Raw genomic sequence first — 57,671 nt, 5'->3', positions numbered from 1 at the left:
CAATGAAGTTCAAAACGGCAAAATCCTCTTGTTTGTCGACCGTGAATTTGGTGCAAACTATGAAGGAAAAGCGCCATACGATAATCAGGCTTACGGCAGAACTGGAACTGGAACAGAATCTGATGTTACAGATTCAAGATCTCCAGGCTATGTTGAATCAGGGACAGTCGCACGTGATGGTTTGACTGTAGATACCAATGATGAAAATGATGTTTATTACAATAAAAGAGACGGTGCGCTTGGTGAAGGCGAATCGATGGACCGCAAAGTTAGAGATGATGAAACTGCTGGTGTTGGACACGACAGTGGTACAGGCTTCGGCCTTGGCTCTCCTACAACAGGAACAAACCTTTCGGATACGGATCGTGACTTAGACCGTGACCGTACAGATAATGACAGAACTTTGGGCAGAGATCATACAGAAGAAGAAAAGCTTCGTCTGCACGAAGAACGTCTGCATGTTGACAAAGAACAAGTGAAAACCGGAGAAGTGAATGTTGGCAAGCACGTCGTTGAGGAAGAACGTTCAGTCGATGTTCCGGTTGAACGCGAAGAGGTTTATGTAGAACGCCGTCCAGTGGACGAAAAATCAACGGATCCGAGTGATAAAGGCTTTAACGAAAACGAAAATATCAATATTCCAGTATCAGAGGAACGAGTCAATGTCACTAAAAATGATGTAGTCAGCGAAGAAATCGTTGTCGGAAAACGTAAAGTCGAAGACACTGAGACAGTCCGTGACACTGTTCGCCGTGAAGAAGCTGACATTGATGAAGATGTTAACTTGACTGATGAAGAAAGAAGACGTGATCGCGACAAACGTGACCGCTTCTAATATTTAGCACCTACAAAAAAAGACGGAGACTCTCCGTCTTTTTCTTTTAGCCTTCAATTATTTGGAGTGGGATGAAAATAATGGTTTCAGCGGTTTTTTAATTTCAACAGGTTTGGAGGAATGGAAGATGACGGATAAAAAAAGTAATAACGACTGGCAGGAAAAGGAATTTAACTCAGATGCCAACAATCCGGAGGCGGCGGACATGGGACAATCGGGACAACGAAGGGAAAATGTCCGGAAAACCGATTCTGTCATGAATGATCTTGCGAGCATTGATGTTTCTGATGAAGGCCTTCCGGCAAACGATCAGGCGGAATCGGATGTGCCTCCTGCAGACCCGGCAATCAATGATGTGCCGGACGCTGACCGAAGCATGTCCGATTCTACCGAGCATCTGTCTCAAAACGCCGCAGACCGTACGCGCCGAAATGATGACAATGATCAAAAATGAAAATTCAGGAGGCGGGAAATTCCCGCCTTTTTTAATTATCCCGATTAAAGAGTATGATAGAGATAAGAAAGGCGTGATTATTTATGGACGGTAAGAAAAGAAGCGATATCAAACCAGGAATGGCGGTAAATGTGATTCTGAAACAAGACCAGCGGAGCGGCAAGAAAACCAGCGGAGTCGTCAAAGATCTTTTAACCAACTCAGCGACACATCCTCATGGCATCAAAGTTCGCTTGGAAGACGGCCAGGTTGGTCGTGTCTGTGAGATCTTAGAGACGAAATAGCAGCGAGTTTGCAGGTTTTTGGCTCGGGGTAAAAAAGAGTAGCCCTATAGAGTGGAGTGGAAAAGATGGATCATCATTTCATAGAGAGCTACCAAGACGAACGGGAAGTGCTCCGCAGAATCGAAGAGCTGAAAGCATTGGGATATGCTGAATCCGATATGTATGTGCTTGCGCGGTCGAGTGAACAATTAACGAAAATACGTACACGTACCGATATCGGACATCATGCTGCAGAAGGAAAAGGCATGGGACGTTTTGGCATGTTGATCAGTAGCAGGTATGTCTTTTCTTGTATAAATGAGGATGATGTAAAGTCTATGGAAATAGCTGATCTCTATCGACATCTCTCAGAAGGGGAGCTCTTGTTTTTCTTCAATAAAACCAATAGGGAAGACCCGGAACAGTTTCTGACTGACAGCAATACTCCTGCTGCGCGTTATTTATTTGATGAAAATGAAGAAGAACGAATAAGCATCGACAGCCAGCATTATGAAACACTGAATGATATTCTGCTTCAAGGAGTGGTGACTTTGAATAAGCACTTTATTGAGACGTATGAAACCGAAGATGAGCTTATGGGTCAGGTTGAAAACCTGAAGGATGAAGGTTATTCTGAAAGCGACATGTATATTATGGCTAAAAAAGATGGTCAATTATCAATGGTTAAAGGGCGGACAAATATTGATGCCCATGCCGAACAGGGAAACTGGATGGACCGATTCACCTCTTTTCTGACTGACAATAACCAAATGGAAATGGCTTTTGAAAATATGCAGCTTTCTGAACACGAAGCGGAAACCTATCACAAAGAAGTGGAAGACGGCAAATTGCTGTTATACGTGAATAAAGATTACGAAGCCCGTTTCGAAGAAGTCGGAGGCGATTCATTCAAATTGGGTGAAAAAGAAAAAACGGAACTGCAGAACAGGAAAAAGCAAACGCACAATGCATCACCAGCGGCTGCCGAGCAAGAAGAAAAGGTGGAATTGGATGATCAGCATTATGCGGGTGAAAAAGACTAAGTTCTGAACCGAAAAGCAAATCGAATAGGTAATTGAAGGAGAATAGCGTAAGAGGATCCGGTCAGTGGGATCCTTTTTTTGTATGGATTCAAGTGTCTGGCTTTTTACGACATAAGCCGGAGTTGAACAGGCACTATCGTTTTTTCTTTGTGGTAGAATAGCAGTATTGAAAAAATTCGGAGGCACAAAATATGACTGATTTTTTTGAACGGAAAAAGCAGCAGCTTGGCGTAGAATTGAATAAGATTCAGCGGAAAGCGGTGGAGCGGACAGAGGGGCCGCTCCTTCTGCTTGCCTGTCCGGGATCAGGAAAGACCACAACGATGATCATGCGCACGGGTTATCTGATTGAAGAGAAAAACATTGCTCCTCACCGGATCAAGGCGATCACGTTCAGCAAAGCGTCCGCAAATGATATGCGCGAGCGATTCAAGCGCTTTTTTCCAGAACTTGCACCAGTGGATTTTTCAACCATCCACAGTCTTGCATTCCGTATAACCAGGGAATATCTGGCGGATTCCAGCTATATGATGATTGAAGGCAATGAAACAAATGGACTCCATAAGAAGCGCTTGCTGAAGGAAATGTATCAAACGGAGAATGATGAACCGGCGACAGAAGATCAATTGGAAGAGCTCATGTCTTTCATCAGTTTTGTCAAAAACAAGATGCTTCCAAGAGAACGGTGGTCGGCTTTGAAGGAGCCTTTTACCGGCGCAGCAGAAATTTTAAGAACCTATGAAGCGTTCAAGGAAAACCATGATACCCGCCTTGTCGATTTTGATGACATGCTGACATTGGCCAACGAAGCGCTGGAAAAAGACGCAGCGATCTTGTCCAAATACCAGAAAAAATGGGATTACGTCATGACCGATGAAAGCCAGGATACTTCGCTGGTCCAGCATTCGATTGTTGAAAAGCTGGTTGCGCGGCACCAGAACCTTTGTGTCGTCGCGGATGATGACCAGTCGATTTACACTTGGCGGGCTGCGGAACCGACGTATCTGCTGAAATTTAAAGATGTTTATCCCAATGCGTACATTATGAAAATGGAACGGAATTACCGGTCTTCCGGAACTATCGTCAATGCGTCGAACCTCTTCATCAAAGCCAATAAAAAGCGGCATGACAAAAACATGTTCACGAAACAAGAGGAAGGGCCGCCAATTCTGGTGAAACGGCTGTCTTCTGAAGAAGACCAGCTGAAATATCTGATGAAGCAGCTCACTCAACTGGACCAATACGGCGATGTGGCGATTCTTTACCGTAATAATTCATCTTCCACTCTTTTAATGAGTGAACTTGACCGTCTTGGCATTCCTTTTTATATGAAAGATGCGGACAATCGCTTTTTCTCCCACTGGATTGTGGAAGATATGCTTAATTTCATGCGTTTCAGCCTGAAACCGGAACGAGTCGATATCTATTCGAAGATTGCTTCCAAGACGAACGCCTATTGGTCTGGCAGCCAATTGCGCTTTCTGAGCCGCATGAAACCGGGAAGCACGCATGCACTGGATGAAATTCCGAGAAGCGTCACGATGAAGGATTACCAGCTGAAAATAGTCGCCGAACAGAAAAAATGGTTTGAAGCCATGCGTACGATGAAACCTTTAAAAGTCATCCGTACGATACGGGCGGATCTCGGCTACGACCAGATGCTTGCAAGCCGGGCTGAAAAATTCGGTATGCGGCTGAATTACCTTTCCCAAATCCTTGTCACACTCGAACAAATTGCGGAGCCGCTTTCTTCAATGGTGGAATTTGCGAAACGATTGAAGGAATTGGAGGCGGTGACCCAGCAAGCGAAAGTTGAAAAAACCGATGACATGTTGACTTTGTCCACTTTCCACAGTGCCAAAGGCCTCGAATTTGAACGGGTCTATATGATTGATCTGGTGGAAGGAGTCATCCCGACAGAAGAAGATGCGGAAAAACCCAATACGCTGGAAGAAGCCCGCCGTCTTTTTTACGTCGGCATGACGCGCGCTAAAAAACAGCTGGAATTGATCAGCTATGGCAGCGGATCCCGTTTTATTGATGAAGTAAATGATATTATTCTGCCTGAAAAAGTAGTGCGGGCGCCGAAACGGGCGATCGCGTCTACGCCGGTAAAAGTGAAAGTTCCCGATAATCCGAACGCTGTCGGCGACCAGGAATCTCTGGTCGAGGGGGCGACAGTGCGCCATCGTGTGTTTGGTGTCGGTGAAATAGTGGAGCGGGACCACGAACGGATTTCAATCCAGTTTGCAAAAGAAAGAAAGGACCTGATGATCGATATTTGTCTCAGCTATAAGTTGTTGGAGTTGATAAACGGATAATACTGGCACATCGGGGCGTTCAAGGGTATAGAACGCGGGGAAATGAAGATGAAAATCAAAGATTGGAACAGAAGTTTAAAAGTGCGCCTTGTAGGCGAGTTTTTCATGAATACAAGTTATTGGATGGTTTTCCCGTTCCTTGCAATCTATTTTGCTGAGGAATTCGGAAAGGGGATGGCGGGCTTGCTGCTCGTCATTTCACAGGTCTTTTCAGTAGCAGCGAATCTGGTGGGGGGGTATCTTGCGGACCGGTATGGCAGAAGGCGAATGCTGATCATCGCGTCAATTGGGCAGGGCTTTGCGTTCCTGCTCTTCGCTTTCGCCAACTCACCATGGCTGGAATCACCGGAAATCGGATTTATCGCCTTTACAATTGCCGGAATGGGCGGGTCCTTGTACTGGCCAGCGAGCCAGGCGATGATAGCTGACGTTATTCCGGAAAAATACCGGAGCGATGTGTTTGCGATTTTTTATACCACATTGAATATTGCTGTTGTCGTAGGACCGCTGATTGGCGCCGTACTGTTCTTTTCCTATCGTTTTGAATTATTGCTTGTCGTTGCGGTTATTTCATTGCTGCTCGGCTTGGTTCTTCGGTTGTTTACAGACGAGACCTTATCACAAAAAATGGTGGATAAATGGGCGACAGAAGAAGCGACCGGCTGGGTCGGTGCGGTATCCAAACAATTCAAGGAATACGGCATTATTTTCAAAGACCGGGTATTCCTGCTGTTTGTTATTGCCGGCGTGCTGGGGGCTCAAACCTTCATGCAGCTGGATTTGCTGATTCCCGTTTACCTGAAGGAAACAATCGACAGCCAGGCCATCGCTTCATTTTTCAGTATAGATTGGAAAGTCACTGGAGAAACTTCCTTCGGCATCCTGTTGGCTGAAAACGGATTGCTGGTTGCTTTACTAACAGTGTTCATCACGCGTTGGATGACACGATATCCCGAGAAATGGGTATTTTTCACTTCCGCAATATTATATGGTGTAGCCATGTTATTATTCCCGGTTACTTCTATTTTTTGGGTGTTTGTTATTGCCATGGGGATTTTCACACTCGCGGAATTGATGGTGGTCGGCATTCAGCAAAGCTTTATCTCGAAACTGGCGCCGGAAGATATGCGCGGACAGTATTTTGCCGCTGCCAGTATGCGCTATACAATTGGCCGGATGATCGCCCCAATTGCGATTCCAATGACGGCCTGGTTCGGGTTCAATTGGACATTCGGAATACTGGGCATAGTTGCTATGCTCAGCGGGGTCGTTTATCTCGTGATGTTCCGAGCCTTTGAAAAACGCACTGCTGCATAGTGGAATCAATAAGAAGATTTTCAATACAAAAAGGGCATCGGATAAGTTTCCGATGCCCTTTTTCATTGAGAAAGTGATTAACCTTCTTTTTGCACCATGCGCAATAGCATATGAGCTAACATGTGCTTCTCTTCTTTTTCGCCGACTTTCCATAGTTCTTGAAGAAGATGTTCTTCACGGTTTTTCGGCTCTTCATTTTTAGCAAGGTAATCCGCAACTTTTTCAGTAATTTGTGCAAGGCGCTCTTCACTCAAGCCCATTTTTTCACCGATCTCAACTTTATCGTTTAAATATTGTTTGAACTGATTAAAATTCGCAAGGATGTCTTCCTTCTTTTCATCATCAAAATTCTTCAGTTTTTCATCAACTTTTTTATTTACGTTTTCCATTCTATAACACGCTCCTTTTAATTTTTGTTGCTAGTCTCTGTTTACCACGTTGCAAAAAAGATAAACTTTTGGATAATTTTAAATTTAAAAAAAGGTCAGTTTAAAACAGAAGTGTTCGGGTATTCAGGTAAGAAGTAAGGAAATAGGGAGGATGATGAATGCATGACATTATACGATGAAATCCAGGAGTTAAAGAACTTCAAATGTGAAGACCGCTGTGTTTTAAGTGTTTACTTGAATACGAATCCTGCAGATTTAAACGCGCAAAATGGAGCATGGCGAATTCATCTGAAGAATGGCCTTAAGCGAATCGAAGAATATCTGGAAGCTTCAAACGATGAAAACGAAATTAAAAGCTATAAGTCGTTGAAGAAAAAAGTGGAAAGAGAAATAAATGATAACCAGGACGACCTCCAAAAGGGTGTCGTTATTTTTGCATCTCCGCATAAAGATCTTTGGTCTGTCCATTATGTTCAAGTACCGGTGAAAACCAATTTCCACTGGGAGACGGAACCTGTATTGGATCAATTGAGATATATGTATAAGGCTTATCCATATGCCGGAGTCGTCTTGCCGAGTCTTAAAGGCATCCGGATTCTCGATACCTCTATGGGAATCATCAACGAGGAAATTTTTTATGAATTTGATTCAGGGCTTGAAGTATGGACTGAACAAAAAGGAGTTCGAAGCTCAAGCCGTGTTCAAGGGCGTGCCGCAGGACAAGGGGCAGGTTCAGTCGGCGGCGGTGCAGCCGGAGGAAATAGCCCTGTCATTGGCGGCAGCGGCGGAGGCAGTCCGGTAGATGAATTGGACCATCGCTTAAAAGAAAACCTCGAACGCTTCTATAAGGATATGGGAAGTAAAATCGAGAAACTGAAAAAAGAACGCAAATGGGAAGGGGTCCACGTCGTTGGAGATCCTGAGCATGCAAAATCGTTCTCCAAATCCTTATCGAAAAAACCGGAGAGCTGTGTCTATAAAAACTTGATGAACAGTTCCCCAGGCAACATACTGCACGAAGTATTTGAAAAATAAACGTAAAGCCTCAGCGGATGCTGAGGCTTTTTTTATGGATTCATTGAGAATCGCTGATAAACAACGAAAAATCGCTGATAAATCATCGAAAATCGCTGATAAACCATAAAAAATCGGCGATAAAAGTGACAATCAAAAAATTCATCCGCTATTTCAGCAGGGGACAGAATGTGCACGTGTCAAAATGCGGCAGTTCCTTGTAAAGGCAACAAGTTTTTCTCAAAGGGCGGGATACGGCTTGTCCAAGTGAAGCGTCTCCGAGCAGCCGGGCTAACTGTGTTTTCCGCATAGGGGACCAGTTCTCGGCATCCATAAGCCAATCCAGATCCGCCGCCGCGCGTCTCGGGTCGCGTTGTTCCATATTGGCATAAAACCAGATGACAGAACCTAAAATGTTATCCCATAGAATAAGGGGAGATATTTTTACGTGGCTGCGGAACTCTTCAATCAGCCTTGCTGTTTGTTCATGCAATATGTAGTGAAAAGCGGAAAATCTTTCAGTCGCATCGATTCTTTTAAAATGTGCAGAAGAGACATGGGTCTCGAGTAAATTGAAGCCGTAATTATGTACTCGGTTAAAAGTCAGATCCTCACCGCCATATTCGAAATAGCCATTGTGGTAGGTGAGCATGTGGAATTGTGCTGAAACGAATAGAGCGTATTGCCTGAAGAAATAAGAAACAGCGACACCACTGTTCTCTGAACCGCTCCAGCTTTTCAACTCTTCAATGCGCATTCCGATATCACGTGAAAGAGGATTCGCCGGCATCCGGTCAACCGCAACCGACTGAGATGCCAGCGTTATTTTTAATTGGTTGGGAAATTCCATGCAGCCGCACTCCTTTTTTCTTATTATGCTACTGAAAGCTGCGTATAAATGCAAAGTGATAAGCGGGGATTATAAAGGTCGATAGAAAACTGCTTATTTCATTTCAATCGCCTGTTGGGTAATCTAATGAAGAAAGAGGTGGGAGAAATGGAATTTTCTATTGGCAAAATTGATCACATTCAAGTAGCAGCGCCAAAAGGGGGCGAAGCAGAAGCAATCGCTTTTTACAGCGGGCTGCTGGGCATGGAGGAAATCGAAAAACCCGAACCGCTGAGAGCAAGGGGCGGAGTCTGGTTTGGATTTGATGAATTTCAATTGCATGTCGGAATTGAAGAACCGTTTAATCCGGCGAAAAAAGCACATCCTGCTTTCAAGGTTTCCGGCTACGATAGTTTGCGGAGCCATTTGGAAGAGAAAAACATCACTGTCACTGTCGATGACACCATCCCGGGAGTCGAGCGGTTTTTCGTATCCGATCCATTCGGAAACCGACTTGAATTTTTGAAATAATTTCTATGTGTGTTCTAAGCCTTGCTGTGTTCACTCGACAGACTTCCAAGCAGCAAGCCATCAAAAAACGCTCCGCGGCAATCGCCGCGGAGCGTTTATTTTTGCAGGGGACAGTAAGGGCATTTATCGGTTTCAGGCAATTCTTTATACAAGCAGCAGGTAATCCGCTTATACTCGGCTTTCGCTTCTTCAAAACTGCGGCCGCCTAAAAACTGGCGGAAAAAGGATCTTTTCATTTCCGGCTGCCAGAGTTCATCCGTCATCAAGGCGGCAACGTCATCTTCCGCCTGTTTGCTGTCGAGCATGCCGTACATCCAGATCATATAACCCCAAAGATTTTCCCACAGAATGATTTTTGATACATGGCCAGTTTTGCTGAATGAACCGACCACCGGAAATGCAAATGTCTTCAATACGGCTTCAAGATCGCCTTCGCGTCGTTCACGGATAAAGCGTTCATCGACTGTAAAACTGATATTGCCTTCCGTATTTTCCAGGTGGATTTCATCCAGCGGACCATCCCACATTTTATCGTGTGCCAATAAATAGAATTGTGCAGTAATGAAAAAACCGAAGCGCCTCATGAAGACGGATGTCGCTACGGCTTCAGTTGGTGCTCCGGTTGCGTGAACGATTTCTTTCATAAGCTCCGGATGGCGGGCTGCCATAGCTTCACTTAGATCCATGAAACCATGTGCGCCAGTTCGGACTTTTACCTGAAAAAGCTCAAGTTCTTCCATATTAGGACCCCAGCGCTTCACGAATCTCAGGAACGATGCAGCGTCCTCTCCCAAATGGAACGCAATGCGGTGTTCCGAAAAGCGGATCTTTTGAGACCTGGCATTCCATTCCGAAAACGGAACGGACCAAATCACAGCTGATGACATTTTCAGGTGTTCCCTGGCCGAATACTTCACCGTCTTTGATGGCGATGATGTTATGGGCGTAGCGTGATGCAAGATTCAGATCATGCAGCACCATGATGATTGTGCGTCCATGCATTTCATTTAATTCGAATAAAAGATCCAAGATCTCTATTTGATGGGTCATATCCAAAAATGTGGTTGGTTCATCAAGGAGTATAACGTCGGTGTCCTGTGCAAGTGTCATCGCAATCCATGCGCGCTGGCGCTGGCCGCCAGATAGTTCATCCACCGGTTTGTCACGAAATTCATCGACACGCGTAGCTTTCATCGCAGCTTCCACTTTTTCGGTGTCTTCTTCCGTCCAGCGTTTCAGCCATGATTGGTGTGGATAACGTCCTTGCTTGACCAAATCGTGTACAGTCAATCCTTCCGGTGAAACCGGCGATTGGGGAAGGATCCCCATTTTCTTCGCGACTTCCCGTGAAGACATCTTATGAACTTCTTTGCCTTCAAGCAAAATCGAACCTTCCTGCGGTTTCAGCAATCGGGCAATCGAGCGTAAAAGAGTCGATTTGCCGCAGCCGTTGCTTCCCACAAAAACAGAAATTTCGCCTTTAGGTATAGAAAGGTTCAAGTTTTCAAAAAGAAGTTTATCGTTGTATCCGATTGATAGGTCATTGGTTTTGACAGCCATAGTCATCGTTCAATTCCTCCACATCTTTAGCCATAAATCTAACTGATAGAATTTCTCAATACATATACTATATCATAAATTAATGATAAGTGAGAACGATTTTCACTATAAACTTGAGTTTTTCCTTTACAAATGTGACAGGAAGTCCTAAAATAAGGACGTCTTGAGAATCGTTATCAAATAACCTTGGAGGTTACATCATGAAAAAATGGACTTTATTTTTACTTGCAGCAATTATGCTTGTCCTGTCGGCATGTTCGTCGGGAGAAGAAGATACAGCAACTGAAACAGAAAGCGGAGGCGAACCCGTTACGATTCAAGGAACAAACGGTGAAGTGACGTTGGATGAACCTGCTGAAAAAGTGGTGGTTCTTGAATGGACATACGCTGAAGATTTATTGGCCGTAGGCGTGCAGCCTGCAGGTATGGCTGATATTGAATCATATGGTGATTACGTAAATATCGAACCGCAATTGGATGATACAGTTATCGATGTTGGCGGACGCCAGGAACCGAACCTTGAAGCTATTGCAGAGATCGACCCGGATCTGATTATCGGAGTCGACTTCCGCCATACTGCGATGCTTGAAGAATTGGAACGCATCGCGCCAACTGTCATTTTCAATCCGTATCCGGAAGATGAAAGCATCGATCTTTATCAGGAAATGGAAACGACATTCCTTGAAATTGCCAAAGCCGTGGACAAAACGGAAGAGGCCGATCAGGTTCTTGCAGATCTTGAAGAAAAATATGAGGAAAGTGCGGCTGAAATCGAAGCTGCCAATCTTGAAACCAATGACGTCATTTTGACGCTTGCTTATTCAGGTCCTCAGGCGCCGGAGATTCGTGTATTCACACCGAATTCCATGGCTTCCATCATTCTTGACCGCATTGGTTTGAATAATGTTCACGAACCGGATCAATTCGAGGTTTTCGGTTCTAGCACATTCAACGTGGAAGGATTGGTTCAGTACGAAGATGCCAATTACCTCTACACTGTTCCGGATGAAGACAATATCTACGAAAACCAGCTTGCCGGAAATGCCGTATGGGAAAATTTGAATTTCGTCCAGGAAGGCCGCACATATGATTTGGGGCCGGACACGTGGTTATACGGCGGTCCTTTATCTGCTGAAACATTGATGAACCAAATTACAGATGTGATGGTGAATAATTAATGCAAGGCAAACTGAAAGCGAAGTCCTTTGTCTCTTTGACAGGGGGCTTTTTCCTGCTTTTCGCGTTATCTGTCATCCATTTGACTCAGGGTCAGGCGGATTATTCCATTTCAGATTTGCTGTCAGGTGTTTGGACTGAAGGAAGAATTCAGGATATTGTCGTCAGTCTCCGCTTGCCGCGGCTGGCAGTCGGCATTATAGCCGGTGGTGCGCTGGCGGTATCCGGTGCAGTTTTGCAAACGCTGACGAATAATCCGCTTGCATCTCCAGGCACACTCGGCATAAACGCCGGCGCATTCTTTTTTGTTGTGCTCAGCACAATCTTTTTCCCTGGTTTCGTCGGCGGCTTTCCATTTGCGACAGCTTTAGTGGGTGCCGTCGTATCTTCGTTGCTGGTCATCGGACTTGCCGGCAAACAAATGGATCCTGTGCGTGTGGCATTGACGGGAATGATCATTTCCCTGCTTTTCGCATCCATGACCGGCACGATGCAATTGCTTTTTGAAAATGAAACCAATGGGCTCTTCTTATGGGGTTCCGGTACCTTGGTGCAATTGAACTGGGGAGGCGTGCAATTTGCAGCGCCTGTGATACTGGTTACATTTGCTGCTGTCCTGCTGCTCGCCAAGCCCATGGATATTTTGTCGCTGGGTGAAGATATTGCTTCTTCACTCGGTCAAAATGTCCGCCTGGTAAAACTGGCGGCATGGGGAACGGCTATCGTTTTAGCGGCAACAACTGTAAGTGTCGTCGGGCCAATCGGATTCATCGGATTGATGGCACCGCATATTGTTCGCATGATGGGCATCCGCGGGCATCTTCAAATACTGATTCACTCGTTCCTGTGGGGCAGTGTCATGCTCATCGGTGCGGATGTTCTTGGCCGCCTGATCCAGCCCGGCCAAGAGGTGCCAGCTGGTGCAATGACAGCATTGATCGGCGGTCCGTGGTTATTGTATCTGGCATGGAAAACGGCCAGGTCCATGAAACGCGGTGAACGTCAGATGGGCGGCACCACCAAACCGGTACGTTTGAAAATGCTGGTGCCCATTCTTATGGGTACGATTGTCATCGTCACCACTTTGGCTTTAAGTTTCAACGGCAGTGCCTGGAACTTTGACTGGCTATCGCCGGTTGTGTGGGAATTCCGGGTGCCGCGTGTATTGACTGCCTTCATCGTTGGCGTCATGCTGGCAATTACCGGTGTGATCCTGCAAGGGGTATTAAGAAACCCGCTTGCGGATGCCAGCGTACTCGGCGTAACATCAATGGGTGGAGCAGGTGCGATGCTCTTATTGGTCGTATTTCCGGCAATTCCTCCGGCGTTCCTTCCGCTCGGCGCAACACTAGGGGCATCGCTTGCGCTCGGCATCATATTGCTGACGGCCTGGAAAAACAATTTCCAGCCGATGCTTGTCGCTTTGATGGGAATCGCCATTTCTGCATTCGGTTCCGCAGCTACACAAATTCTCGTTGTCAAAGCGAAGCTTGCGGTTGCAAGCGCGTTAGTGTGGCTGTCCGGCAGCACATACGCCAAAGGCTGGGACGATGTGCAATTCGCACTGATCCTGTTCGCATTATTTATCTGGCCGGCTGTCTACATTACGCGCAGCCTGGATACATTGACCTTCGGAGATGATGTCGCGGCAGGACTCGGTTTGAATATCCGTTCAACCCGCGTTTGGGCGCTTGTCGTTGGTGTTGCAATATCCACCGCCGCAGTTTCGATTGTCGGAACAATCGGCTTTATCGGACTGGTGGCGCCGCATATTGCGCGGCGTCTGGTTGGTTTCCGCCATTTGCCGCTGATGCTGTCTTCCGGTCTGATCGGAGGGCTGCTGCTCGTGACGGCGGATTTCATCGGCCGTACACTGATTGCGCCAAATGATATTCCAAGCGGATTGATCGTCGCTTTAATCGGGACACCGTATCTATTATATTTATTGAAGAAAATGAAATAGCAAAAAGGCCTGCCAAGTCGGCAGGCCTTTTATTATGGAATTATTTTATTTTTGTAGAGCCACTGCCGGTCCAAAGAATTCGAAATGGATCTGCTCATCAGTCATGCCAAGTGAGCGCAATTCGTTGATCATGCTTTCCATGAATGGAACAGGGCCGCAGACGTAAACTTCTCCTGTAACATCGACCATTTCCGCGAGCACTTCACGAGTGATGAACCCTTCTGGCTGGTCAGAGTAAAGTGTTTTGTATTTAGCGTTGTCCATAGTATCCACGTATTTTTGGATATCTTTATCAAATGCATGGAAGCTTTCATTTCGGGCAGCGTGAAGGAAAGCTGTCGGACGGTCAGGCGTCATTGTTGCGACAGTTTCAAACATGCTCATCATCGGTGTGATGCCGACTCCGCCGCTGACAAATGCAACTGGCGATTTTTTCGCTGCATCCAGAACGAATTCTCCTGCTGGCGCGCTTACTTCAATAACATCCCCAACATTCACTTCGTCATGCAGGTAAACGGATACCCGTCCATTTGGATCGTTGTCACTTTCGCGTTTGACAGAAATGCGGAACTCATCCGGTTTTGCAGCCTGAGAAAGGCTGTATTGGCGGTTGAACAAATATTGTTCGCCCGGAATAGTCAAACGAACGGAAATGTATTGGCCTGGTTCGTAAGTCGGAACGTTCGATCCGTCTGCAGGTTTCAAATAGAAAGAAGTGATGTTGTCGCTTTCTTTTTCTTTTCTCGCTACAGTGAAGTTTTTAAAGAATTTCCAGCCATTTTCCTGGCTTTCCATTTTTTCATACATTCCTTGTTCTACGCCGATAAACGCATCGGCGATTACGCCGTATGCTTCAGCCCACGCATTGATGATTTCGTCGGTTGCGGCATCTCCCAAAACTTCCTTGATCGCTTTAAGCAAGTATTCGCCGACAATCGGATAATGCTCTGGTCTGATGCCGAGGCTGACGTGTTTATTTGCAATTTGGACTACTGCTGGAAGAATCGCTTCCAGGTTATCGATATGCACTGCTGCCGCATAGACTGTGTTTGCCAAAGCTGCCTGTTGGCGGCCTTTTTTCTGGTTGGCATGGTTAAAAATGTTTAATAATTCCGGGTGTGCTTCAAACATATTTTTGTAGAATACGGTTGTAATAGCGGTGCCGTGTTCTTCCAATACAGGGACAGTGGATTTGATGATTGTTTTAGTTTCTTGTGATAACATCTCAATCTCTCCTTTTGTTTTCTATAATTTGACTATAAACCCAAAGGGAGATTAAAGATATATTAAAAATACTTCTTTAATATTTTAGACACATTTGCCTTCACAGAAACGACACATGAAAAAAGCCCGGCATCGCCGAGTATCTATAAAGGCAACTAATATTTAATATTCCTTCAGAACCAATTACTTTCTTGAACTTTACACAGTGGGTATAATAAATGTGCAGGGAAGGTGAAAATAATGAGGCTAACAATGTATACCGATTTCTCATTGCGTGTATTGATTTACCTTGGTACGAAAGAACAGGATAAATTGACGACGATTCAGGAAATTTCGGACGCTTACAATATATCGAAAAACCATTTGATGAAAGTGACTTTTGAGCTTGGAAAAGCCGGCTTTATCCAAACCGTCAGAGGACGGGGAGGCGGCATTCGATTAGCAGACCTTCCTCAGAACATCAATGTCGGGACAGTTGTACGCAAAATGGAAGACGACTTCCATATCGTTGAATGTTTTGACAGGGAACACAACCGTTGCCCGATTGCGCCAGTCTGCGGACTTCGCGGAGTCTTGGGCAAAGCGCTCCACGCGTATTTGGCGGTCCTCGATGAATATACACTGGAAGATCTCTTGTTCAATAGAGAAGGACTGCGGGAAATTCTGCAGCCCATATAAAAAGCGGCTCAAAGATATGAGCCGCTTTTTCTTATTGAAGTTCGATATTCTGCGGCTCTTCCCCTTTTTTATTCATCAGGCGCATTCTCGTCGGTTTAATGGCGATGATTAATAAGTTGGGATCATCCGGACCGCTGAACCAGCCGGAAAGATGTTCATTCCACAATTTTTCTAAAATACTGCGGTCGTCATGCTCGGACATTTCTCCCTCAATTTCCAGAAATGTGTCGCCGACACCTTCGCCCTCGTAACCGAGAAGGACGTGTGCGTTGGGGTTCTGTTCGAGTTCGTCGACCTTTTGCGTTTTTTTGCTGGTTGCGGTGTACAATGTGAATTCATCATTAAAAAAAGTCATATACCGGGAATGCGGTTTGTTTTCGGTGATTGTCGCAAGCACTCCTACATAACTGTCGTTCAAAATCTTCAAAGCGGCTTCTCTCAACTCTTGCTGATTCATGAAATCACTCCTTTTAAACTCCCTATTCCTTTTTAAACTTCAAATAAACATAAAAAAGATCCGTTATTGCAACGGATCTTTTGCTTTTAAAAGTTGTGCATGGACTTTTCCTGAAAATAAGGATTAAGATCCAGAGAATTTGTCTTCGCTGGAAGAATCGCTTTTCGTTTGACGCGGATTTTTTTCTTCCTGCTGTTCCTGCTTAAGGTCTTCCAAAGGAATGGTATCGACATTCATTTCTTCTTCGTGCATTTCGGAAAGTGACTCTTTATCGGTTTTCGATTGTTCCGGATTGTCCATTGGAGCGCCTTTTCTTTCTTCGCGGTCATCTTCAGTAAAATGTTTTTTATCTGACATAATGGAACACCTCTTTCAATTAGTCTTATCAATGTATTCCTGTTATTCAGGTATTTAAAACATTGAGCATTTGCTATAGAAAGTTTATAATAACTAGTCCTATACCTTTATGCTTAGCGATAAAATCTGTTTAAATATATGGTAAAATAGAATCATTGGACGAGAGGAGTTTTTACATGAGCACACAGGCTTCTATTAATGTTGGTGGACTGAGCTTTGAATGGAACCTTGAAAAAGGCGAGTTTTTATTCGAAGGCCAAAATTCGGTTCTGTTTTGGACTTCCACAGCAATGAAAATGTTTTTTGACACGATAGAAGAAATAGCAGGAGAAGACGCAGCGGAGGTAGTAATGGAAACTACCGGTTATCGCCAAGGGATAGTAGTCGCAGAGTATTTTTCTCGGATGGAAAATGTGAATATAGCAGAAGCGGCGGCACTGATCACCAATACATATGCTTCAGCTGGCTGGGGGATTGCGGAAACACATAAACTGGATGTTGAAAAGAAAACCGTTGAAGTCCATTTAAAAGACAGCTGGGAGCACAGTATTAATATTGCTCAGCAGAAGAAGACAGGCGGCAGATTTCTTCCTGCCCATTATGCAGGGATTTTCACCAAGCTTTTTGGAGAAAATATCTGGTACGAAGTAGATCATTTTCAATTGGAAGGTTTCAGCGAAACTGTCATCCGTTACTTTCCTTCAGATGAAACCATCTAAGAGAATATCCATCGCTTAGCGCGTTCAAAAGAATCTCAGCAAATAAGACAGCTGCAAAACCTGGTGGAAGAAAAGACTGCGGAACTGACCACACTGGTCAAAGAATTATCTTCGCCAATTATCCCAGTATTGGACGGTATTGTCGTAGTGCCGCTGCTGGGCACTTATGATGAAGAACGGGCTGAGGAACTATTAATCAAGACGCTGCAGAACTTGCCGACTTATAAAGCGAAATATCTGGTTCTCGATCTGACCGGACTTAATAATAATTTTACCCAGCAAGCTGCCGCGCTGATTGAGAAACTTGGAGCAACGGCCGGCCTCATTGGAACAGAAACAATCTTGGTAGGAATTTCTCCGAAAATGAGTATGGTGATTTCTGAAAGTGGAATTGGTATTTCAAAATTCGATTGCTTCCAAACCTTGCAGCACGGCATTCATTTTGCGCTCGCACAGAACGGAAGAAGCATTATATAGGAAAAGCGCCCTAAAGTTCAGGGCGCTTTTCCTTTTTTATTTTTGTGTTTTAATGATTTCGACGATTAATTTAGTTGCCTTTTCCATATTCTCAGCGGATATGAATTCGTATTTCCCGTGGTAATTTTCTCCGCCAGTAAAGATATTCGGTGTCGGCATTCCCATATAGGAAAGCTGGGAGCCATCGGTGCCGCCGCGGACAGGTACGATATTTGGTTCAATACCAAGTGTTTTCATCGCATTTTCAGCGGCATCCACAATTTGCATGACCGGCTCGATTTTTTCTCTCATATTGTAATATTGGTCTTCCAGTTCCAGTGTCAGTGTGTCAGCTCCATATTGTTCCTGCAATTTCTCAGCTGTCTGCTGCATATGCACTTTTTTCGCTTCGAATTTTTCTTTGTCGAAGTCGCGGATGATATAACTCAAAACCGCTTGTTCCACGTCACCTTTAAAGCTGTTCAGATGAATGAATCCTTCATAGCCTTCGGTTTTTTCAGGAACTTCATCTTCAGGCATGGCATTCTGGAATTTGATGGCGATTGTTGAAGCATTGACCATCTTATCCTTGGCTGAACCAGGGTGCACGCTTTTCCCTTGGACTGTCAGTTTCCCGGCAGCTGCATTAAAACTTTCGTATTGAAGTTCACCCAGTGGGCCGCCATCCATTGTATAGGCATATTCGGCGCCAAAGCGCTCAACATCGAATTTATGGGGACCGCGTCCAATTTCTTCATCCGGTGTAAAGGCGACACGGATTTTGCCGTGTTCGATTTCTGGATGCTGGATGAGGTACTCCATCGCCGTCATTATTTCAGCAACCCCGGCTTTATTGTCCGCGCCAAGAAGAGTCGTGCCATCCGTGGTAATCAGTGTATGGCCGATATAATTCTGCAGATCTGGAAAATCTTTGACTGTCATTCTAACAGAACCACTCAATGGAATATCTTTTCCGTCGTAATCATCTATACGCTGCGGATTGACGTTTTTGCCTGTAAAGTCAGTAGCTGTGTCGACATGGGCAAGAAAGCCGACTACTGGAAGTTCTTTATCTGAAGTTGCCGGAAGTGTGCCAAAAAGATAGCCGTAATCGTCCATTTGGACTTCTTCCAGACCAATTTCCTTCATTTCCTTTTCTAATTCATGCAGAAGGTCCCACTGGCCGGGAGTGGAAGGTGTTTCATGGTTTTCAAAATTGGATTGTGTATCGATTTTTGCATAGCGGATCAATCGTTCGATCAAAGTTTCAATCATGGATAGAGACCTCCTGAAGTATGTACTGGCTCTATTTTACCACGAATGAAAAGAATAGAGGAAATCTGAAAAAGCTGCCGGCCCTCACTGGGGATCGGCAGCTTTCTTCCGCAATACAGCTGACACCTTGTTTTCGGTGCCGTCTTTTATGCGGCGGATATTTTCGAGATGCTTCAAAAACGCCATCGCCATCAAAGAAAGTGCGATGACATAGGGCCAAAAGCCATCCGCCGGCCAGAACGCGATCAGAAGAAAAACGGCATATAATGCAAGTACGCCGATGACCAGATAATCTGTGGCAAGTGCGATGATGACAAGAAGTGCGAGCCCAAGAAGACCAAGCTGCCAGTCCAGCGCGATCATTACTCCGATGACGGCCGCGGTGCCTTTGCCGCCATTGAACTTCATATAGAAGGGGAAGTTATGGCCGAGTACGACTCCGGCTGCGATAAAGAATAAAATCGCCCATACTGTTTCCGAAGGCAGACTGCTGCTTCCCAAAAACAGCTGCATTGCGAGCACTGCGGCAAATCCCTTGAAGATATCAAGAAATGCGACCAGTGCGCCGTATTTCCAGCCAAGGACGATTGCCGCATTGGAGGCGCCCGAATTTTTGACGCCTGTTGACTTGATATTAGTGCCGGACAACAATTGGGCGACAAGGGAGCCATGAAGGCAACCGATTAAATAACCTGAAATAAGTGCGGAAAAAATCCAAAGAATCATAAATTGCCCCCTGCCTTTCATAATATTAAACGTATGAATGATGAGAAAGTTTCAAAATTATCCGACAGTCTTCTTGACAAAATATCGTATCATTATTTATACTTCTCAACAAGATGGAAAACTGAATCTGAATACTCTTATCAAGAGTGGCGGAGGGAATAGGCCCTGCGATGCCCGGCAACCACCAAGCAACCCAGCTTGGAAAGGTGCTAATTCCTACAGACTGGAACGACAGTCTGGAAGATGAGAGGAGGAAACTCCGTGTATAGCGGCCCTCTTCTAATTAGAAGGGGGCCTTTTTCTATTCCCTCATCTCCTTTAAGGTCCATCTACTAAAATTATTGGAGGAATGAAAAATGACGAATTTCAAAGCAGAAACAAACTTACTTCACGGTGGACAGCAGCCAGATCCTGTAACGGGTTCACGGGCAGTTCCCATCCATAAAACGACTTCCTATGTATTCCGTGACACAGAACATGCGCAGAATCTGTTTGGTTTAAAAGAGGCGGGAAATATTTATTCGCGCATCATGAATCCGACAGTGGATGTATTTGAGCAGCGTGTGGCGCTTCTGGAAGGCGGGACAGCGGCAGTCGCTTTGTCTTCAGGAATGGCGGCTATCGCGTTTTCAATCCTCAATATTGCGGAAGCTGGTGATGAAGTGGTTGCTGACAGCAATCTCTACGGAGGCACTTACAATCTATTCGCGAATACGCTGCCGCGCTACGGCATCAAAGTTAAATTCGTCGACGGCGCGGATCCGGAAAATTTCCGCTCTGCTGTGACAGATCAAACGAAAGCTTTTTTCGGTGAAACGATCGGCAATCCGAGTTTGAATGTTTTCGACATAGAGAAGGTGGCGGAAATTGCGCATGAATATAATATCCCTTTATTGATCGACAATACATTCGCTTCTCCTTACGGCAGCAATCCGATAGCGTTTGGAGCAGACGTCGTTATCCATTCAGCGACAAAATGGATTGGCGGGCACGGCACAACAATCGGCGGCATTGCGGTTGACGGCGGCAAGTTCAATTGGAACCACGAAAGATTCCCGAATTACACACAACCTGACGACAGCTATCACGGCATCCGTTACGGAATAGATGCGGAAGGCGCATCTTTCGCGACAAAATTGCGTGTGCAGTTATTACGTGATTTCGGACCGTCGCTTAGCCCCGACAGTGCCCATGCATTTTTGCAGGGCTTGGAAACATTACATTTGCGTTTGCCAAAACACAGCAGCAATGCGGCAATTATCGCTGACTACCTGAAGAACCATCCGCAGGTTGAATGGGTTAATTACATCGGCTTTGAAGATCACCCGTCTCATGGTTTAGCGAAAAAATACTTGAAGGATACATTCGGTTCGATCGTCAATTTCGGCATCAAAGGTGGCAGGGAAGCGGGTAGACGAGTAATCGACGGTGTCGGCTTATGGTCTCATGTGGCGAATGTCGGAGATGCCAAGTCGTTGATCATCCACCCTGCTTCGACAACGCATCAGCAATTAAGCGCGGAGGGATTGAAGCAGTCAGGCGTCACAGAAGAACTGATCCGTTTGTCAGTCGGACTGGAAAATCCGGAAGATCTGATTGCTGACTTGGAGCAAGCCATCAAAGCGGCAGCAGTTCAGGAAGTATAGGAGGAGAAAAAATGGGAACAGTAGCCATCGGGAACTTAACGTTGGAATCGGGTCAGGTGCTGGAAGGAGTGGAATTAGCGTATGAACGAAACGGCGATCCTTCTGCTCCGACCGTCCTGATCTGCCATGCGCTGACCGGGGATCAATATGCTGTCGGGAGCTCAGAAAAACCCGGATGGTGGAGCGGCTTGGCGGGTCCCGGAAAAGCTGTGGATACGGATAAGTTCCAGGTGATTACATTTAATATACTCGGGGGCTGCGATGGTTCGACGGGGCCATTGTCACTCAACCCGGCAACCGGCAAGCCGTATCGGTCGGATTTTCCTTTGCTGACGATCAAAGATTTGGTCCATGCCGAATATCGGGCGTTAAAAACTTTGGGCATCACCAAACTGAAGTCAGTGATTGGTGGTTCGCTCGGGGGCATGAAAGCCCTTGAATGGGGAGCGCTGTATCCGGATTTTATCGAATCCATCGTTCCGCTTGCTGTCACCCCAGCGTTCAGCAGCTATGCACTTGCTTTTAATCATATAGGTATACAGGCAATCCAAAACGATCCTGATTACCAAAGTGGAAATTACGATGGATCTTCTGACTTCAACGGATTCCACTTGGCAAGAATTGCAGGTATGATTAGTTACCGGAGCAGCAAACTGTTTAACGATCGCTTCGGACGCGCGAGCAATGGCAAGAATTTTGAAGTAGAATCTTATTTGGATTATCAGGGACGGAAACTGGCGCAGCGCTTCGATGCCAATAGCTATCTGATTTTATTGAAAGCTATGAACAGCCATGACATGGGGACAAGGAAAATAAGCGTTCCGATTTTTTCCGTTTCGTACACATATGATTTGCTTTATCCCGCCGAATTAATGATTCCTTGGCTGAAAGAGCAGCCTGAGGCCCGTTGGGAAATCATCGAAACTGATTATGGACATGACGGATTTCTGGTGGAGTTCGAGAAGTGGAGCGGTTCCATCCGTGAATTTTTACAAGAAGAGCATATTAGGGCGGCTCGTTAATAATTGGAACAAGAAAAAAGCATCCCGCTTTGGGATGCTTTTTCTTGTTCTTAAGGTTTTGGGATTCGGGTTTTCTTTGTCCAGACTCCGGCGGCCCAGCTCTTCGGGTCATAAGCCACTTTGGCTGTGCGGCTGAAAAGACGCCGCTTCGCCAAATCGTCTTATGCCTTTCAGAGCTTAACGGGCGCCGTCGCTTTTCGTTACTTAATCCTCATCCTTAATATCCACGTCATCCGGAATAGGGGTGGCTTTCCATTCTTCGAGCTGCTGTTTGGCGAGTTCCAGCTGTTGAAAATGCGTTTCGAATTGAGAGGTGTTGACCATGTATTGTTCTCCATCGTGGACTGCTTTGATACGTCCTTCAAGTATATAGCGGTTAATCTGCTCTTGCGGCATGGACAAATAAGCAGCAGTTTCAGGGACTGTCATATACATACGATCGCCTCCTCTTTTTCTTTTATTATAATCGCTGAAGAGCAGTATCTCAAACGATTGAAATAATGGTATGGTAATTGATATAACTGGAAATTCGAGGTGCAGGATATGAACGGGACTCCGTATATAATGGTGCTGCTTGCTGCGATGCTTTGGGGCACGACGGGCACAGCGCAAAATTTCATTTCAGGAGAGGCACATCCGTTGACAATCGGTGCATTCCGTTTGATGATTGGCGGTTTTTCCCTGCTTCTTTTTACATTAACAACGAAACGTTTCATTGTTCGCAGCGTTTCTTGGCCCGCTGTACTTGTTTCAGCAGCCAGTATGGCGCTGTTCCAGCCGTTATTCTTTTCGTCTGTGCAGTTGACCGGTATCGCAATCGGGACAGTTGTGGCAATCGGCAGTGCTCCGGTGCTTGCGGGACTGATCGAATGGCTATTTTTAAAGAGGCGACCCGATCGGATATGGACCTTGGCGACGATGATGTCGATCATCGGCTGTATTTTACTGTTCGCCAATAAAAGCGCTACAGAAGTTAATACGCTCGGTGTGGCAATGGCGCTGGGTGCCGGACTTGCATTTGCATTATATGCGATTGCCAGTAAGAGCGTTTTGGAATCGATGGAAGCTGTGCCCGCAGTGGCGCTTATTTTTTCTATTGCGGCTGTTTTTCTGATACCATCTTTATTCTTTTTTGATATTTCCTATATTCTGATTCCTGCAGATGCTGGGATTATATTCTATCTTGGGTTTGCGACTACAAGCCTTGCTTACATATTATTCTCAAGAGGTTTGAAGACCATACCCTCTTCATCAGCCGTCACCTTATCTTTAGCAGAACCGCTTACTGCATCGATACTCGGTGTGCTGGTGGTGGGTGAAGTCCTGAGCGGGCTTTCATGGACTGGAGTTGTTTTACTGCTTGGCGGTATTTTAGTGCTGACGATGGGCAAGAAAAGAAAAGCTGAAGATAAATATGAGCTTTCTTAATGAATGACAAGCTATCGTTTTTTAATTTTATGAGGCTATAAAGAAGTTTTTCTTTGTCTAGACTCCAGCTGCCCAGCTCTTCGGGTCATAAGTCAGCCCAGCTGCCGTGGCAAAGGACGCCACTCTGCTGTTCTGCCTTATGCCTTTCAGAGCTTAACGGGCGCTTGCGCTTTTCTTAAGAATTTCTTCACTTTTATCCTAGTATCCACTTAAGATTTTACCTTTATCATAAATATAGTGAGAAAAGAGGGAGATTGTATGAGTCAATTTACTGTATTAGTGACTGATGATGATCAGGATATCCGTGACGGCATTGAAATTTATTTAAAAAATGAAGGGTACCGAGTGCTGAAGGCCGAAAATGGTCAAAAGGCGATTGAGCTACTGGAATCCAATGAAGTGCATGTCATCATTCTCGATATAATGATGCCGACGCTGGACGGGATATCAGCAACATTCAAAATTCGGGAACAGCGGAATATTCCAATCATTATGCTCAGCGCTAAAGCGGAGGATTCAGATAAGATACATGGCTTATCAGTGGGTGCGGACGATTATGTAACCAAACCTTTCCATCCTATGGAACTGGTAGCAAGAGTCAAGTCACAACTGAGACGTTACGTGAGTCTTGGGACTTACCAAGATAAATCACAGCGTATTGAAATCGATGGTCTTGTGTTGGATTCTGATGCGAAAGAAGTATTGCTTCACGGAGATCCGGTGAAACTGACTCCAATTGAATTCAAAATCACTGAGCTGTTGATGGTGAATGCGGGACGAGTTTTCTCTATCCGCGACATTTACGAGAGAGTATGGAATGAGCCTGCATATAATGCGGAAAATATTGTCGCTGTCCATATACGGAAAATCCGCGAAAAAATTGAGGCTGATCCAAAGAATCCAAGATATTTGAAGGTGGTGTGGGGCATTGGCTACAAAATTGAAAAATGACCTATGGTCGATTTTTGCCGTAACGATAGCATTGTTTACACTTCTTTATTGTTTGTCCTTCTTTGTGGAAACCGTTTTTAATAGTCCTGCGATAGAATTACTGGCATCACTTCGAACGGTGTCCAAAGGGGAAATCTAAAATGAAGAAATGGCTTTGGCTGATAACTTTATCAATCGTATTGATCAGTATTTTCAGCGTAATGGAATTGGGCCCGAAATATTTCGGGAAATCTTATCTGGAGACTACTGACTTTAAAGAAGAATACAATCACTTTGTCAACCGGCTGATTGTTACTGAGTTGGACCCGCCACAAGCGGAAACCGAGTTCTCAGTATCGATGGAAGAGATCGAGGAATACCGGACTAGATACGGCACATTGGCTGAGCAGATTCAAAGCATTCAGGACCAATATAATCCAGATATAGAGTCCGCGCGCGAAAGCGAAAATGACAGCCTGCTGGAAATATTGACAGAAGAACGGGATGGCAAAATAAAGGCGATCCGCGACAATTTTGCGGATGATGACACCATCAGGGAAAAGATCCTTGAAGACAAACAACGGGCTGCTAAAGTTGCCGTCAATGGAGTATTAACCGAAGAAGGGAATTTCAATTCACAGTTTCCCTATTATGTTTACGACTTAACAAATATTGAGACTGGTGAAAACTTCAAAAAAGGAGAGATGAGCAGCCGCCCGTTTTATGAGAAGAAGTATACCAACGCTGCGCCGCTTCATTTCAATGGTGAAGAACTGTATTATTCCAATTACAATAATACTGATATGATGATTCCTGCCTCAGATGCCGAATTTAAAGGAATCGTTCAGATTGATCGTTCTCTTCTTGCTGCGAGCGACCGGGGCGCTGATATCGTAGGACATGAATATATCAAGAACACTTTGTATCTTTTGGGAGCTTTGGCGATTGCGGGCATTGTGCTGCTTTTTACAAAGTTGAAATTTGAACAAGATGCATTTTTGAAAACACCTCTATACAGAAAATGGTCGGCATGGCCGCTTGAAGTGAAACTTGGTCTTTTCGGAATCACCTTATTTTTTGCCTTGCCTTATGGAGTGGCAAACTCGCTAAGAATAATGGAATATACCATATACGGCGGTCTGCCCTCTTTTATCTGGAATACCGTAAAGAATTTCGCGATTAACGGTGTAGTGCTGGGATTGCTCATTCTTCAAGGAATCTGGCTCTACGCTTATTACAATAAATCAGATAAGCTGGTGGATGATTTTAGAAACAGTTATTTACAGCGTTCGCTGCAGATGTCGCGATATGCATTTTTAAGGAAATCAATCGGTGTCCAAATGTTGATTTTATTGACCGTAATATTCTTCTGGGGAGCAGGGACAATGCTGTTGTTCATATTTCCGCCGGTAATAATCGTATGGGTGCCGGCGACTCTTTTCATCGGCCTGCCGGTATTGCTGTTCATGATGAAACGGTTCAGTTACTTAAATGTTTTGATGGATAGTACACAAGCAATTGCGAATGGAAGTTTAAATGAACAGATTCCTGTTAAAGGCAAGTCACATTTAGCGCAGCATGCTATTCAGTTGAACCGCTTAAAAGAAGGCGTGCGCGAGTCCGTCTCGGAGCAGGCGAAAAGTGAAAGGCTGAAAACGGAATTGATCACGAACGTGAGCCACGATCTCCGAACACCTTTGACTTCCATCATTACCTATACGGACTTGATGAAGACACCAGATCTTTCCGCTGAAGATCGATTGATGTATGCCGATATTCTGGACAGAAAATCTCAGCGGTTAAAAACATTGATTGAAGATCTGTTCGAAGTTTCCAAGATGGCCAGTGGGAATATGGAGCTGCACCGCCAGCGTGTCGATTTCACGCAGCTGATGACACAGGCATTTGCCGAACATGCGGAAGATATTTCTTCGTCAGGGCTCGATTTTCGAATTTCAACACCGGAACAGCCGGTTTACATTATGGCGGACGGCCAAAAGTGGTGGCGGGTGTTGGACAATTTGATAATGAATGCCATTAAATACGCGTTGCCTGGAACCAGGGTTTTCGCAAATTTAAAAGAAACGAATGGCCAAGCGGAATTTATAATGAAAAATGTCACCCGCTTTGAGTTGGGTGAGAATACAGATGAATTATTTGAGCGCTTCAAACGGGGGGATGTGGCTAGGCAGACAGAGGGCTCCGGTCTCGGACTGGCTATTGCCCAGTCGATTGTCGATCTCCACGGCGGCATGATGAAAATCGAAGTGGACGGCGATTTATTCAAAGTCACTGTGTCATTGAGAAGTTTATAAAAACAGATGGAAAGGCTGTGTCCGAATGGGCATGGCCTTTTGCTATTTCATCTATATAACAAGAGGTCAGGTTTTGAAAAAGTGGAGCTAGGGGATAGAAGTTATGAACACAATAATTTTGAATGGAGGTCGGCATATGGACACTAGAAGTTATTTCAATAATTTCATGAACGCGCTTCCTGAAATTCTCTTGGCGATTCTTGTACTTATTATCGGTTATATTGTAGCCAAGTTGGTGGAGAAAGCGGTTTACAAATTATTGGACAAAACTAAGCTCGATGAAAAAGCGGGGATGTCACAGCAGAAATACAGCCTGTCGAAAATCATCAGTAAAATTGTATTTGTACTGATTTTACTTTTCGCTGTGGCCTTATTCTTCAATATCTTGAATCTTGGAGCAATCGGCGCGCCATTCCTCGGCATCTTCGATAATTTATCAGGTGCATTCCTCAGCATTTTGAAGGCTGCACTGATTCTTTTATTGGCTTGGATCCTAGCTACGGTTGTAAAACGCCTGATCTTAGTGGCAGGCAGAAAATTCGATTTTGGAAAAGTCACTAAAAAGACAGGGGCATCCAAAAAAGACACGGTGAAATGGACAGAAACGGCAGCGAATATTGCATTCTATCTGATCCTGCTGTTGTTCTTGCCGGCAGTATTGAGTGCATTGAATATCGACGGTCTTAGCGAACCATTTTCAAACATGCTTGCAAGTGTATTGAATTTCATACCGAAACTTATTGCTGCGGCAATCATCTTTGCAATCGGATGGATTGCAGCTACCATCGTTAAAAAAATCCTTTCCAAATTCCTGGAATCGATTGGAACAGATCGTTTGGCGTCAAAACTGAAGATTTCACAATTCTTTAGTGGCACAAGCGTATCGAATGTCATTGGCATCATTGCATTCATCCTGATTATGCTGCCAGTGACGATAGCAGCACTTGAAGTGCTTGCGCTTCGTGGAATTTCCGGTCCCGCAATCGCGATGCTGAATGATATTCTGGCCATGATCCCGAATATTATCGTAGCGATCCTGCTGATTCTTGCCGGAATAATCATTGGCCGCTGGGTCAAAGATTTTGTTGTCCAATTGATGAAAAACCTTGGAGTGGATTCACTTACTGAAAAAATGGGCATGAATAAAACCGCAGATCCAGATACAGATCCTTCTGCTTATTCACTGGCCAAAATTATCGGTGTAGTGGCACAGGTATTAATCATCCTGTTATTTACAGTTGAAGCTTTGCAATTATTGAACCTGGAATTCATGGTATCTCTGGCAACCGGGATCTTTGCCTATATTCCTGCCGTTATTGCGGCATTGGTTATTCTGGCAATCGGCTTTTGGCTGGCGAACCTGGCTGAAGATTTCATCGGCAGTGTATTCAAGAAATCTTCCGGTGGTCCTCACGTCTTACGCTATGTTGCCAAATATGCGATTCTGGCATTCGCGTTCTTCATGGCGCTTGACCAATTGGGGATTGCGGCATCCATTATCAATTCTGCATTTATCCTGATTCTTGGCGGAGCAGCCCTAGCATTCGGTCTTGCGTTCGGACTGGGCGGCAAAGAACATGCTTCCCGTTATTTGGATCGAATGGAAAACAGCTTGAAAGAGACGGAAGTCGACAAGGAACAATGGGAAGAGAAAAAGAGAGAGCAGGAAGCCAAGAAAGTTGGATTGGCAAAAGAAGCAAAAGCAGCGACCGATCCAATCGTAGAAAAAACTTCTCCTGACGAGAGACATCCTTATGAAGGAACAAGAGATACAAAAGGTCCGTCAACTGATTTACCGAAGAATTTCAATAAAGACGCACATGATAGCTGGAACGGACGAAACCGTAATATGGACGACCCGTTCAACGATAAATAAACACAAAAAAAGGCGGCTGAGGCCGCCTTTTTTTGTGTTTATTTGATTATATTTTTGATGGTCTGTTGCTTTTCGTTGTCCAGACTCCAGCGGCCCAGCTCTTCGGGTCATAAGCCAGTCCAGCTGCCGTGGCAAAGAACGCCACTCTGCTGTTCTGTCTTATGCCTTTCAGAGCTTACCGGGCGCAGTCGCTTTTCTTTATTCAGGCGGAGCCACCAATTTATGCTGGAAGGCATAGATGACCGCTTGCGTCCGGTCGTGGACCTCCAATTTCGAAAGCAGGTTGCTCACGTGGGATTTCACCGTTTTTACGGCTATGTAAAGCTCATCGGCAATTTCTTGATTTGTATAGCCATGTGCGAGCAGCAGAAGAATCTCCATTTCGCGTTCGGTCAATTCTTCATGGGGTACGCGTTCATGGCGCATCTGCTTCATCATTTTACTCATCACTTCAGGCTCCAGCACCGGAGTGCCGTTCATCGTTTCCCGGATTGAATCAGCGATGCGAGAAGCTTTGGATGTTTTTAAAATGTAGCTGACGGCACCCGCCTTCAGTGCAGGATATACTTTGTCGTCATCCAAAAAACTGGTGACGATCATGATTTTCGCTTCCGGCCATTCGTTGATGATCTGTTCGGTCGCCTCTGCGCCGTTCATGACCGGCATGACCATATCCATCAGGATGACATCAGGCCGCAGTTCAAGCGCCATTTTGACAGCTTCCTCACCATTCGCCGCTTCACCGGCAACTTCCATATCTTCCTGTGCCTGCAGATAAGCGGATACACCGATCCGGACCATTTCATGGTCATCAACTAACAGAATTCGTATCATCCGGTATCTTCCTTTCAATAGGTACTTTCACTTCAACAATGGTTCCTTCGGAAGGAACTGAAACGATTTTGCTTGTGGCACCAATTTCAATGGCACGTTCTTCAATGTGCTTTAACCCGTAGGAAGTCGACTTTGACTGTTCGCTTTCAAAACCGACGCCGTTGTCCTGTATGCGTAAAATGGCGAAATTATCCCGTTCGATAAAAAGAATATGGACTTCGGTGGCTTTGGAATGGCGCAATGTGTTCGACAATGTTTCCTGGGCAATGCGGAACAGATGGTCTTCCGCCCCTTTTTGCAAAGGCACTTCTTCGAGTTTATGTTCAATTGTAAAATAGACTTTTTCCTTCAATTCGGACACTAATTCAAATAAACCTTGCCGCAAACTTTTGTCATGCAAAGCCGCTGGCCGCAGATGAAGCAATAAAGCCCGCATTTCCAATTGTGCCTGCTGAACCATTTTTTCGGTCTGCAATAATCCGGCTGAGACTTCTTTTCCTTCGGTCATGGATGAAAGAAGCATCGAAGCCGCGAACAATTGCTGGGAGACGGAATCGTGCAATTCCCTTGCGAGGCGCTGGCGTTCCATGACGAGCCGTTCCTGGATGATCTGATCCTGAGTTTCGGCTCGCTCGTTGGCAATGCGTGTCAGGCTTTTGCGCTGAGATTCCAATAATTTTTGGAGTTTAAGTATCGATACAGAAAGTTGGGACGGCAATGTTTTCATTTGCGCAGCTTCGATGACGGTTTGATCTTCATTGCGCAGGAGAGCCTGGAAAATCTCTTCGATATCCTGAACCTTTGAACGCGATAAAGACTCGGTCCACCAGGAAATTCCGGCAGACAGAGCCACCATTAAAACAAACAGCCAGACACCGAATGGAAGGCCGGCTACAAAATCTTCCCATAAAACGGACCAGGTATTTACGGCAGGCAGACCTAAGAGAGCCAGTAGAATACTGAATATGATTGCGGCGAATAAAGCCATGAAAAATAAACTGCGCGGCAGAATCTGTCTCATCGGCGAATCACCTCGACATCCCCCATCCAGGTGGTGACCGAAACGATCAATTCTGTTTTCACGTCATCCATATTTTCATAGCCGTCTTTAGTGTGGACAGAGCCGTACCAGATCCGCTGCTTGTCACCGTTGAAAAAGCGGGCGTCTCCAAAAACAGTCGAGTAATAGACGCGTACCGGCACTTCATAGGGAACAATCAGGCGAACCCGGCCGAATCCCTGCCGAATTGAAATCAGGGATGTTTTCTTCGGTAAGACGGTTTGCGTTGCATCGATCAAGAGGTCGCCGACGAATCCTTGCACATGGATATCTTTCCATTCGTAGGATTCAATGGGCGTAGCCTGTGCTGAAAAGAATTTATTTTGGATCAGGCCTTTATCAACCTGACCTTTCAGCGGCACTTCCTGCTGCCATTCTTCACCTTTCCACAGACGGATTAAAAGGTATAGTGCTGCGGCTAAAATGAACAGGCGAAGACTCCACATAGAGAGGATCGAAATGCCGATCAGGATAAAGCCGGGCCAAAAATAGGACTGCCGGTGTTTTGGACTGGTCTTATTGCCATAATAGATGAGTCCGATGCCAAGAAGAACCAAAAACACACTGCCATTTCCAAAAAAAGCAGCTTCTACGAATATGAGAAATAATGCACTCAAGGCAAAAAATGCCTGTCTGTTGGTAGAAAAATAATTCATCGCAGTTTTTGCCTCCTTCTTTGCAGCAGAAAAGTAAGAGGGAAGTCTGCCCCTCTTACTCTAGCTTACACAATTTCTTTGGATTTAGCGCTGTTTTTTTCCAGCGCTTCAAGACGGCGTTCCATTGTCGAACGCTCATGGCGCTCTTCGACTTTATTGCCGAGAGATTTAATATAACTTGCCATGTCGTCGAACGAACCGATCCGTTCAGCAACCAGTTCAGGACTCAGGATTTTATCCATCTGGTAGTGCGCGCGGGTTGCATTTTCCTTGCCCATCAATTGAAGCTGGCGCACTTTCATATCTTTTACTTTATGTTTCATTTCTTCGTAGCGCTGCTCAAGTGCAACACTTTCAGCTGCATTCTCGTCAAGGGTCTTGCGCAGCTCATCGACGCGGGCGCTATAGGCGTCAACTTCCTGTTCAGCAAATGCGGATAAGTCGCTTTCGCTGGCAGCTTGGGCAAGTTCGGCCTGTGACCGGCGTTTTTCTAGGAGACTTTCAGCTTCCTGCAATTCTTTTTCCAGTTTATTGCCCAGGCTTGTTTGGCGCTCAAGCCATTTGCCTGCAGTTTCTGTTTCTTTCTCCGCTTCCTGAATATATTTATTCAATAAACTGATCGGATTTTTTTCCTCTTTCTTGTCGAGTATCGCATCCATGTCCGTTGCCACCGCGAATTTTAAACGCTGCCATAATGTTGTCATGTAATTTCCTCCTTATTTGTTTAGTTTGTGCCATTCCCTTTCAAAATTGGTGAAAGGATCATTTTTAACTGAAGTTGAAACTTCCTCTTCGTTCCATTTTTTATAGATGTACCAAAGTACTGCAATAGCCAAGACCCCTATAATCGCGGGCACATTGGAAACTGCGGATAGCGCTCCCATTGCTGCAACTAAGCCCCACCAGATTTTGGCGCCTGTTGAAATGCTTTTCAGGTAATAATGGACACCGATATAGATGATGACTCCTGAAAAAGCGAGGCCGATGATGGGCCCGAGATTCGAAAGGGCGATAATTCCGGCGATGATGCCGATGACTGTCATCCAAAATTTGTTCAAGTTGTTTCCTCCTCTCAATTTCTAACTTAATCTTATCAACCCGCGGAAAATCGCAACACGGTCTGTCACTGCATCTTTTACTCAGACCTGAGGCTTAGTTGAGACCGGGTAGTTAGCGGAAGCAGCGGGAAGGGTATAATGGAAAGAAACCGGAAAAGAGGTGGGATTTTTGAAACAGATCACTGCAGGGCTGTTGATGCTGCTGATTTATTGCGCTCTCGCAGGATACATAGGATGGGCCGTTTTTACCTGGATGATCAGTGTTTCAGTGCCTGTTAACTTAGCGTTCTTCATACTTCTCTGGACAGTTTTGGCATTTAGTTATTTTATCGGAATGCTTGGCCATAAGTGGCTGGGCTTCACAATCGCCGGCTCGTATTGGCTGGCTTTTTTTCAATACGCCTTGCTTATTGTCCCACTGGCAAATCTGGCGGTTATCGCTATAAACCATCCTCTGGACGTACAATTTATAGGTTCGTTGGCGGCAACTCTCTTTTTACTGATTTTTATCATCGGTACTTTTCTGGCTTACAGTCCAGTTGTGCGAAAGAAAGAATTTATTGTAAAGGGCAGCGGAGAAGATTTGAATATCATTATTGCTTCTGATTTTCATCTCGGCGTTCTATCAGGCAAACGCCATCTGAAGCGCTTTGTGAATTTGAGCAATAAACACGAACCGGATCTGATATTGCTAGCCGGGGATTTAGTGGATGACGATCCGATCTGGTATGCCAGATATGGCATGTCAGAAGTGATGCGGAAGCTTAAGTCGAAATACGGGGTGTTTGGAGTATTAGGCAACCACGAGTATTACGGAAAGAAAATCCCATTGCTTGTGCGTGTCATGGAAGAATCTGGCGTAACAATATTAAGGGATGAAACGGTTGAAATTGCAGGGAAATTCAATCTGTCCGGGCGGGAAGAACGGACCAACGGAAAAAGAGAGCCGCTCGAAAACTTACAACCCGCAGGAACACTTCCGTGGATTGTTATGGACCATACGCCGTCTGATTTGAAAACACCGGTCGCACTGGGCGTTGATTTTCATATTTCCGGACATACACATAAGGGGCAGATGTGGCCCAATCACTTGATTACCAAAAGAGTATTCGAGCTCGATTATGGGTACCGTTTAAAAGAAGACACCCATTTTCTCGTATCATCGGGCTTCGGCTTTTGGGGTCCGCCCATTCGCATTGGCAGCCGGTCGGAGCTATGGGCGGTGCGGATAAAATTCGAAAATATTTAATTGAAAGAGTTGGTTTGGATGGAAGCATGGATTACCGCTGTAATGGAGGACTACGGCTATGTGGGAATATTTTTTCTGATTTTAATAGAAAACATTTTTCCGCCGATCCCTTCTGAAATCGTGCTGACTGTAGGAGGCTTTATGACGACTACCGCTGAGTTGAGCGTAGCGGGAGTCGTCATCGCATCGACTGCAGGCTCGGTTGCGGGAGCTGTAATTCTGTATTATATCGGCAGGTGGCTGAGCGTAGAGCGCTTAGAAGGGCTGGTTGAAAAATACGGCAAATGGCTCCGTATTAAAAAAGATGACCTTTACAAAGCGGATGCCTGGTTTGACCGCTACGGCATTTGGGCTGTTTTCTTTGGCCGGCTGGTTCCTGTGGTGCGAAGCCTTATATCGGTTCCCGCAGGCATGTCAGGTATGAAAGTGAATATGTTTTTGCTGTTCACAATTGCCGGCACGCTGATATGGAATACCATTCTTGTCGTTGTTGGAGCTGCAGTAGGTGAAAACAGGGAAGCGATTATGCGGCAGCTGAACATCTACTCGAATGTGGTTTATATTTTATTGGCAGTGGGAGCGGTTGTGGGCATCTGGTACTTTATCCGGAAAAGGCATAAGAAATAGGCGGGGACGGCTTGAAATTGAAGCTGGCTACATAAGTTGTTATAATAATTAGACAATTAGATTGGAGGATGTTTTATGAAGCCGATTGTTTATATTACCCGGAAATTGCCGGAGGAGGCAATAAAGGGCCTTGAAAATTCCTATGAAGTGCGGATGTGGCAAGAGGAAGAAAAACCCGTGCCGCGTGAAGTTCTGATGGAAGAAGCCAAGAAAGCATCTGCATTATGGACGATGCTTTCCGATCAGATTGACAGGGAATTGATAGAAGCAGCGACGGATTTAAAAATTATTTCCAATCTTGCGGTGGGTTATAACAATATCGATTTGGATGCGGCGAGGGAACGGGGGATTGCTGTGACAAATACTCCCGAAGTTCTGACCGAAACGACGGCGGATTTAGCTTTTGGTTTGTTGCTGGCAACTGCTAGACGACTGATCCAAGCGGAAAAAACTGTTCGTTCGGGTGAGTGGAAGTCATGGACGCCGATGGGCATGACCGGGCAGGATGTCTACGGTGCAACGCTTGGAATCATTGGCATGGGACGAATTGGAGAAGGCGTCTGCAGAAGAGCCGGGGGCTTTGATATGAAAGTGATGTATCACAACCGCACCCGGAGAAGCCTGGAAGATGTTGAATATGCGGAACTTGATGAGCTCCTTTCAAAATCTGATTTTGTTATGATCCTTACACCTTTGACGGAAGAAACCAAAGGGATGATCGGCAAACGGGAATTGGATTTGATGAAAAACACGGCTTGCCTGATCAATGTCGCCAGAGGCGGTATCGTAGATGAAGACGCCTTATATAACGCTTTGAAAGAACGCAAAGTCTGGGCGGCGGGATTGGATGTCTTCGAACAGGAGCCGCTTCCGCTCGACGATAAACTGCTGGAGCTTGATAATTTGACCGTACTTCCGCATATCGGGAGTGCCGGTATACGGACGAGACTGGAAATGATGGCATTGAATGCCGAAGCGATTGCGGCATGTTTAGAGGAACAATCAATAAAGAACAGGGTTTGTTAATGAATAAGTAATTTGTTGGAAACTTGAAGTGATTTAAAAACAGCCGTTTCTGCGGCTGTTTTATTTTGCTTAAGTTGAATAAAACCCAGTTTTATTGTAAAATGGTTGAGGTTTTGAAGTCTCGACGACTGATGAAGCAAATAGAAGAATAGGGGGTATGATTCATGCAAAATCATACGCACAATGTTTTACTTTATTACCTATATACACCGATCGAAGATCCTGAAGTTTTTGCGGCTGAGCATTTGGCGGCATGTAAGGAACTTGGATTAAAAGGACGTATCCTGGTGTCTGAAGAAGGCATCAACGGCACATGCTCCGGAACAATCGAACAAACGGAAGCATATATGGATATGATGAAAAAAGATGAGCGTTTTTCAGATATCGTCTTTAAAATCGACGAAGCTGACGGCCATGCATTCAAAAAGATGCACGTTCGCGCGAAAAAAGAAATCGTTCACTTGGGTCTGGAAGATGACATCAATCCCAATGAATTGACTGGCACTTACCTGGAGCCTGCTGAATTCTATAAACGCATGCAGGATCAGGACACAATCGTTCTTGATGCCCGCAATGATTACGAATATGATCTTGGCCATTTCCGCGGCGCTATCCGTCCGGATATTGAAAACTTCCGCGATTTGCCGGAATGGGTAAAAGAAAATAAAGAAATGTTTGAAGGCAAGAAAATTTTGACGTATTGCACAGGCGGAATCCGTTGTGAAAAATTCTCCGGATGGCTGAAAAGAGAAGGCTTTGAAGATGTGGCGCAGCTTCATGGCGGAATCGCTACTTACGGCAAAGACCCTGAAGTGAAAGGGCAGCTTTGGGACGGGCAGATGTACGTCTTTGATGAGCGCATCGCAGTGCCTGTCAACCAAGTGGAACATACAGTAGTCGGAAAAGACCATTTCACAGGTGAACCATGTGAACGCTATGTGAACTGCGCAAATCCGGAATGCAATAAAAAAATTCTTAGTTCTGAAGAAAACGAGCATAAGTATATGCGTTCATGCAGTGACGAATGCCGCGAACATCCGCGCAACCGTTATGCATTCGAACACGGTTTGACAGGACCGGAAGTACAGGCAAGACTGGACGCTTTGAAAGAAACATCTGAAGTTTAATAGCAGAAAAACAAAAGAGCTCTCAAGAATGACCCAATAAAAAGAGATATGGAAAAGCACCCCCAAAGCCGTGTGTAGTAATCACGACTATATGGAGGTGTTTTTCTTTATGGAATCATAGTATGAGGCATGTTTTATCTTTTTGGTTGTTCGGGTAAATATAAGCAAGACGATAAACAGGAGGTTGATTAGTTTGAAATCAACAAACCGTGAATTTGAAGTTGTTTATACGGAAAGGGAACTTGAAGGAAAAGTGGAAGAAATGAAGTCGTGGGGATATAACAAAAATGATATTCATGTTTTGGCGAATAATGCGGATATTCTTAACTCTGTTGAAAAGCAGCAAGGAGTTCACACTCACGAAACAGAAACCATTACAGATAAATTCAAATCAGTCTTCACCGGGAAAGACGCGGTGCGGGATGAGTTAACTAAACTGGATTTAAGCCAAACGGAAATCGATGAATTTCACGATATTCTCGATAATGACGGAATTGTGCTATATACAGACCATCGAAATGATACTCGAATATAGCCGAAAAGAAACTGCGGGGAACATGACAGAAGAGGATGTTCGATAAATATAAAAGTACCGGGCACAGTGATGCCCGGTACTTTTATATTTCAGATTATTTTTTTTTCAGCGCAATTGAAACAGAAAAGTCTGCCTTCGATGTAAACTCCGTCGAGAAATCCGTCGCGGCAATATACTTCTTTCCCGCAATTCACACAAGTTCCAATCAACTCAAGCATCAGCCAAACCTTCAGCAAATATGTACATTGCTTCACGCAGGTATTTGGATAAGCCAGCTCCATGCCGATCGATATTCTTGGCGAAACGGCTGTCGTTGGCATATAGATCAGCAAGACCGCGGAACATTTTTGGCGAACAGTTGTAGAAACGGTCCAGCAGCGTATAATAAGCCTGCATTTCGACTTGGACTTCAGGCGCTTCCGGAGGCAGATGCATCAAGTTGGAGACAGCATTGTAAATCCGATCGCCTTCCCGGTTGATTTCTTCGAGATCCTCTTCTTCTTTTTCCGGTTTTTCAGTTGCTGTGGCAACTGCAGTCTCTGACTCTTCCGTTGCATTTTCCTTCGTTGGCTCAGGTTCAGTGAAATTAACATCTTCCAGAATTTCATCCTGTCCGGAAAAATCTTCTTCTACTGTTTCGATTTCTGCTGTTTCAACTTCAACAGTTTCGGCTTGAGCAGGTGAATCAAGATATAACTTGATATTATCGTCTGTTTTCTTGATACTGAAGGCGGAAAACCGCTGTTCATTGGTCAATTCCTGCACTCCGGCATATTCCAGCTGAGTAAGCTCAGCGTTTTCTATCAATTTTTCGATTCGCTGTTTTTTCTGGCGCAATAACTCCGCGTGTTGGGTCAAGGCAAAAGTGGCATCGAAACCTTCAGCTACCAGTTCCTGAATTTTTTTCAGTGAAAATCCTAATTCTTTGAAAAACAAGATGTGCTGGAGCAGTTTCAAATCATCGTCATTATAGTAACGGTATCGGTTGGATCCAATATTCGATGGTTTCATCAAACCGATGCTGTCGTAATGATGGAGAGTGCGGACACTAACTCCGGCTATTGTAGCTACTTCCTGTACTTTGTACATAATTAATCACCTCTTCCATTTGATTAGACTATGACGTTCCGTAAGTGTCAATACCTTTTCTGGATTGCTTAAGAAAATGATACTTTATGCATGGAAATTAACCCGATTTACTGAAAGAGAATGAAACTGATAATAAAAATTAGAAAATTCATGAAATTTTTCAATCCATCTGTGATTTTGCAGTTAAATGTGAAATAATGGTTTTGTAAGCGCTTTCTTTAATGTGGACCATTTATGGAGGAGGAATGAAAATGAAGTTGACTAATTATGTGGACGGCAAATGGCAGGATGCTAAAAATCTTCAGTTTACTGCCGTATTAAATCCGGCAACCGGTAAAGAATTGGCTCAAGTTCAGCTGTCAACTGCCTCAGATGTCGATAAAGCGGCAAAGGCAGCCAAAGCGGCTCAAAAAACATGGGCGAAAGTACCGGCGCCAAAACGGGCGTCGTATTTATATGAAATCGGACGAATTATGAAGGAAAGAAAAGAGCATCTGGCGCAAGTTCTGACAAAAGAAATGGGCAAAGTGATTGAAGAAGGGCGAGGGGAAGTACAAGAAGGGATTGATATGGCTTTTTACATGGCAGGTGAGGGGCGCAGGCTATTTGGAGAAACGACGCCTTCCGAGCTGGCGGATAAATTTGCAATGAGTATCCGTTCGCCAATTGGGGTTGTCGGATTGATAACTCCATGGAACTTTCCGGTGGCAATCGCCACGTGGAAATCTTTCCCCGCTATTGTGGCCGGCAACACTTTCTTATGGAAACCGGCAACAGAGACACCGATGATGGCTTATGAGATGAGCAAGATATTTGCTGAAGCCGGTCTTCCGGCAGGTGTCGCAAATATCGTTTTCGGGACAGGATCGGAAGTCGGCACCGCCATGATCGAGCATCCCGATATAAGAGTCATTTCGTTTACGGGCTCTACGGATACGGGCAGGAAAGTGGCCGAACTCGGTGGCCGGAATCTTAAAAAAGTTTCATTGGAAATGGGCGGCAAGAATGCGGTGATTGTCATGGAAGACGCGGATTTGGATTTGGCAGTTGAAGGGATATTATGGAGTGCTTTTGGAACTGCAGGCCAGCGCTGCACTGCTTGCAGCCGGGTTATTGTCCATAAGGAAGTGAAAGAAGAGCTCCAGAACAGGCTTCTGAAAAAAATGGAAAGCCTGACGATTGGCGATGGTACGGATGAAAGCATTAAAGTCGGACCGGTCATCAATAAAAAAGCACTAGAAAAAATCCATTCCTATATTGAAGTGGGAAAACAGGAAGGCGCTGTGCTCCTTGCTGGGGGGGAAATCCTTACAGGCAGTCATTACGATAAAGGAAACTATTACGCACCGACATTGTTTACGGATGTTACAGCCTCCATGCGCATAGCTCAGGAAGAAATCTTCGGTCCTGTCATTTCTGTTATTGAAGTAGACTCTTTTGAAGCGGCAATCGAAGTGAATAACGGAGTCATTTATGGACTTTCCAGTTCGATTTATACACAAGACGTGAATCGGGCATTTAAAGCACAACGGGATTTGGATACGGGAATCGTCTATATTAATGCGGGGACGAGCGGAGCGGAAATCCATTTGCCATTCGGTGGAACAAAAGGGACTGGCAATGGCCACCGGGATTCAGGCGTTGCAGCACTCGATGTCTTTACGGAATGGAAATCTGTTTATGTAGATTTCAGCGGAAAATTGCAGCGGGCGCAAATAGACAACGAAATATAAATTGGAAAGGGGATAATTTAAGATGAAAGTGGCGGTATTAGGTGCGGGACTCATGGGCAAACAGGCTGCAGGCGATCTGATCCAAAATGAAAACGTGGAAAAAGTTTATCTGGCGGATGTCGACACCGTTAAAGCAGAAGCCTTTAGGCAAACATTGAACACTGACAAACTGGAAGTACTCCATCTGGATGCAAATGATGATGAATCGTTGAAATCGGTTATATCCAAAGCGGATGTTGCAATCAATGCTCTGTTTTACACTTTTAATGTCAAAGCAGCGGAAATTGCGCTTGAATGCGGCGTACATGCTGTTGATCTCGGCGGCCACATTGGAGGCGCTACAGATGCCGTATTGAATCTCCATGAAAAGGCTCTTGAAAAAGGAGTGACACTCATTCCGGATCTTGGCGTGGCTCCGGGAATGATCAATATCATCACCGGCTATGGTGCAGGCAAGCTTGACCGTGTCAGCGATATCAAAATATTGGTCGGCGGTATTCCTGTCCATCCGGAACCTCCGCTTCAATACAATCACGTTTTTTCCCTGGAAGGTGTTTTTGATCATTACACAGATCCATCACATGTTCTGCGGGAAGGGAAGCTGTTGGAAGTTCCTTCACTCTCTGAAGTTGAGCATGTTGAATTTGAAGAATTCGGCGAACTGGAAGCTTTCCATACTTCCGGCGGCACATCTACAATGACGGATACATTCAGTGATATTGAAAATCTTGAATATAAAACGCTTCGTTATAAAGGGCATGCGGAAAAATTCCAATTGCTTGTTGATCTTGGTTTCACAGATCGTGAGAAAACGGTCACGATAGACGGACAACAAGTTAAAATTCGTGACATTCTTCGGGAAGTATTAACCCCGATAACAGAACTGGGGGATAAAGAAGATGCGGTCGTCCTTAGAATAACGGTATCGGGTTCAAAAGATAACGAGGATTTAACTTACACTTACAATATGGTAACAAAAAAAGATCGCAAGTCAGGAGTGACTGCAATGGCCCGGGCGACTGCCTATACGATTTCCGCAGTTGCACAGATGATTGGCACAGGCTTGATCGATAAGCGGGGTTCATATCCCCCGGAACTTATTGTGCCAGGGGATGAATACATCAAGGAAATGGCGAAGCGCGGAGTTGAAATCAAAGAGACGGTGCAGCGGACAGCATTTCAGCAATAAGAAATAAGGCGTCGGGAGGTTTTGAAATGGACTTCAGTTTTTCAGAGGAACAATCACTGTTAAGAAAGACGGTCAGGCAATTTGTGGATAATGAAATCCTTCCTCATATAGGGGAATGGGACAGTAAAGGCGGCTTTGATCCGGTAATTTGGAAGCGGCTTGCCGAGCTCGGACTGATGGGAGTTTGTATTCCTGAAAAATATGGCGGCAGCGGGATGGATTATAATTCGCTTGCGATTGTCTGTGAAGAATTGGAAAGAGGGGACACGACGTTTCGGACAGCTGTGTCAGTCCATACCGGATTGAATTCGATGACGATTCTTCAATGGGGGACGGAAGAACAGAAGCAGAAATTTTTATTGCCGCAGGCGAAAGGTGAGAAAATCGGTGCTTTCGGATTGACAGAGCCTGGAGCTGGTTCAGATGTAGCCGCACTTTCCAGTACAGCGGTCCGCGATGGTGAAGAGTATATTTTGAACGGCCAAAAAACGTGGATATCGTTATGTGATTCGGCTGATCATTTTATCGTTTTCGCCTATACGGATAAAGTTAAAAAACATCAGGGCATCAGCGCGTTTATCGTAGAGCGTGACCGTGAAGGATTTTCATCCAAAGCAATCAAGGGTAAGCACGGAATTCGTGCAGGGAATACAGGAGAGATATTTTTTGAAGACCTTCGTATACCAGTGGGCAATAGATTGGGGGAAGAAGGGGAAGGTTTTAAGATAGCAATGGCCTCCCTGGATAACGGGCGATTTACAGTAGCGGCCGGAGCATGTGGTTTGATCAGCGCGTGCATCGAAGAAAGTGTGAATTACTGCCGCACCCGCTCGACTTTTGGAAAATTGATCGGTGAACATCAGCTGGTGCAGCAAATGATTGCGCGCATGGAGGCGGGCTATCAGATGAGCCGCTTATTGGTATACCGCGCAGGGGAGATGAAAAACCAGGGAATCAGGAACACCAGAGAGACATCTCTCGCGAAATGGCAGGCTTGTGATTTCGCCAATAAGGCAGCTGATGACGCAGTCCAAATACACGGTGCTTATGGCTATTCTGATGAATACCCCGTAGCCCGTTTTTTGCGAAACTCGAAAGCGCCCGTAATTTATGAAGGCACCCGTGAGATTCATACAATTATGCAGGCGGAATATGTATTGGGTATGAGAGAAGATAAAAATTTAAATAAAATGCTTCCAAAATGGCCATTTGAGGAATAGGAAATGGTTTTGAAGTTATATGAAAAAGACCGCAAAGAGAAGAAAATTCTTCTTTGCGGCCTTTTTTTATTCGGTCATTCAATGCTTTCCAAGGGTTTTGGTACAAACATTTTCAGCTTTTGAGGAAGGACTTCAATGTCCGCGGGAGTTTTCAAATAAATTTCCCCATCCGTGTCGATGTCCATCGGCTCATCTGTCGCGATGCTCACACGTTTGCCTTGATAATGGCGGATATGGGCTAATTCTTCAATGGGCACATCAGGTTTTGATAATGAAAACCATTCCAAGATAGCCGCAATGGATGAAGTTTGAACGATGAAAATATCCAGAAGCCCATCGGAAGGATCAATTGAATCCATCGGAAAAGAGTGGGTTCCAATGGATTTTCCGTTCATGATAAGTGCAAGTACACCATTTTCTTCGTGTTCAACACCGTCAACGGTCAAATGGATGGGAAATGGTTCGGTTTGCCGCATTGACTGAAGCCCGCTCATGAAATAACTCAATTTGCCATACCGTTCTTTGAATTGGACATCAATATTAGTTGAAGCATCTGTGATGATTCCGATGCCTGCGAAGTTCAAGAAAGAATGGCCGTTTATACTGGCAGCATCAATTCCTTTTATCATCCCGTCAGCCAGTTCTTCCGCAGCCAGGGTCAAGTCCATCGGAATATCGAGTGTCCGTGCGAAATCGTTGCATGTGCCACTCGGAATTATGCCGAGGGGAGGAGGCGAGGGCACATCGGACAAAGCCTGCACAGCATCATGGATAGTGCCGTCTCCTCCGGCGACAAAAAGCGCGTCAGCGTCAACAGCCAATGTTCTGCACGCAGCTGTCAATTCTTCAGGGCTGTTCGTCTGGACAAGTTCCAATTTTTCGGAAACTGCCGCCAAAGCAGGTACAGTCATAGCGATGACCGAGTCTGCCGTGGACGCCCCTGCTAGTCCGTTATACAATAAAACTGAACGCTTGAATTTCGGCACGGTAAATCCTCCTTAAAACTGCTCTTATTAAATATATTTTCACTGGTAGCTTACCAATAAACAATACAGAATGATACTGACGAAAATAGTATAGGAGGCTGATGGGATGACGGAAAAGATTTATTATCAGGATGCGGCTGTAAAGACGATAACGGTAAATGTAATAGATAATGGATTAGATGATAAAGGGAATTATGCAGTGCTTGACCGCAGCTGTTTCTATCCGGAGGGCGGGGGCCAGCCGGCAGATACAGGAGTGATCGGACAAACTGAAGTCACGGATGTCCAGGCAGTCGATGGGGAAATCCGTCATTATACCGCCGCTAAACTGGAAGTGGGCGAATATGGAATTGCAATCGACTGGGAACGCCGCTTCGACCATATGCAGCAGCATACAGGCCAGCATTTGCTGAGCGCCGTATTCGAAGATGAACTGGGCATGGCAACGAAAAGCTTCCATCTAGGAACGGAAAGAGTTTCAATTGACCTGGATGTACCGAAAATAAGCACAGAACAAATAAAAACTATTGAGCAGAAAGTGAATTCATTGATTTACAGCCAACTGCCGGTAGAGACGGAATGGGTTACACAGGAGCAAGCATCAGATATGAAGCTGCGTAAAAAACCGGCAGTCGAGGGAGATATCCGGTTGGTGAAAATAGCGGATATTGATATCAATGCCTGCGGAGGTACACATTTACGGAACACCGCTGAACTGGGTTTACTTAAAATCATCCGCACTGAAAAAGCGAAAGGCGGCACACGCGTTTACTTTTTATGCGGCAAACGCGCGATGGCGCATTTTAATGTACTGCAATCAGTCACTGATCGATTGACAAAAAGTTTGAATGCACCTGCAGCTGAACTTGCTGAAGCGGCTGAAGCTATTTTGGACGACAGGAAAGCCAAGGAAAAACAATTGAGGAATATTTCGCTTGAGTACACGAAGCTTGAAGCGGAAAACATGAAACCTGATGGGAACTTGTTAATCAGGGATTTCAGTGGACGACCGTTCAAGGAGGTTCATCAATTGGCGAAACTGACGGCAGAAATTCACCCATCTCTTTATCTGCTTTTCTTCATTTCTGAAGAAGGAAATGAGCGCTTTGTTTGCGCAAAAGGAAAAGATGCGCAAGGAGATATGAAATATGTGCTCGGCAAGATTCTAGAAGATGCAGGCGGTAACGTGGGCGGAACTGAAGGTCTTGCACAGGGGGGCATCAAGCAGAATGCCGGGTTGGACGCCTATTCCGCTGCCTTTCGGAATATAATCAAGGAAATTACATAAATTCTGTAACTTTTCTGTAATATATCTGTCTAATGAGTAAAAGCAGGCAGAAAGGATGTGGATGATACATGAAGAAAAGAAGTTTATGGCTCGTTGCGGCTGCACTTATAGCGGCTATAGGAATCGGATTCGCTTTTATGATTGATAAAGTGTCGATAAGCGCCTCATCCATTGCATTGGCAGAACAAGGGTGGAGAGCCAATTTTTCTTCCCCACTCCATTCTGATGCAATTGAAAAAGGGCATATCTATTTGACGGATGCAGAAGAAGAGCCTGTCGACGTGGAAATGGAATTGCAGGAAAATGGCAAAACGCTTGAAATACCGGAAATTTCAACAGGGCAATATATTCTGCACGTTAAAAAGTCCGCGATTAAAGGGAAATTCCTGAAAAGCCTGGCAACCAATCAAGTGGAATTCTCGGTTCAGGAAGAAATAACCGCATTGTCGAGTGAAGAAGAGTTAAAGGCATACTTCAAACAATTGCTCGAATTGCAGAAGAATAATGAGCGTTATGGAGCTTTCGGTGAAGGTTCAGGGATGGCAACTGAAGAATCCGCTGCCAGTGATTCAGCTGGATCAGGCGAAAGTGGAAATCACTCTTCGACCAATAACCAGGTGGAAGGGGTCGATGAAGCGGATCTCGTAAAAACGGATGGCTCATATATTTATTCCATCAGCGATTCTAGAGTGCTGATAACGGATGCTCGCAATCCCGATGATTTGACAGAAGGAGCAGAATTATTGCTGGAACCGGAAATGTATCCGCAGCAATTATTCCTGTCAGACGACATTTTAGTGGTAATGGGCAGCCAATACAGCGCAGCGCCGACGGAAGGGAAAGTAAGCGCGGAAATAGCTCCGCATATATCGATGACGAGCGTTTTCCTCTATGACATCAGCGACCCGGCTTCACCGGAGTTTCTTCGAAAAGTCGGAACAGAAGGCAATTTGAACGGAGCAAGACTGACTGATGGTATCCTCTACTACGTCACCAATAACTATCCGGATATTTGGATGATGGAGGATGAGGATAACGTCGAACTTCGCCCGATGATCTTCGATTCGAAAAACGGCAAGAAGTTTTCCGCTTTGCCATATGACCGGATTTCCATTCTGCCGGGCACAATGGAAGGCAGTTACAGTATTGTTTCAGCAATAGACCTGTCTGAGCCGGAAGAAAATGAAGTGACGGCGGAAGGCTTCCTCGGCGGCAGTGAGCAGCTCTATATGACAAAGGAAAACCTCTATCTGACCGCTTCGGCCTATGTGCCGATGGATGAAGAGGAAACGGACGACAATATGTCCATGGACATTTGGATTCCACAATTGGCGAACACTGAAATCTTTAAGTTCGCTTTGGATAAAACAAATATCACTTTTCTTGCGTCCAGTGAAGTGAAAGGCTCTTTGCTGAATCAATTTTCAATGGACGAATACAACGGCTTCTTCAGGATTGTAACTACTGAAGGGGTAGCGTGGGATGAAGCGTCCCCTTCCAAAAACCATCTTTTCATCCTGGATGGCGGTATGGAGCAGGTGGGGTCAGTAGAAGACCTGGCGAAAGGCGAGAGAATCTATTCAGCCCGCTTTATGGGAGATAAAGCTTATATGGTGACATTCAAGGAAACAGATCCTTTGTTTGTCATTGATGTAGCAGTGCCTTCTTCGCCGCAGGTGTTGGGAGAATTGAAAATACCCGGTTTCTCCAATTATTTGCATCCATTAAATGAAGACCATCTTATCGGTTTTGGTTCCGATACAAAAGTGGAATCCTCGAAAGAAGGGGAAGCGCGTGTGGTCACGGGCGGTATGAAAATCTCTTTATTCGATGTCAGTGATTTCAATAATCCGGTTGAAAAAGACACAGAAGTGATTGGCGGGCAAGGAACGAGTTCCGCCCTGCAATACGACCATAAAGCATTGTTCACCCATCAGGAAAAGAGTCTCTTTGGTTTCCCGATTTCTCTTTACAGCGAAACCAACGGTGATTACATCGAGTTTGAGGGAGAAGGGGCGATGGTCTATACCATTACACCGGATGGCATCGAACAGACAGCAAACCTCGTGAAGGAAAGTTCAGCCCAATATGAGGACTGGCACAGCAGCATTCAGCGCATCATTTATATTGAGGATACATTATTTACAATCGCCAACAGCGAAATAAAAAGCTACGATCTGAATACTTTTGAGATAAAGGACACCATTGAATATTGAATAACGGAGAAACGTGCCAGGAAATTTTCACTGGCACGTTTTTTTATTGCCAGAAAAGGGAAGAAGAATAGTATTCTGAAAATTCACTGGAGGGATAGTAGATGAAGGGTGTAACTTTTCAAGGAGCAAAAGATATTCAAGTGAAAAAGGTCAAAGATCCGGAAATCCAGAAAAAGGACGATATCATCATTAAAGTCACTTCCACAGCGATTTGCGGATCCGACTTGCATATTTATCAAGGAGCTTTGCCGACACATAAAGATTACGTAATCGGCCACGAGCCGATGGGGATTGTGGAAGAAGTCGGTTCCGAAGTCACTAAAGTGAAAAAAGGGGACCGTGTCGTCATTCCTTTTAACGTGAGCTGCGGGCAATGTTTCTATTGCAATCATGAAATGGAGAGCCAATGTGACAACTCGAACAGCAATCCTCACTTCGACACTGGCGGATACATCGGATTCACAGAACGCTACGGCAATTATCCTGGCGGCCAGGCAGAGTATCTGCGTGTGCCTTATGCTAACTTCATGCCGTTTGTCATTCCGGAATCATCTGAGCTCGAAGATGAATCGGTGCTATTCCTGTCTGATGTTCTTCCGACTGCCTACTGGAGTGTAGAAAACTCGGGCGTTAAACCAGGCGATACTGTCGTCGTTCTAGGTTGTGGGCCAGTAGGATTGATGGCGCAGAAATTTGCCTGGATGAAAGGTGCTTCACGCGTCATTGCAGTTGATGAATTGCCATACCGTATGGAAAAGGCTAAGAGAATAAACAATGTTGAGATCGTCGACTTCAGCCAGCATGATAATACAGGTGCGTTCATACATGACCTTACACAAGGTGGAGCGCGCGTCGTCATCGATTGTGTTGGTATGGATGGCAAGAAATCCCCAATGGAAGCTGCGCAGCAGAAACTTAAGCTGCAAGGCGGTACTTTAAGCGCGATTGATATTGCAAAAGACGCTGTCAGCAAGTTTGGTACCATTCAACTGACTGGAGTATATGGTATGACTTATAATATGTTCCCTCTTGGCAATATATTCGAACGAAATGTAACGATGAAGATGGGGCAGGCGCCGGTAGTCCACCTGATGCCGAGGATTTTCGAAATGATCAACAGCGGAGAACTCGATCCGCGTGAAATCATTTCCCATGTGATGCCTATGGAGCAGGCCAGTGACGCCTACCAGATCTTCAACGATCATACAGATGAGTGTACAAAAGTCGTACTTAAGCCTTAAGCGAATGAATATAAGTGGACTTAGAACGCTCCGCATAGGCGGAGCGTTTTATTTTTTGCCCAGGTACTGTATCATTAGGGCAAGTGTAGAGAGAAAGGGGGGACTCTTGTGAATCAGGCAGGTGAAACCAGAAGGGAATTGGCACTTGATTGTTTCCTTTTGGCGGGAAAAATCATGATGGAAAGCGGAGCTGAGACGTATCGAATCGAAGATACGATGATCCGCATGGCGGTTTCACAGAAAATGATGGATTCCCATTGTTTTGTGACGCCTACAGGCATCATGTTCTCTCCGAGCAATGAGCTGGCCACCAGATTTGTCCGCATCAACAGCAGACGGACGGATTTGGAGAGGGTGGCTTTGGTGAACGCGGTTTCCAGGAGACTGGTATCCGGGGAACTGACGCTTCAACAAGCATATGATGAAATGCTGATTATTGATCAAACGGATTATATGTTTCCGTTACAGATACAGGTCTTGGCTGCTGCTGTAGCCAGTGGCTGCTTCCTGATTCTGCTTGGCGGCGGCTGGGAAGATTTGCCTTTCGCTTTCATAATCGGAGGCACGGCCTTCTATATAGTGGAAATGATTTTGATACAGACAAGAGTCAAATTTTTTGCGGAGTTTGTCGGTGCCCTGGCAATCGGTTTGCTGGCATCGCTGGTGATATACGCGGGTCTCGGGCAGGATTTGGATACAATAATTATCGGATCCGTTATGCCGCTGGTACCGGGCTTGTTAATAACCAACGCAGTAAGGGATCTGATGGCAGGACATTTTGTGTCAGGACTGTCCAAAGGTGCGGAAGCTTTTCTCACCGCTTTTGCCATCGGTGCTGGAATTGCACTCGTACTTTCATTTTAAAGGGGGAATTGGATGAACTGGCCACTTGAAGCCTTTTTGAGTTTTCTGGCTGCAGGCGCATTCGGCGTGGTTTTCAATACTCCGCGCAGGACACTCGTCAGTTGTGGATTGGTCGGCATGAGCGGCTGGCTGATCTACCGGATGTATTACCTCGTTTTTGATGATTCGGTTCAGGCGACTTTTGCAGGCGCATTTGCAGTGGCGTTGGTCGCTCATATCCTGGCCAAAAAGTTTAAAATGCCCATGATCGTTTTCAGTATCGCGGGAATCATTCCTTTGGTTCCGGGAAGCCGGGCTTATAATTCGATGCGAAGCATAGTGGAAAATAATTATCTGGAAGCCATCTCATTCGCTGCGGATGCTCTTATGATTTCAGGGGCAATTGCGATGGGGCTGGTGTTTGCGGAAGTTCTGATGCAAATGGTTTTCAACTATCAGGCTAAAAGAATGCAAAAGAAAATCGGTATGACTCGGAATTAAATTCCGCGGCATACCGTTTTTTTATTTGCTTAAGAATTCTTTAACCAGGTCTCCAATTCATTTGCTGTCATTGGATGACCGGTGATGTAACCTTGTATGCTGTCGCAATCCATTACTCTCAGCAATTCAAGCTGTTCTTTGGTTTCAACACCCTCAGCGACCACCTGTAAATCGAGTGATTTGCCGAATTGGATCATTCCGTTTATAAGCTTTTGCATTTTTTCCTGCTGTGTAATCGATTGGATAATATCTTTATCGATTTTCAGACTGGAAATTGGCAGCAGCAGCATGTAGCGGAATGAAGCATAGCCGGTACCGAAATCATCTAATGAGAATGAAATTCCTTTTTGGTGCAATTGTTTCATTTGGCGGACAATCGAGTGTTCGGCTTCAGCTTCCAAAGCAAACTTCTCTGTGATTTCAACAGTCAGCCGGTTGGCATCACAGCCATTGATGGTCAAATGCTCCATGAACAAACGGGCCATATCCTTATCGCGGAATTCGCGGATGGAAGAATTGATGCTGACGTTCATCGGAATATCACGGGAGCTCCAGTCTTTCAGCTGCTTGCAGACAGTTTCAATAACGAATTTACCGATTTCATGTATCATGCCATTTTCCTCGGCAATCGGAATCAGTTCATCGGGAGATACAATCCCGGCTTCCGTATCCTGCCAGCGGACCAGTGCTTCAACACCTTCGACATCACCGGTTTTCAGATTGATCTGCGGCTGGTATAGAACCTCCAGATTTTTCTTGTCGAGCGCGTGGATGAGGCGGCGCTCGATAAGGGCTTTACGGTTCAATCGCTCATGGTCATCGGCTGTCAGAGCTGAAATGGCACTGCCGCCGCGCTCTTTGATTTTCTTGATTGTGGCGTTTGAAGCCTTCATAAGATGTACGAAAGTCTGTTGATCCTCAGGGTAACGGGTAACAGCACCGCTGACTGTCAATGGAATGGCGGTTCCCTGAATGTATATCGGATGCTGCTGCAAATAAGCGAGGAACCCTTCAATGAACCAATGGCTTAAAGGGGTTACTAATGCAAACTCATGCAGCCCTGTTCGTGTGATCAAGGAATCCGAAAAATACATCCGGAGCCTTTTAGTGAATTCAATCAATAATTCTTTTTCTGTATCGCTATTGGAAACGTCGCGCAATGTATAGAAATGGTCGATGTCAAAAAATACAAAAGAAAAGTGTTTGCGCTCTTCGATAAATTCATTTACCACCTGCTCGAGGCGGTGGCGATTCTCTAAACCGGTAACCGAATCGATAAATGCGATTTGTTCCAGATGACGCTGTGTTTCCTTAGCTTCTGTAATATCTTTCTCCAAGAATATGTAGTAAGTTTCAGCACCGGTAAGTATCATTGGAATGGCTGTTAAATCCACCCAGTAGAAGTCCCCGTCTTTCTTTACTTTTTTGGCTTCGCCGTTCCAGACGTCACCTTTTTTCAAGGTTTCCATCAATTCTTCGATTATCTGATGATCTTCTTCCGTATCTCCGAACATTTGCCAAATAGGCTTTCCAAGAATCCGCTTGGGCGTCCATTTACTTAACTTTAAGAAATAAGGATTAGCGTAGGTGATCAGGAATTCTTCATCAAAATAAAGCATCATAAATGATTCATCCAAGCCGCTTCGCAAGCTTTCAAGTTCTCTTGCAGGGGAGTCGGCTTGCTGAGCTTCATCCATTTCAAAAATAGTAAGTATAAACTTTTCTTTTCCGGATTTAAAAACTTTCGTCACAACGGTAGTATATGTCAGTGTCCCATTTCCCAGTTCGACTTCAACGTCTTCAAGGCGAATCGGATCTTTACTGTTTATAATCTTTTCCCATGAACACTTATATAGAGCAGCTTTATCGGGATTCATATAAGGGTTGATCTGCCCTTTGGCTGAATCCGATTCTATTTGAAAAACTCTTTCTGCATGGCGGCTGCACCAAACGGTTTGGCCGTTTTCGTTCATAATTATTATGGGAAAAGGGATATGGTTGAAAACGAGATTATCAGCCAGTAGTTCTTGCAATTCACTCATTCCATAACGCTCCTTCTCCTAAGTCTACTCTCATTATAGGGGAGAAAAGACGTATAGTCATCCTTTTCAAAACATTCATGTTTTATTTTAGGGAAATAGTGAATTTATGACTATAAAATATTTAAATGTAGAATAAAAATCAGCAGCTTAACCGTAGTTAAACGGTAAGCTGCTGATTTGTCGAGATTGATATTATTAATTGTTTTCTTTGTACTTCAAAGCCCGGTACATGAATGCAGCGAACTCTGCTCTGTTTACTTCTCTTTCCAAGTCGAATTTGTTTTTGCCTGTCCCTTCAGTAATGCCAGCTTCATAAAGCGGTCCAATGTACTGGGCTGCCCAGTGGTTTGCAGGGACATCGGTGAATGGATGTGTGCCGCCTTCATCAAGATCAAATGCCACCACCAGTACTTTGGCCATTTCAGCGCGTGTCATTTTTCCGTAAGGACGGAACTTGTTCTGATATCCTTCAACGATGCCAGCTTGTTGCACAGCCATAATTTCATCATAGTAACGGAGCGACTCCGGTACATCTGAGAATGGTGTCGGAGCAACGACTTTGTTTAAATCCATCGCCCGTGTGAACATCAAGGCAACGTGCTGTCTTTCGATGCTGTTGCCAGGCTGGAAAGTGCCGTTTTCGTGGCCGGTGATGATGCCGCGCGCAACCATCGCTTCAATCTCTTCAAGAGCCCATTCATAGTTGGTTCCTACAATATCAGGGAAAGTAGGCTCGATTGGCTCTTCAGGATCAGGATCCCCTGGCTCTTCTGGTTCAGGAAGTGCTGCGTCGTTTGTCGTGAATCTGTAAATTTCGGATGTTTTCTTCTGGTCAGTAGAATTTGTGATGTTGATGTACCAGAAGTATTGAGTTAATGGATCCAATTCATTCCATTCAACAGACGCTTTGCTGCCAGACGGCAGGTTGCTGACCGAACCGATCACTTCATCGGTAAAGACATTTACTGCGATATAATCAGTGGCAATCTGTCGGACTGTTGGAACTTCGACAGGTTCTGTCGGCTCCAGTTTATAGCCTTCGGTAAAGTCGTCGCTGTCGCCATCAAAGTAATTATAATCGTCATGGTAAGGAGAAAAAGTATCAAAATCCACTGTGTCCGTTGCAGGGTCGAAAGTCAGTAGGCGCATATAGCCTTCTGCCCCTTCTTTCCCTTGGTAATTCGAAAGGACTTCCAATACTTCGCGGGTTGTGCCATCAGGATCGGTAACTGTTCGGATTTCACGGTCAGCACCGAAATAATGGCCGCCCAAGACCATTTTTACGTTTGGACTTTTTCTTACTACATTAGCGAAGATGTAATCCCCGTCTTTTGATCTGTAACCGCCTGGGGACAAGTAGTTGTGTACGACCAAAATCGCATTTTTATCTGAGTGTTTCGCAAGCATTTGATTGGTCCATTGAACTGTTTCAGCTTCCTGCACTTTTCCGTAGCCAAGATAAAGGATGATGAAATCGTGTGCACCAAAGGAGAAGAGGTCATAATGGTTCCGGTTATTATCCATCTGTTCACCGTACCATGGTCTGTCCTTATAGCGGTCTTTGCCGGCATACGTCCAGAAATTAGTGTAATCGATTTCCATCGTATCCTGGTTCACGACATCCCGGTTTCCGGCCATGACGCCATATGGAATATTCGCTTCATCCATTCTTGTCAGGTTTTCATCGGCGACTGCCCATTGATCCATGTCTGTGGAGATGTTGACAAGGTCACCAGAATTGATGACATAGCCAAATCTTCCTTTATTGTTTTCTTCGATCATCCAATTTGTCATTGAAGCCCATACTTCGGGTTTTTCAGCAGCGTAGAATTGGGTGTCAGTAAACCACGCCATTGTGAATTTGCTATTGTCAACAACAGCATCTTTAGACGGAGCGGCATCATGCACCATCGCCTGCAGTTTGCCGTTCTGGAAGAATTTGCTGTCACTCACTACTTTGGAAAATACGATATTGCCGCCCTGATTAGCTGTTTCCTCATCCAGCACGACCCATTTGCTTGCAGAATAATCCCATGCAGAAAGGATGAGTTTACCCTCTGCCGAAGTTTTACCTTGCCAATTCAATTCGATTTCGTTGCCGGTTGCCAGATGTTTGGAAACGTCGACTTCAAACCGGTGGTAAGGGTAGGCTCCTGTGGCATCTGTAACTGCATATTTACCATCAGCAGCAGCGGCATCTCCTTTATTGGAATCGGTAAATGCGGTGCCGCCGAGAGGAGAGGTTAATGGGTCGGCTTCAGAGGTGTCGAAGAAACCATTTACGTTATTGCTGCTGGCATAGTCATATGTAAAACCTTCCATGAAATCGACGGTTTTCAAAGACGCGCCATTGGGATCTTTAATGACAGCCTCGAGGACTGCATTGCGGTCAACATTTTTTGCATTGTCCGCTGGGACGACATTCGAGACTTCCCCTTGGCCAACATTCGTGGCAGCGAAAGACAGAGAAGGCAAAGTGGATACAACCAGAACTGTTGCCAAGGAAACAGAAAGAATCTTCTTCATACTCATCCTCCTAAAAATTTGATGGAACTGCAGTTAACTGACTGTGACATGCGACAAAAGTAATTACTGGTTAAACCAGTTAAAGAATTACAATATAATGTAAATCTTTTTAACCATATTAACACAGAAAATTTCAAAATAAAGTATTTTATCTGAATAAATTGAATATTTAAATATATATTTTCAAGGTTAAATTTTTTAACCTAAATTTAACCTTTGACTGTTTAAATAGTGGTTTTCTTTTAAATTTCTCTTAAGTTTTTCTTGGAAACTCAATAAAACAAGCCGGATTTTCCGATGGATCGATTTAAAAAACTACCCGTTATCAAAATATTATGTAATAATAGTCAACATAAAAGATTCGAGTTTCGAAATGTTCAGGAGGCAATTCCCTTGAAAACAGTATTTTCCTACGCTAAACCCTATACATTTTATATAGTAATCGCTTTAATTCTCATGTTATTGGAATTGGCTGTGGAATTGATGCAGCCGCTGGTTATCGCGGGCATCATCGATAACGGCATAGTAGCCGGCGATCGCGACATGATTATCCAGCTCGGTATTTTGCTGATGGTGCTCTCTGTGATCGCTTTTGCTTCAGGTGTGGCCAATTCCTATTTCGCAGCTCATGTATCCCAGAGCTTCTCGTTTGATCTGCGGCAGTCGGTATATGGCCGCATCCAATCGTTTTCGCTTGCGATGTTCAATAAATTCCCGGCATCCGGTCTGATTACGCGGCTTACCAGTGATGTCACGCTTGTTCAGCAGATTCTGTTCATGAGTTTGCGCATCATGCTGCGTGCTCCGCTGTTAGTCATCGGCAGTATGATCATGGCTTTTGTGGTCAATCCAAAATTGGCGATTTATCTCGTAGTTGTTTTTCCGATTCTTTTGGCTTTCCTCTATATAATGGTGAAAAAAGGAGTCACTTATTTTAGCTTTGTGCAGCAAAGGCTGGATCGTGTCAACCGGATGGTGCAGGAGAATCTGCAAGCTGTCCGTTTGATCAAAGCTTATTTACGCGGCAAATATGAAGCCAATCGATTTTCGGAAGTGGCCGGCTCATTAAAAACCGATACGGTCAAAGCATTCCGGATCATGGAAATCATTCTGCCTATTTTATTGTTTGGCATGAACTTATCACTGCTCGCGGTATTATGGTTTGGAGCTTTTGAGATCCGGAGCGGTGATGCGCAAATCGGGGAATTGGTTGCAATCGTCAATTACGCGATGCGAATGACGGGCGCTTTCTCCATGTTCTCTTTTATCATCATGGCTTTTGCCCGGTCGAAAGCTTCTTCTGAACGGATCGAGGAAATTCTGCTTGCTGAAGACGTACGTGAAAAAGATACGGATGGTGAGGAGAAGCTGCTGCGCCGAGGCGATATTGTATTCGATAATGTTTCATTCACTTATCCGGGAACAACGATTCCGGTGTTGAAAAATCTGTCGTTCCATATTAAACCCAATGAAAAATTGGCTATTATGGGTGCTACAGGCTCCGGGAAGTCTTCTTTGCTTCAGCTGATCCCCCGCTTCTATGATGTCAGTGGCGGACAGGTATTGATTCACGGGAGAGATGTAAGAGAGTGGTCGCTTAGTGCATTGAGAAAAACAATCGGTATAGTTCCTCAGCAATCCCTGTTATTTACAGGGACCATTTCAGATAATCTATCCTGGGGCAAAGAGAAAGCCCAACAGGAAGAGCTGTCGGATGCTGCTGTCAAAGCCCAAATCCATGACACGGTGGAACGTTTCCCGAAAGGTTATTTCACGCGTGTTGGCCAAAAAGGCGTCAATCTTTCCGGCGGGCAGAAACAGCGTCTGTCTATAGCGCGCGCTCTGGTGCGCAAGCCATCTATTTTAATATTGGATGACAGCACAAGCGCATTGGACGTGAAAACTGAAGCCGCATTATGGCAGGAGTTGGAACAGGAAAAAGCGACGATGCTCGTGGTCACACAGAAAATCCGTACAGCAATGCGCGCGGACCATATTCTTCTATTGGAAGAAGGGGAGATTTCCGCTTACGGGACGCATGAAGAACTGCTCGAAGACTCGGAGCTATACAGAAAGATTGCCTTATCGCAACAGGAAGAGGAGGTGGATGAATATGTTTGATGCCATTCGTCGCCCTTTCGGGTATGAACCGCTGATCAAAAAAGAAGATTTGAAAAAAGACGCAGATAAGAAAACAGAGCGGGCTGATAATTGGAAATCCACCTTGCTGCGAATATGGAAACTGGTCGATGAACAGCGCTTCCTGTTGATCATTGTACTTGCCCTTGTTTTCGTCAGTTCGGCTTTAGCCCTTCTCGGACCTTATCTGGTCGGGCGGGTCTTGATCGACCAATACATCATTCCTGAGCAATTTAACGGGATGGGTGTTGTTATAGCATGGCTTGTATTAATCTATATCGGCCATTCCATATCGCTGTATTTGCAGAATTATTGGATGGTCGGAATCGCCCAGCAGGTAATCTATCGGATGCGCACAGGCTTGTTCAGCCATTTCCAGAGACTTCCTGTTTCCTTCTTCGATAAACGCCAGCACGGTGAATTGATGAGCCGCATGACAAACGATGTCGAGAACGTTTCAACTACATTAAATACATCATTCATCCAGGTATTCTCGAGTATCCTGACGCTGACGGGTACAGCGGTTGTCATGTTCCTGCTGAGCCCACTGCTGACTTTATTGACGTTTATCATTATTCCGCTCATGTATGTATCTGTGCAGTGGATAACAAAACGGACAGGGCGGTTGTATAAAGAACAGCAAAGGGCAGTCGGCGATTTGAACGGCATGATCGAAGAAACTATCTCCGGGCAGAAAATCGTCAAGGCGTTTTCGCAGGAACCTCGGGTGATGGATGAATTTCTCGTGAAAAGCGAACGTCTCCGCCGTGCCGGTTTCTGGGCATGGACATATGCCGGTTTTATACCGAAAGTGATGAACTTTTTAAACAACGGAAGCTTTGCCATTGTGGCTGGAGTAGGCGGTATTCTGGCACTGAATGGCGCGGTGTCGATCGGGGTTATTGTGATATTCACGGAATACTCCCGCCAATTCACAAGACCACTGAACGATCTGGCCAACCAGTTTAATACCGTGCTCTCGGCGATTGCCGGAGCGGAACGGGTTTTCGCCATCATGGATGAAACAGAAGAAAAAGATGATTTGGTGAAAAATGTAGACAAAGAGTTTTCGGGCAAAGTTGAATTTGATAATGTTTCCTTCAAATATGAAGGTGCTGAAGAAGAGTGGACGATCCGCGATGTCAGCTTTTCGGTCGCCGTCGGACAGACTGCGGCTTTGGTCGGTGCAACCGGTGCAGGGAAAACAACTATCATGCAATTGCTGGCAAGGTTTTATGATGCCAATGAAGGCGAAATCCGGATAGATGGCACGCCAATTTCGTCGATGCCGCGTGAAACGCTTCGGAAGCAGATCGCTTTTGTACTGCAGGATCCATTCTTATTCGAAACGTCTGTTTACGACAATATCCGCTATGGCAAGCTCGATGCAACCGAAGAAGAGGTTATTGAAGCTGCGAAGAAAGCAAATGCCCATGACTTCATCCAAAAACTGCCGAACGGCTACGATACAATTCTGGAAGGAGACGGTTCCATGATTTCGCAGGGACAGAAGCAATTGCTGTCCATTGCACGTGCTTTGATCGCGGATCCGGTTATTCTGCTTCTCGACGAAGCTACGAGCAGCATCGATACTGTTACCGAATTGAAAATTCAGGAAGCGCTTGAGCGGCTGATGGCCGGCAGAACAAGTTTTGTCATAGCTCACCGTTTGAATACAGTGC

51 protein-coding genes, 1 pseudogene and 1 riboswitch (2 of these 53 cut by a window edge) are annotated in these 57,671 nt (G+C 45.1%); of the genes and pseudogenes, 33 read left to right on the top strand and 19 right to left on the bottom strand.

The features are described 5' to 3' along the window. The 6 genes from AC2Q9J_RS10430 to AC2Q9J_RS10405 form a co-directional block, all read left to right on the top strand. A protein-coding gene (locus AC2Q9J_RS10430; protein WP_499039642.1) for a YsnF/AvaK domain-containing protein crosses the window boundary here: on the top strand, positions 1-835 show its 3' portion. The gene continues 278 nt to the left of window position 1, outside the view; only the last 835 of its 1,113 coding nucleotides appear in the window; the start codon falls outside the window, past its left edge; its stop codon occupies positions 833-835. A gap of 127 nt (positions 836-962) precedes the next feature. Next, positions 963-1,289 (top strand): hypothetical protein, encoded by a 327-nt coding sequence (locus tag AC2Q9J_RS10425; RefSeq protein WP_499039640.1) that lies wholly within the window; start codon positions 963-965, stop codon positions 1,287-1,289. An 83-nt stretch (positions 1,290-1,372) separates the two neighbouring features. Further along, entirely contained in the window at positions 1,373-1,573 is a 201-nt protein-coding gene (locus AC2Q9J_RS10420) for a YwbE family protein (RefSeq protein WP_499039638.1), read from the top strand. Between the two features lie 65 nt (positions 1,574-1,638). Next, positions 1,639-2,595 carry a general stress protein gene (locus tag AC2Q9J_RS10415; RefSeq protein WP_499039636.1) on the top strand — a complete coding sequence of 319 codons (957 nt, stop codon included), beginning with the start codon at positions 1,639-1,641 and terminating at the stop codon, positions 2,593-2,595. A 191-nt stretch (positions 2,596-2,786) separates the two neighbouring features. Further along, a complete protein-coding gene (locus AC2Q9J_RS10410) occupies positions 2,787-4,916 on the top strand; it encodes an ATP-dependent helicase (protein WP_499039634.1) in 2,130 nt (709 codons plus the stop codon). Between the two features lie 48 nt (positions 4,917-4,964). Further along, the gene (locus AC2Q9J_RS10405; protein ID WP_499039632.1) at positions 4,965-6,233 is read left to right on the top strand and encodes an MDR family MFS transporter; all 1,269 of its coding nucleotides are present in this window, start codon (positions 4,965-4,967) and stop codon (positions 6,231-6,233) included. A gap of 77 nt (positions 6,234-6,310) precedes the next feature. On the opposite strand, the gene AC2Q9J_RS10400 is transcribed toward AC2Q9J_RS10405, so the two are convergent. Beyond that, a complete protein-coding gene (locus tag AC2Q9J_RS10400) occupies positions 6,311-6,622 on the bottom strand; it encodes a DUF3243 domain-containing protein (RefSeq protein ID WP_499039630.1) in 312 nt (103 codons plus the stop codon). A 162-nt stretch (positions 6,623-6,784) separates the two neighbouring features. Here AC2Q9J_RS10400 and AC2Q9J_RS10395 point away from each other — a divergent pair, with 162 nt between their 5' ends. Continuing rightward, on the top strand, positions 6,785-7,657 hold the full coding sequence (locus AC2Q9J_RS10395) for a VLRF1 family aeRF1-type release factor (protein WP_499039628.1): 873 nt from the start codon (positions 6,785-6,787) through the stop codon (positions 7,655-7,657). 148 nt (positions 7,658-7,805) lie between these two features. Here AC2Q9J_RS10395 and AC2Q9J_RS10390 read toward each other — a convergent pair whose 3' ends face one another. After that, positions 7,806-8,486, bottom strand: coding sequence for a hypothetical protein (locus AC2Q9J_RS10390; RefSeq protein ID WP_499039626.1), 681 nt, complete (start codon positions 8,484-8,486; stop codon positions 7,806-7,808). Between the two features lie 147 nt (positions 8,487-8,633). Here AC2Q9J_RS10390 and AC2Q9J_RS10385 point away from each other — a divergent pair, with 147 nt between their 5' ends. Next, entirely contained in the window at positions 8,634-8,996 is a 363-nt protein-coding gene (locus tag AC2Q9J_RS10385) for a VOC family protein (protein WP_499039624.1), read from the top strand. A gap of 95 nt (positions 8,997-9,091) precedes the next feature. On the opposite strand, the gene AC2Q9J_RS10380 is transcribed toward AC2Q9J_RS10385, so the two are convergent. Further along, on the bottom strand, positions 9,092-9,736 hold the full coding sequence (locus tag AC2Q9J_RS10380; RefSeq protein ID WP_499039623.1) for a hypothetical protein: 645 nt from the start codon (positions 9,734-9,736) through the stop codon (positions 9,092-9,094). A gap of 1 nt (position 9,737) precedes the next feature. Beyond that, positions 9,738-10,562 (bottom strand): ABC transporter ATP-binding protein, encoded by an 825-nt coding sequence (locus AC2Q9J_RS10375; protein ID WP_499039621.1) that lies wholly within the window; start codon positions 10,560-10,562, stop codon positions 9,738-9,740. Between the two features lie 194 nt (positions 10,563-10,756). On the opposite strand from AC2Q9J_RS10375, the gene AC2Q9J_RS10370 reads away from it, so the two are divergent. Together AC2Q9J_RS10370 and AC2Q9J_RS10365 are read left to right on the top strand one after the other, a co-directional pair. Then, complete coding sequence (locus AC2Q9J_RS10370) at positions 10,757-11,734, top strand: ABC transporter substrate-binding protein (RefSeq protein WP_499039619.1); 978 nt, start codon at positions 10,757-10,759, stop codon at positions 11,732-11,734. After that, positions 11,734-13,695: an iron ABC transporter permease gene (locus AC2Q9J_RS10365; RefSeq protein WP_499039617.1), complete on the top strand. Its 1,962-nt coding sequence runs from the start codon at positions 11,734-11,736 to the stop codon at positions 13,693-13,695. Before AC2Q9J_RS10370 ends, AC2Q9J_RS10365 begins: the two co-directional genes overlap by 1 nt. 45 nt (positions 13,696-13,740) lie before the next feature. Here AC2Q9J_RS10365 and hmpA read toward each other — a convergent pair whose 3' ends face one another. Next, positions 13,741-14,919, bottom strand: a complete 1,179-nt coding sequence (gene hmpA, locus AC2Q9J_RS10360; protein ID WP_499039615.1) for an NO-inducible flavohemoprotein — start codon at positions 14,917-14,919, stop codon at positions 13,741-13,743. Between the two features lie 240 nt (positions 14,920-15,159). Between hmpA and AC2Q9J_RS10355 the strand changes: the two genes are divergently transcribed. Further along, positions 15,160-15,597 (top strand): RrF2 family transcriptional regulator, encoded by a 438-nt coding sequence (locus AC2Q9J_RS10355; RefSeq protein ID WP_499039613.1) that lies wholly within the window; start codon positions 15,160-15,162, stop codon positions 15,595-15,597. A gap of 31 nt (positions 15,598-15,628) precedes the next feature. Here the strand turns inward: AC2Q9J_RS10355 and AC2Q9J_RS10350 are convergent, their stop codons facing one another. Further along, positions 15,629-16,054 carry a pyridoxamine 5'-phosphate oxidase family protein gene (locus AC2Q9J_RS10350; protein WP_499039611.1) on the bottom strand — a complete coding sequence of 142 codons (426 nt, stop codon included), beginning with the start codon at positions 16,052-16,054 and terminating at the stop codon, positions 15,629-15,631. A gap of 123 nt (positions 16,055-16,177) precedes the next feature. Beyond that, positions 16,178-16,411: a YczO family protein gene (locus AC2Q9J_RS10345; RefSeq protein WP_499039609.1), complete on the bottom strand. Its 234-nt coding sequence runs from the start codon at positions 16,409-16,411 to the stop codon at positions 16,178-16,180. 176 nt (positions 16,412-16,587) lie between these two features. On the opposite strand from AC2Q9J_RS10345, the pseudogene AC2Q9J_RS10340 reads away from it, so the two are divergent. Further along, positions 16,588-17,607: pseudogene (locus tag AC2Q9J_RS10340) on the top strand (STAS domain-containing protein). A 36-nt stretch (positions 17,608-17,643) separates the two neighbouring features. On the opposite strand, the gene pepT reads toward AC2Q9J_RS10340, so the two are convergent. Then, complete coding sequence (gene pepT, locus AC2Q9J_RS10335) at positions 17,644-18,861, bottom strand: peptidase T (protein ID WP_499039607.1); 1,218 nt, start codon at positions 18,859-18,861, stop codon at positions 17,644-17,646. An 84-nt stretch (positions 18,862-18,945) separates the two neighbouring features. Then, positions 18,946-19,587 carry a glycerol-3-phosphate acyltransferase gene (locus AC2Q9J_RS10330; protein ID WP_499039605.1) on the bottom strand — a complete coding sequence of 214 codons (642 nt, stop codon included), beginning with the start codon at positions 19,585-19,587 and terminating at the stop codon, positions 18,946-18,948. A 134-nt stretch (positions 19,588-19,721) separates the two neighbouring features. Beyond that, positions 19,722-19,837: riboswitch (SAM riboswitch) on the top strand. Between the two features lie 106 nt (positions 19,838-19,943). Here AC2Q9J_RS10330 and AC2Q9J_RS10325 point away from each other — a divergent pair. Beyond that, positions 19,944-21,233, top strand: coding sequence for an O-acetylhomoserine aminocarboxypropyltransferase/cysteine synthase family protein (locus tag AC2Q9J_RS10325; RefSeq protein ID WP_499039603.1), 1,290 nt, complete (start codon positions 19,944-19,946; stop codon positions 21,231-21,233). Positions 21,234-21,244: 11 nt separating this feature from the next. After that, positions 21,245-22,255: a homoserine O-acetyltransferase MetX gene (gene metX / locus AC2Q9J_RS10320; RefSeq protein ID WP_499039601.1), complete on the top strand. Its 1,011-nt coding sequence runs from the start codon at positions 21,245-21,247 to the stop codon at positions 22,253-22,255. A gap of 204 nt (positions 22,256-22,459) precedes the next feature. Here the strand turns inward: metX and AC2Q9J_RS10315 are convergent, their stop codons facing one another. Beyond that, positions 22,460-22,690 carry a helix-turn-helix domain-containing protein gene (locus tag AC2Q9J_RS10315; RefSeq protein WP_084244041.1) on the bottom strand — a complete coding sequence of 77 codons (231 nt, stop codon included), beginning with the start codon at positions 22,688-22,690 and terminating at the stop codon, positions 22,460-22,462. A gap of 108 nt (positions 22,691-22,798) precedes the next feature. Between AC2Q9J_RS10315 and AC2Q9J_RS10310 the strand changes: the two genes are divergently transcribed. The 4 genes from AC2Q9J_RS10310 (at position 22,799) to AC2Q9J_RS10295 (ending at position 28,804) form a co-directional block, all read left to right on the top strand. Further along, complete coding sequence (locus AC2Q9J_RS10310) at positions 22,799-23,683, top strand: EamA family transporter (protein ID WP_499039599.1); 885 nt, start codon at positions 22,799-22,801, stop codon at positions 23,681-23,683. A gap of 258 nt (positions 23,684-23,941) precedes the next feature. Next, on the top strand, positions 23,942-24,634 hold the full coding sequence (locus AC2Q9J_RS10305; RefSeq protein WP_499039597.1) for a response regulator transcription factor: 693 nt from the start codon (positions 23,942-23,944) through the stop codon (positions 24,632-24,634). Between the two features lie 140 nt (positions 24,635-24,774). Beyond that, positions 24,775-26,928 (top strand): HAMP domain-containing sensor histidine kinase, encoded by a 2,154-nt coding sequence (locus AC2Q9J_RS10300; protein WP_499039595.1) that lies wholly within the window; start codon positions 24,775-24,777, stop codon positions 26,926-26,928. A gap of 136 nt (positions 26,929-27,064) precedes the next feature. Next, the gene (locus tag AC2Q9J_RS10295; RefSeq protein ID WP_499039594.1) at positions 27,065-28,804 is read left to right on the top strand and encodes a mechanosensitive ion channel; all 1,740 of its coding nucleotides are present in this window, start codon (positions 27,065-27,067) and stop codon (positions 28,802-28,804) included. Positions 28,805-29,002: 198 nt separating this feature from the next. Here AC2Q9J_RS10295 and AC2Q9J_RS10290 read toward each other — a convergent pair whose 3' ends face one another. The 5 genes from AC2Q9J_RS10290 to AC2Q9J_RS10270 form a co-directional block, all read right to left on the bottom strand. Then, on the bottom strand, positions 29,003-29,638 hold the full coding sequence (locus AC2Q9J_RS10290; protein WP_499039592.1) for a response regulator: 636 nt from the start codon (positions 29,636-29,638) through the stop codon (positions 29,003-29,005). Continuing rightward, positions 29,616-30,659, bottom strand: a complete 1,044-nt coding sequence (locus tag AC2Q9J_RS10285; RefSeq protein WP_499039590.1) for a sensor histidine kinase — start codon at positions 30,657-30,659, stop codon at positions 29,616-29,618. Before AC2Q9J_RS10285 ends, AC2Q9J_RS10290 begins: the two co-directional genes overlap by 23 nt. Then, on the bottom strand, positions 30,656-31,354 hold the full coding sequence (liaF, locus tag AC2Q9J_RS10280; RefSeq protein ID WP_499039588.1) for a cell wall-active antibiotics response protein LiaF: 699 nt from the start codon (positions 31,352-31,354) through the stop codon (positions 30,656-30,658). The genes AC2Q9J_RS10285 and liaF overlap by 4 nt, the downstream gene beginning before the upstream one ends. A gap of 65 nt (positions 31,355-31,419) precedes the next feature. Next, the gene (locus tag AC2Q9J_RS10275; RefSeq protein WP_499039586.1) at positions 31,420-32,058 is read right to left on the bottom strand and encodes a PspA/IM30 family protein; all 639 of its coding nucleotides are present in this window, start codon (positions 32,056-32,058) and stop codon (positions 31,420-31,422) included. A 12-nt stretch (positions 32,059-32,070) separates the two neighbouring features. Next, on the bottom strand, positions 32,071-32,412 hold the full coding sequence (locus AC2Q9J_RS10270; RefSeq protein ID WP_499039584.1) for a lmo0954 family membrane protein: 342 nt from the start codon (positions 32,410-32,412) through the stop codon (positions 32,071-32,073). A gap of 169 nt (positions 32,413-32,581) precedes the next feature. On the opposite strand from AC2Q9J_RS10270, the gene AC2Q9J_RS10265 reads away from it, so the two are divergent. The 5 genes from AC2Q9J_RS10265 to AC2Q9J_RS10245 all read left to right on the top strand — a co-directional run bounded on the left by AC2Q9J_RS10265 (position 32,582) and on the right by AC2Q9J_RS10245 (position 36,976). Continuing rightward, positions 32,582-33,661, top strand: a complete 1,080-nt coding sequence (locus AC2Q9J_RS10265) for a metallophosphoesterase (RefSeq protein ID WP_499039582.1) — start codon at positions 32,582-32,584, stop codon at positions 33,659-33,661. An 18-nt stretch (positions 33,662-33,679) separates the two neighbouring features. Continuing rightward, positions 33,680-34,288 (top strand): DedA family protein, encoded by a 609-nt coding sequence (locus tag AC2Q9J_RS10260; protein ID WP_499039580.1) that lies wholly within the window; start codon positions 33,680-33,682, stop codon positions 34,286-34,288. Positions 34,289-34,363: 75 nt separating this feature from the next. Then, a complete protein-coding gene (locus AC2Q9J_RS10255; protein WP_499039578.1) occupies positions 34,364-35,314 on the top strand; it encodes a 2-hydroxyacid dehydrogenase in 951 nt (316 codons plus the stop codon). A 164-nt stretch (positions 35,315-35,478) separates the two neighbouring features. Then, complete coding sequence (gene trhO / locus AC2Q9J_RS10250; protein ID WP_499039576.1) at positions 35,479-36,441, top strand: oxygen-dependent tRNA uridine(34) hydroxylase TrhO; 963 nt, start codon at positions 35,479-35,481, stop codon at positions 36,439-36,441. Between the two features lie 193 nt (positions 36,442-36,634). Next, complete coding sequence (locus tag AC2Q9J_RS10245; protein ID WP_499039574.1) at positions 36,635-36,976, top strand: general stress protein; 342 nt, start codon at positions 36,635-36,637, stop codon at positions 36,974-36,976. A gap of 210 nt (positions 36,977-37,186) precedes the next feature. Here the strand turns inward: AC2Q9J_RS10245 and AC2Q9J_RS10240 are convergent, their stop codons facing one another. Further along, positions 37,187-38,065, bottom strand: a complete 879-nt coding sequence (locus AC2Q9J_RS10240; RefSeq protein WP_499039572.1) for a MerR family transcriptional regulator — start codon at positions 38,063-38,065, stop codon at positions 37,187-37,189. Positions 38,066-38,316: 251 nt separating this feature from the next. Here AC2Q9J_RS10240 and AC2Q9J_RS10235 point away from each other — a divergent pair, with 251 nt between their 5' ends. The 3 genes from AC2Q9J_RS10235 to AC2Q9J_RS10225 are packed head-to-tail and all read left to right on the top strand — an operon-like array spanning position 38,317 to position 42,207. After that, a complete protein-coding gene (locus AC2Q9J_RS10235; RefSeq protein ID WP_499039570.1) occupies positions 38,317-39,798 on the top strand; it encodes an aldehyde dehydrogenase family protein in 1,482 nt (493 codons plus the stop codon). Positions 39,799-39,820: 22 nt separating this feature from the next. Continuing rightward, positions 39,821-40,987 carry a saccharopine dehydrogenase family protein gene (locus AC2Q9J_RS10230; protein WP_499039568.1) on the top strand — a complete coding sequence of 389 codons (1,167 nt, stop codon included), beginning with the start codon at positions 39,821-39,823 and terminating at the stop codon, positions 40,985-40,987. A gap of 26 nt (positions 40,988-41,013) precedes the next feature. Then, entirely contained in the window at positions 41,014-42,207 is a 1,194-nt protein-coding gene (locus tag AC2Q9J_RS10225; protein ID WP_499039566.1) for an acyl-CoA dehydrogenase family protein, read from the top strand. Between the two features lie 74 nt (positions 42,208-42,281). On the opposite strand, the gene AC2Q9J_RS10220 is transcribed toward AC2Q9J_RS10225, so the two are convergent. Next, a complete protein-coding gene (locus tag AC2Q9J_RS10220; protein WP_499039564.1) occupies positions 42,282-43,193 on the bottom strand; it encodes a diacylglycerol/lipid kinase family protein in 912 nt (303 codons plus the stop codon). A gap of 106 nt (positions 43,194-43,299) precedes the next feature. On the opposite strand from AC2Q9J_RS10220, the gene AC2Q9J_RS10215 reads away from it, so the two are divergent. The 5 genes from AC2Q9J_RS10215 (at position 43,300) to AC2Q9J_RS10195 (ending at position 49,282) form a co-directional block, all read left to right on the top strand. After that, the gene (locus AC2Q9J_RS10215; RefSeq protein ID WP_499039562.1) at positions 43,300-44,481 is read left to right on the top strand and encodes an alanyl-tRNA editing protein; all 1,182 of its coding nucleotides are present in this window, start codon (positions 43,300-43,302) and stop codon (positions 44,479-44,481) included. A 68-nt stretch (positions 44,482-44,549) separates the two neighbouring features. Then, positions 44,550-46,697 (top strand): beta-propeller domain-containing protein, encoded by a 2,148-nt coding sequence (locus AC2Q9J_RS10210; RefSeq protein WP_499039560.1) that lies wholly within the window; start codon positions 44,550-44,552, stop codon positions 46,695-46,697. Between the two features lie 101 nt (positions 46,698-46,798). After that, complete coding sequence (locus AC2Q9J_RS10205; RefSeq protein ID WP_499039558.1) at positions 46,799-47,938, top strand: zinc-dependent alcohol dehydrogenase; 1,140 nt, start codon at positions 46,799-46,801, stop codon at positions 47,936-47,938. A gap of 108 nt (positions 47,939-48,046) precedes the next feature. Beyond that, entirely contained in the window at positions 48,047-48,802 is a 756-nt protein-coding gene (locus AC2Q9J_RS10200; RefSeq protein WP_499039556.1) for a threonine/serine exporter family protein, read from the top strand. Positions 48,803-48,814: 12 nt separating this feature from the next. Next, a complete protein-coding gene (locus tag AC2Q9J_RS10195) occupies positions 48,815-49,282 on the top strand; it encodes a threonine/serine exporter family protein (RefSeq protein WP_499039554.1) in 468 nt (155 codons plus the stop codon). 29 nt (positions 49,283-49,311) lie between these two features. Here the strand turns inward: AC2Q9J_RS10195 and AC2Q9J_RS10190 are convergent, their stop codons facing one another. Together AC2Q9J_RS10190 and AC2Q9J_RS10185 are read right to left on the bottom strand one after the other, a co-directional pair. Further along, the gene (locus AC2Q9J_RS10190) at positions 49,312-51,324 is read right to left on the bottom strand and encodes a sensor domain-containing protein (protein WP_499039552.1); all 2,013 of its coding nucleotides are present in this window, start codon (positions 51,322-51,324) and stop codon (positions 49,312-49,314) included. 195 nt (positions 51,325-51,519) lie between these two features. After that, positions 51,520-53,850, bottom strand: coding sequence for an S-layer homology domain-containing protein (locus AC2Q9J_RS10185; RefSeq protein ID WP_499039550.1), 2,331 nt, complete (start codon positions 53,848-53,850; stop codon positions 51,520-51,522). 393 nt (positions 53,851-54,243) lie between these two features. On the opposite strand from AC2Q9J_RS10185, the gene AC2Q9J_RS10180 reads away from it, so the two are divergent. Together AC2Q9J_RS10180 and AC2Q9J_RS10175 are read left to right on the top strand one after the other, a co-directional pair. Then, the gene (locus AC2Q9J_RS10180; RefSeq protein ID WP_499039548.1) at positions 54,244-55,971 is read left to right on the top strand and encodes an ABC transporter ATP-binding protein; all 1,728 of its coding nucleotides are present in this window, start codon (positions 54,244-54,246) and stop codon (positions 55,969-55,971) included. Beyond that, a protein-coding gene (locus tag AC2Q9J_RS10175) for an ABC transporter ATP-binding protein (RefSeq protein ID WP_499039743.1) crosses the window boundary here: on the top strand, positions 55,964-57,671 show its 5' portion. It continues 119 nt past the right edge of the window; the window shows 1,708 of its 1,827 coding nt (coding positions 1-1,708); it begins with the start codon at positions 55,964-55,966; its stop codon lies beyond the right edge, outside the window. Before AC2Q9J_RS10180 ends, AC2Q9J_RS10175 begins: the two co-directional genes overlap by 8 nt.

The sequence above is a fragment of the Planococcus sp. RAB007_Raresut genome (assembly GCF_057369535.1).
Note: the sequence above shows the minus strand (reverse complement) of the source record. Positions and strands in the feature narration are given on the sequence as shown.

Coding starts and splice junctions, on each gene's coding strand:
- AC2Q9J_RS10425 (WP_499039640.1), top strand. CDS start 963: ATGACGGATAAAAAAAGTAATAACGACTGGCAGGAAAAGGAATTTAAC.
- AC2Q9J_RS10420 (WP_499039638.1), top strand. CDS start 1,373: ATGGACGGTAAGAAAAGAAGCGATATCAAACCAGGAATGGCGGTAAAT.
- AC2Q9J_RS10415 (WP_499039636.1), top strand. CDS start 1,639: ATGGATCATCATTTCATAGAGAGCTACCAAGACGAACGGGAAGTGCTC.
- AC2Q9J_RS10410 (WP_499039634.1), top strand. CDS start 2,787: ATGACTGATTTTTTTGAACGGAAAAAGCAGCAGCTTGGCGTAGAATTG.
- AC2Q9J_RS10405 (WP_499039632.1), top strand. CDS start 4,965: ATGAAAATCAAAGATTGGAACAGAAGTTTAAAAGTGCGCCTTGTAGGC.
- AC2Q9J_RS10400 (WP_499039630.1), bottom strand. CDS start 6,622: ATGGAAAACGTAAATAAAAAAGTTGATGAAAAACTGAAGAATTTTGAT.
- AC2Q9J_RS10395 (WP_499039628.1), top strand. CDS start 6,785: ATGACATTATACGATGAAATCCAGGAGTTAAAGAACTTCAAATGTGAA.
- AC2Q9J_RS10390 (WP_499039626.1), bottom strand. CDS start 8,486: ATGGAATTTCCCAACCAATTAAAAATAACGCTGGCATCTCAGTCGGTT.
- AC2Q9J_RS10385 (WP_499039624.1), top strand. CDS start 8,634: ATGGAATTTTCTATTGGCAAAATTGATCACATTCAAGTAGCAGCGCCA.
- AC2Q9J_RS10380 (WP_499039623.1), bottom strand. CDS start 9,736: ATGGAAGAACTTGAGCTTTTTCAGGTAAAAGTCCGAACTGGCGCACAT.
- AC2Q9J_RS10375 (WP_499039621.1), bottom strand. CDS start 10,562: ATGACTATGGCTGTCAAAACCAATGACCTATCAATCGGATACAACGAT.
- AC2Q9J_RS10370 (WP_499039619.1), top strand. CDS start 10,757: ATGAAAAAATGGACTTTATTTTTACTTGCAGCAATTATGCTTGTCCTG.
- AC2Q9J_RS10365 (WP_499039617.1), top strand. CDS start 11,734: ATGCAAGGCAAACTGAAAGCGAAGTCCTTTGTCTCTTTGACAGGGGGC.
- hmpA (WP_499039615.1), bottom strand. CDS start 14,919: ATGTTATCACAAGAAACTAAAACAATCATCAAATCCACTGTCCCTGTA.
- AC2Q9J_RS10355 (WP_499039613.1), top strand. CDS start 15,160: ATGAGGCTAACAATGTATACCGATTTCTCATTGCGTGTATTGATTTAC.
- AC2Q9J_RS10350 (WP_499039611.1), bottom strand. CDS start 16,054: ATGAATCAGCAAGAGTTGAGAGAAGCCGCTTTGAAGATTTTGAACGAC.
- AC2Q9J_RS10345 (WP_499039609.1), bottom strand. CDS start 16,411: ATGTCAGATAAAAAACATTTTACTGAAGATGACCGCGAAGAAAGAAAA.
- pepT (WP_499039607.1), bottom strand. CDS start 18,861: ATGATTGAAACTTTGATCGAACGATTGATCCGCTATGCAAAAATCGAT.
- AC2Q9J_RS10330 (WP_499039605.1), bottom strand. CDS start 19,587: ATGATTCTTTGGATTTTTTCCGCACTTATTTCAGGTTATTTAATCGGT.
- AC2Q9J_RS10325 (WP_499039603.1), top strand. CDS start 19,944: ATGACGAATTTCAAAGCAGAAACAAACTTACTTCACGGTGGACAGCAG.
- metX (WP_499039601.1), top strand. CDS start 21,245: ATGGGAACAGTAGCCATCGGGAACTTAACGTTGGAATCGGGTCAGGTG.
- AC2Q9J_RS10315 (WP_084244041.1), bottom strand. CDS start 22,690: ATGTATATGACAGTCCCTGAAACTGCTGCTTATTTGTCCATGCCGCAA.
- AC2Q9J_RS10310 (WP_499039599.1), top strand. CDS start 22,799: ATGAACGGGACTCCGTATATAATGGTGCTGCTTGCTGCGATGCTTTGG.
- AC2Q9J_RS10305 (WP_499039597.1), top strand. CDS start 23,942: ATGAGTCAATTTACTGTATTAGTGACTGATGATGATCAGGATATCCGT.
- AC2Q9J_RS10300 (WP_499039595.1), top strand. CDS start 24,775: ATGAAGAAATGGCTTTGGCTGATAACTTTATCAATCGTATTGATCAGT.
- AC2Q9J_RS10295 (WP_499039594.1), top strand. CDS start 27,065: ATGGACACTAGAAGTTATTTCAATAATTTCATGAACGCGCTTCCTGAA.
- AC2Q9J_RS10290 (WP_499039592.1), bottom strand. CDS start 29,638: ATGATACGAATTCTGTTAGTTGATGACCATGAAATGGTCCGGATCGGT.
- AC2Q9J_RS10285 (WP_499039590.1), bottom strand. CDS start 30,659: ATGAGACAGATTCTGCCGCGCAGTTTATTTTTCATGGCTTTATTCGCC.
- liaF (WP_499039588.1), bottom strand. CDS start 31,354: ATGAATTATTTTTCTACCAACAGACAGGCATTTTTTGCCTTGAGTGCA.
- AC2Q9J_RS10275 (WP_499039586.1), bottom strand. CDS start 32,058: ATGACAACATTATGGCAGCGTTTAAAATTCGCGGTGGCAACGGACATG.
- AC2Q9J_RS10260 (WP_499039580.1), top strand. CDS start 33,680: ATGGAAGCATGGATTACCGCTGTAATGGAGGACTACGGCTATGTGGGA.
- AC2Q9J_RS10255 (WP_499039578.1), top strand. CDS start 34,364: ATGAAGCCGATTGTTTATATTACCCGGAAATTGCCGGAGGAGGCAATA.
- trhO (WP_499039576.1), top strand. CDS start 35,479: ATGCAAAATCATACGCACAATGTTTTACTTTATTACCTATATACACCG.
- AC2Q9J_RS10240 (WP_499039572.1), bottom strand. CDS start 38,065: ATGTACAAAGTACAGGAAGTAGCTACAATAGCCGGAGTTAGTGTCCGC.
- AC2Q9J_RS10235 (WP_499039570.1), top strand. CDS start 38,317: ATGAAGTTGACTAATTATGTGGACGGCAAATGGCAGGATGCTAAAAAT.
- AC2Q9J_RS10230 (WP_499039568.1), top strand. CDS start 39,821: ATGAAAGTGGCGGTATTAGGTGCGGGACTCATGGGCAAACAGGCTGCA.
- AC2Q9J_RS10225 (WP_499039566.1), top strand. CDS start 41,014: ATGGACTTCAGTTTTTCAGAGGAACAATCACTGTTAAGAAAGACGGTC.
- AC2Q9J_RS10215 (WP_499039562.1), top strand. CDS start 43,300: ATGACGGAAAAGATTTATTATCAGGATGCGGCTGTAAAGACGATAACG.
- AC2Q9J_RS10210 (WP_499039560.1), top strand. CDS start 44,550: ATGAAGAAAAGAAGTTTATGGCTCGTTGCGGCTGCACTTATAGCGGCT.
- AC2Q9J_RS10205 (WP_499039558.1), top strand. CDS start 46,799: ATGAAGGGTGTAACTTTTCAAGGAGCAAAAGATATTCAAGTGAAAAAG.
- AC2Q9J_RS10195 (WP_499039554.1), top strand. CDS start 48,815: ATGAACTGGCCACTTGAAGCCTTTTTGAGTTTTCTGGCTGCAGGCGCA.
- AC2Q9J_RS10190 (WP_499039552.1), bottom strand. CDS start 51,324: ATGAGTGAATTGCAAGAACTACTGGCTGATAATCTCGTTTTCAACCAT.
- AC2Q9J_RS10185 (WP_499039550.1), bottom strand. CDS start 53,850: ATGAAGAAGATTCTTTCTGTTTCCTTGGCAACAGTTCTGGTTGTATCC.